The 57,671-nt window shown below is 47.2% G+C and carries 55 protein-coding genes and 3 pseudogenes (1 of these 58 only partly in view); 14 read left to right on the top strand and 44 right to left on the bottom strand.

Features of this window, described 5'->3' with window-relative positions; all coding sequences use genetic code 11:
- Positions 1-126 carry the 3' portion of a CapA family protein gene (locus tag ACJJIP_RS04790; RefSeq protein ID WP_444946324.1) on the top strand. It extends 4,662 nt beyond the left edge of the window, so the window shows 126 of its 4,788 coding nt (coding positions 4,663-4,788); the start codon falls outside the window, past its left edge; its stop codon occupies positions 124-126.
- A gap of 8 nt (positions 127-134) precedes the next feature.
- On the opposite strand, the gene ACJJIP_RS04785 is transcribed toward ACJJIP_RS04790, so the two are convergent.
- From ACJJIP_RS04785 to ACJJIP_RS04760, 6 genes are all read right to left on the bottom strand, one after another.
- Positions 135-824, bottom strand: coding sequence for a TIGR02466 family protein (locus tag ACJJIP_RS04785; RefSeq protein ID WP_444946323.1), 690 nt, complete (start codon positions 822-824; stop codon positions 135-137).
- 59 nt (positions 825-883) lie between these two features.
- Positions 884-1,801 carry a transglutaminase-like domain-containing protein gene (locus ACJJIP_RS04780; RefSeq protein ID WP_444946322.1) on the bottom strand — a complete coding sequence of 306 codons (918 nt, stop codon included), beginning with the start codon at positions 1,799-1,801 and terminating at the stop codon, positions 884-886.
- Positions 1,802-1,812: 11 nt separating this feature from the next.
- Positions 1,813-3,006, bottom strand: coding sequence for a beta-barrel domain-containing protein (locus tag ACJJIP_RS04775; RefSeq protein WP_444946321.1), 1,194 nt, complete (start codon positions 3,004-3,006; stop codon positions 1,813-1,815).
- A 79-nt stretch (positions 3,007-3,085) separates the two neighbouring features.
- A complete protein-coding gene (locus ACJJIP_RS04770) occupies positions 3,086-5,287 on the bottom strand; it encodes a type I secretion system permease/ATPase (RefSeq protein WP_444946320.1) in 2,202 nt (733 codons plus the stop codon).
- Positions 5,284-6,711 (bottom strand): TolC family outer membrane protein, encoded by a 1,428-nt coding sequence (locus tag ACJJIP_RS04765; RefSeq protein ID WP_444946319.1) that lies wholly within the window; start codon positions 6,709-6,711, stop codon positions 5,284-5,286. Before ACJJIP_RS04765 ends, ACJJIP_RS04770 begins: the two co-directional genes overlap by 4 nt.
- A 152-nt stretch (positions 6,712-6,863) precedes the next feature.
- Positions 6,864-9,479: a BapA/Bap/LapF family prefix-like domain-containing protein gene (locus tag ACJJIP_RS04760; protein WP_444946318.1), complete on the bottom strand. Its 2,616-nt coding sequence runs from the start codon at positions 9,477-9,479 to the stop codon at positions 6,864-6,866.
- Between the two features lie 272 nt (positions 9,480-9,751).
- Between ACJJIP_RS04760 and ACJJIP_RS04755 the strand changes: the two genes are divergently transcribed.
- Complete coding sequence (locus tag ACJJIP_RS04755; protein ID WP_444946317.1) at positions 9,752-11,323, top strand: carboxylesterase/lipase family protein; 1,572 nt, start codon at positions 9,752-9,754, stop codon at positions 11,321-11,323.
- Positions 11,324-11,334: 11 nt separating this feature from the next.
- Positions 11,335-11,883, top strand: a complete 549-nt coding sequence (locus ACJJIP_RS04750) for a histidine phosphatase family protein (protein WP_444946316.1) — start codon at positions 11,335-11,337, stop codon at positions 11,881-11,883.
- Positions 11,884-12,220: 337 nt separating this feature from the next.
- On the opposite strand, the gene ACJJIP_RS04745 is transcribed toward ACJJIP_RS04750, so the two are convergent.
- From ACJJIP_RS04745 to ACJJIP_RS04720, 6 genes and pseudogenes are all read right to left on the bottom strand, one after another.
- Positions 12,221-13,153, bottom strand: a complete 933-nt coding sequence (locus ACJJIP_RS04745) for a hypothetical protein (RefSeq protein ID WP_444946315.1) — start codon at positions 13,151-13,153, stop codon at positions 12,221-12,223.
- Positions 13,154-14,233: 1,080 nt separating this feature from the next.
- Positions 14,234-14,650, bottom strand: a complete 417-nt coding sequence (locus tag ACJJIP_RS04740; RefSeq protein WP_444946314.1) for a hypothetical protein — start codon at positions 14,648-14,650, stop codon at positions 14,234-14,236.
- Positions 14,651-14,787: 137 nt separating this feature from the next.
- On the bottom strand, positions 14,788-15,015 hold the full coding sequence (locus ACJJIP_RS04735) for a glutathione S-transferase N-terminal domain-containing protein (protein WP_444946313.1): 228 nt from the start codon (positions 15,013-15,015) through the stop codon (positions 14,788-14,790).
- 167 nt (positions 15,016-15,182) lie between these two features.
- A pseudogene (locus ACJJIP_RS04730) lies at positions 15,183-16,368 on the bottom strand (IS3 family transposase).
- Positions 16,369-16,440: 72 nt separating this feature from the next.
- Positions 16,441-16,764, bottom strand: coding sequence for a hypothetical protein (locus ACJJIP_RS04725; protein ID WP_444946312.1), 324 nt, complete (start codon positions 16,762-16,764; stop codon positions 16,441-16,443).
- A 77-nt stretch (positions 16,765-16,841) separates the two neighbouring features.
- Entirely contained in the window at positions 16,842-17,234 is a 393-nt protein-coding gene (locus ACJJIP_RS04720) for a hypothetical protein (RefSeq protein ID WP_353376676.1), read from the bottom strand.
- A 316-nt stretch (positions 17,235-17,550) separates the two neighbouring features.
- Here ACJJIP_RS04720 and ACJJIP_RS04715 point away from each other — a divergent pair.
- Positions 17,551-18,492 (top strand): annotated as a pseudogene (locus ACJJIP_RS04715) (IS110 family RNA-guided transposase).
- A 21-nt stretch (positions 18,493-18,513) separates the two neighbouring features.
- On the opposite strand, the gene ACJJIP_RS04710 reads toward ACJJIP_RS04715, so the two are convergent.
- The 15 genes and pseudogenes from ACJJIP_RS04710 to ACJJIP_RS04640 all read right to left on the bottom strand — a co-directional run bounded on the left by ACJJIP_RS04710 (position 18,514) and on the right by ACJJIP_RS04640 (position 26,737).
- The gene (locus ACJJIP_RS04710) at positions 18,514-19,047 is read right to left on the bottom strand and encodes a CC0125/CC1285 family lipoprotein (RefSeq protein ID WP_444946311.1); all 534 of its coding nucleotides are present in this window, start codon (positions 19,045-19,047) and stop codon (positions 18,514-18,516) included.
- Between the two features lie 105 nt (positions 19,048-19,152).
- Positions 19,153-19,473, bottom strand: a complete 321-nt coding sequence (locus ACJJIP_RS04705; RefSeq protein ID WP_444946310.1) for a hypothetical protein — start codon at positions 19,471-19,473, stop codon at positions 19,153-19,155.
- 623 nt (positions 19,474-20,096) lie between these two features.
- Positions 20,097-20,243, bottom strand: a complete 147-nt coding sequence (locus ACJJIP_RS04700) for a hypothetical protein (protein ID WP_444946309.1) — start codon at positions 20,241-20,243, stop codon at positions 20,097-20,099.
- Positions 20,244-20,817: 574 nt separating this feature from the next.
- Positions 20,818-21,222, bottom strand: a complete 405-nt coding sequence (locus ACJJIP_RS04695) for an SMI1/KNR4 family protein (protein WP_444946308.1) — start codon at positions 21,220-21,222, stop codon at positions 20,818-20,820.
- A 105-nt stretch (positions 21,223-21,327) separates the two neighbouring features.
- Positions 21,328-21,687 carry a DUF5992 family protein gene (locus ACJJIP_RS04690; protein ID WP_444946307.1) on the bottom strand — a complete coding sequence of 120 codons (360 nt, stop codon included), beginning with the start codon at positions 21,685-21,687 and terminating at the stop codon, positions 21,328-21,330.
- A gap of 106 nt (positions 21,688-21,793) precedes the next feature.
- Positions 21,794-22,285, bottom strand: a complete 492-nt coding sequence (locus tag ACJJIP_RS04685; RefSeq protein WP_444946306.1) for an ankyrin repeat domain-containing protein — start codon at positions 22,283-22,285, stop codon at positions 21,794-21,796.
- 110 nt (positions 22,286-22,395) lie between these two features.
- Positions 22,396-22,557: a hypothetical protein gene (locus tag ACJJIP_RS04680; protein ID WP_444946305.1), complete on the bottom strand. Its 162-nt coding sequence runs from the start codon at positions 22,555-22,557 to the stop codon at positions 22,396-22,398.
- 813 nt (positions 22,558-23,370) lie between these two features.
- Positions 23,371-23,670: a hypothetical protein gene (locus ACJJIP_RS04675; RefSeq protein WP_444946304.1), complete on the bottom strand. Its 300-nt coding sequence runs from the start codon at positions 23,668-23,670 to the stop codon at positions 23,371-23,373.
- 147 nt (positions 23,671-23,817) lie between these two features.
- Complete coding sequence (locus tag ACJJIP_RS04670; protein WP_444946303.1) at positions 23,818-24,228, bottom strand: hypothetical protein; 411 nt, start codon at positions 24,226-24,228, stop codon at positions 23,818-23,820.
- Between the two features lie 83 nt (positions 24,229-24,311).
- Positions 24,312-24,407: pseudogene (locus ACJJIP_RS04665) on the bottom strand (hypothetical protein); the annotation flags it as partial.
- Positions 24,404-24,715 (bottom strand): DMP19 family protein, encoded by a 312-nt coding sequence (locus ACJJIP_RS04660; protein ID WP_444946908.1) that lies wholly within the window; start codon positions 24,713-24,715, stop codon positions 24,404-24,406. The pseudogene ACJJIP_RS04665 and the gene ACJJIP_RS04660, both read right to left, overlap by 4 nt.
- Before the next feature lie 84 nt (positions 24,716-24,799).
- Positions 24,800-25,084 (bottom strand): DUF6881 domain-containing protein, encoded by a 285-nt coding sequence (locus tag ACJJIP_RS04655; protein WP_444946302.1) that lies wholly within the window; start codon positions 25,082-25,084, stop codon positions 24,800-24,802.
- Positions 25,085-25,409: 325 nt separating this feature from the next.
- Positions 25,410-25,631, bottom strand: coding sequence for a hypothetical protein (locus ACJJIP_RS04650; RefSeq protein WP_444946301.1), 222 nt, complete (start codon positions 25,629-25,631; stop codon positions 25,410-25,412).
- A 120-nt stretch (positions 25,632-25,751) separates the two neighbouring features.
- The gene (locus tag ACJJIP_RS04645) at positions 25,752-26,159 is read right to left on the bottom strand and encodes a hypothetical protein (protein WP_157533421.1); all 408 of its coding nucleotides are present in this window, start codon (positions 26,157-26,159) and stop codon (positions 25,752-25,754) included.
- Positions 26,160-26,233: 74 nt separating this feature from the next.
- On the bottom strand, positions 26,234-26,737 hold the full coding sequence (locus ACJJIP_RS04640; RefSeq protein ID WP_444946300.1) for a hypothetical protein: 504 nt from the start codon (positions 26,735-26,737) through the stop codon (positions 26,234-26,236).
- A gap of 323 nt (positions 26,738-27,060) precedes the next feature.
- On the opposite strand from ACJJIP_RS04640, the gene ACJJIP_RS04635 reads away from it, so the two are divergent.
- Positions 27,061-28,104: an integron integrase gene (locus tag ACJJIP_RS04635; RefSeq protein ID WP_444946299.1), complete on the top strand. Its 1,044-nt coding sequence runs from the start codon at positions 27,061-27,063 to the stop codon at positions 28,102-28,104.
- 99 nt (positions 28,105-28,203) lie between these two features.
- Here ACJJIP_RS04635 and aroC read toward each other — a convergent pair whose 3' ends face one another.
- Both aroC and prmB read right to left on the bottom strand, forming a co-directional pair.
- Complete coding sequence (aroC, locus tag ACJJIP_RS04630; RefSeq protein ID WP_020412736.1) at positions 28,204-29,280, bottom strand: chorismate synthase; 1,077 nt, start codon at positions 29,278-29,280, stop codon at positions 28,204-28,206.
- A gap of 175 nt (positions 29,281-29,455) precedes the next feature.
- Complete coding sequence (prmB, locus tag ACJJIP_RS04625; RefSeq protein WP_353376082.1) at positions 29,456-30,379, bottom strand: 50S ribosomal protein L3 N(5)-glutamine methyltransferase; 924 nt, start codon at positions 30,377-30,379, stop codon at positions 29,456-29,458.
- A 381-nt stretch (positions 30,380-30,760) separates the two neighbouring features.
- Here prmB and folE point away from each other — a divergent pair, with 381 nt between their 5' ends.
- Positions 30,761-31,303 carry a GTP cyclohydrolase I FolE gene (folE, locus tag ACJJIP_RS04620; RefSeq protein ID WP_020412734.1) on the top strand — a complete coding sequence of 181 codons (543 nt, stop codon included), beginning with the start codon at positions 30,761-30,763 and terminating at the stop codon, positions 31,301-31,303.
- Between the two features lie 65 nt (positions 31,304-31,368).
- Positions 31,369-31,713 (top strand): 5-carboxymethyl-2-hydroxymuconate Delta-isomerase, encoded by a 345-nt coding sequence (locus ACJJIP_RS04615; protein ID WP_020412733.1) that lies wholly within the window; start codon positions 31,369-31,371, stop codon positions 31,711-31,713.
- 4 nt (positions 31,714-31,717) lie between these two features.
- Here ACJJIP_RS04615 and ACJJIP_RS04610 read toward each other — a convergent pair whose 3' ends face one another.
- The 7 genes from ACJJIP_RS04610 to ACJJIP_RS04580 all read right to left on the bottom strand — a co-directional run bounded on the left by ACJJIP_RS04610 (position 31,718) and on the right by ACJJIP_RS04580 (position 39,102).
- Positions 31,718-32,587, bottom strand: coding sequence for an alpha/beta fold hydrolase (locus tag ACJJIP_RS04610; RefSeq protein ID WP_353376081.1), 870 nt, complete (start codon positions 32,585-32,587; stop codon positions 31,718-31,720).
- A 133-nt stretch (positions 32,588-32,720) separates the two neighbouring features.
- The gene (gene sixA, locus ACJJIP_RS04605; protein WP_020412731.1) at positions 32,721-33,173 is read right to left on the bottom strand and encodes a phosphohistidine phosphatase SixA; all 453 of its coding nucleotides are present in this window, start codon (positions 33,171-33,173) and stop codon (positions 32,721-32,723) included.
- Between the two features lie 32 nt (positions 33,174-33,205).
- On the bottom strand, positions 33,206-33,736 hold the full coding sequence (locus ACJJIP_RS04600; protein ID WP_282952721.1) for a DUF4389 domain-containing protein: 531 nt from the start codon (positions 33,734-33,736) through the stop codon (positions 33,206-33,208).
- 12 nt (positions 33,737-33,748) lie between these two features.
- On the bottom strand, positions 33,749-34,780 hold the full coding sequence (locus ACJJIP_RS04595; protein ID WP_026305013.1) for an NAD(P)H-dependent glycerol-3-phosphate dehydrogenase: 1,032 nt from the start codon (positions 34,778-34,780) through the stop codon (positions 33,749-33,751).
- A gap of 257 nt (positions 34,781-35,037) precedes the next feature.
- Positions 35,038-36,957 carry a molecular chaperone HtpG gene (htpG, locus tag ACJJIP_RS04590; protein WP_020412728.1) on the bottom strand — a complete coding sequence of 640 codons (1,920 nt, stop codon included), beginning with the start codon at positions 36,955-36,957 and terminating at the stop codon, positions 35,038-35,040.
- A gap of 99 nt (positions 36,958-37,056) precedes the next feature.
- Entirely contained in the window at positions 37,057-38,259 is a 1,203-nt protein-coding gene (locus ACJJIP_RS04585) for a serine hydrolase domain-containing protein (RefSeq protein ID WP_444946298.1), read from the bottom strand.
- A 240-nt stretch (positions 38,260-38,499) separates the two neighbouring features.
- On the bottom strand, positions 38,500-39,102 hold the full coding sequence (locus ACJJIP_RS04580; RefSeq protein ID WP_282952720.1) for a peroxiredoxin: 603 nt from the start codon (positions 39,100-39,102) through the stop codon (positions 38,500-38,502).
- 302 nt (positions 39,103-39,404) lie between these two features.
- On the opposite strand from ACJJIP_RS04580, the gene ACJJIP_RS04575 reads away from it, so the two are divergent.
- Positions 39,405-39,647 carry a bacterioferritin-associated ferredoxin gene (locus tag ACJJIP_RS04575; protein ID WP_342664458.1) on the top strand — a complete coding sequence of 81 codons (243 nt, stop codon included), beginning with the start codon at positions 39,405-39,407 and terminating at the stop codon, positions 39,645-39,647.
- Between the two features lie 68 nt (positions 39,648-39,715).
- On the opposite strand, the gene ACJJIP_RS04570 is transcribed toward ACJJIP_RS04575, so the two are convergent.
- The 4 genes from ACJJIP_RS04570 to ACJJIP_RS04555 form a co-directional block, all read right to left on the bottom strand.
- On the bottom strand, positions 39,716-41,254 hold the full coding sequence (locus tag ACJJIP_RS04570) for a sensor histidine kinase (RefSeq protein WP_020412724.1): 1,539 nt from the start codon (positions 41,252-41,254) through the stop codon (positions 39,716-39,718).
- A complete protein-coding gene (locus ACJJIP_RS04565) occupies positions 41,235-41,942 on the bottom strand; it encodes a response regulator transcription factor (protein WP_282952718.1) in 708 nt (235 codons plus the stop codon). The genes ACJJIP_RS04570 and ACJJIP_RS04565 overlap by 20 nt, the downstream gene beginning before the upstream one ends.
- A 99-nt stretch (positions 41,943-42,041) precedes the next feature.
- On the bottom strand, positions 42,042-42,776 hold the full coding sequence (locus ACJJIP_RS04560) for a spondin domain-containing protein (RefSeq protein ID WP_020412722.1): 735 nt from the start codon (positions 42,774-42,776) through the stop codon (positions 42,042-42,044).
- A gap of 23 nt (positions 42,777-42,799) precedes the next feature.
- Entirely contained in the window at positions 42,800-43,495 is a 696-nt protein-coding gene (locus tag ACJJIP_RS04555) for a spondin domain-containing protein (RefSeq protein ID WP_020412721.1), read from the bottom strand.
- A gap of 1,143 nt (positions 43,496-44,638) precedes the next feature.
- On the opposite strand from ACJJIP_RS04555, the gene bfr reads away from it, so the two are divergent.
- On the top strand, positions 44,639-45,130 hold the full coding sequence (gene bfr / locus ACJJIP_RS04550; RefSeq protein WP_020412720.1) for a bacterioferritin: 492 nt from the start codon (positions 44,639-44,641) through the stop codon (positions 45,128-45,130).
- Positions 45,131-45,238: 108 nt separating this feature from the next.
- On the opposite strand, the gene grxD is transcribed toward bfr, so the two are convergent.
- The gene (gene grxD, locus ACJJIP_RS04545) at positions 45,239-45,571 is read right to left on the bottom strand and encodes a Grx4 family monothiol glutaredoxin (RefSeq protein ID WP_026305012.1); all 333 of its coding nucleotides are present in this window, start codon (positions 45,569-45,571) and stop codon (positions 45,239-45,241) included.
- Between the two features lie 316 nt (positions 45,572-45,887).
- On the opposite strand from grxD, the gene ACJJIP_RS04540 reads away from it, so the two are divergent.
- From ACJJIP_RS04540 to ACJJIP_RS04525, 4 genes are all read left to right on the top strand, one after another.
- On the top strand, positions 45,888-47,072 hold the full coding sequence (locus ACJJIP_RS04540) for an aspartate aminotransferase family protein (RefSeq protein WP_020412718.1): 1,185 nt from the start codon (positions 45,888-45,890) through the stop codon (positions 47,070-47,072).
- Between the two features lie 24 nt (positions 47,073-47,096).
- Positions 47,097-48,011, top strand: coding sequence for an ornithine carbamoyltransferase (gene argF / locus ACJJIP_RS04535; protein ID WP_020412717.1), 915 nt, complete (start codon positions 47,097-47,099; stop codon positions 48,009-48,011).
- Positions 48,012-48,864: 853 nt separating this feature from the next.
- Positions 48,865-51,801, top strand: a complete 2,937-nt coding sequence (locus ACJJIP_RS04530) for a ribonucleoside-diphosphate reductase subunit alpha (RefSeq protein WP_020412716.1) — start codon at positions 48,865-48,867, stop codon at positions 51,799-51,801.
- Positions 51,802-52,266: 465 nt separating this feature from the next.
- Entirely contained in the window at positions 52,267-53,532 is a 1,266-nt protein-coding gene (locus tag ACJJIP_RS04525; RefSeq protein ID WP_020412714.1) for a ribonucleotide-diphosphate reductase subunit beta, read from the top strand.
- A gap of 156 nt (positions 53,533-53,688) precedes the next feature.
- Here the strand turns inward: ACJJIP_RS04525 and ACJJIP_RS04520 are convergent, their stop codons facing one another.
- Genes ACJJIP_RS04520 through ACJJIP_RS04510 form a run of 3 tightly spaced genes read right to left on the bottom strand, consistent with a single transcriptional unit; the run spans position 53,689 to position 56,199 of the window.
- The gene (locus tag ACJJIP_RS04520; protein ID WP_282952715.1) at positions 53,689-54,435 is read right to left on the bottom strand and encodes a LytR/AlgR family response regulator transcription factor; all 747 of its coding nucleotides are present in this window, start codon (positions 54,433-54,435) and stop codon (positions 53,689-53,691) included.
- Positions 54,436-54,447: 12 nt separating this feature from the next.
- Positions 54,448-55,461, bottom strand: a complete 1,014-nt coding sequence (locus ACJJIP_RS04515; protein ID WP_444946297.1) for a sensor histidine kinase — start codon at positions 55,459-55,461, stop codon at positions 54,448-54,450.
- A 21-nt stretch (positions 55,462-55,482) separates the two neighbouring features.
- Positions 55,483-56,199 carry a hypothetical protein gene (locus ACJJIP_RS04510; protein WP_020412711.1) on the bottom strand — a complete coding sequence of 239 codons (717 nt, stop codon included), beginning with the start codon at positions 56,197-56,199 and terminating at the stop codon, positions 55,483-55,485.
- Between the two features lie 437 nt (positions 56,200-56,636).
- Here ACJJIP_RS04510 and ACJJIP_RS04505 point away from each other — a divergent pair, with 437 nt between their 5' ends.
- Entirely contained in the window at positions 56,637-57,023 is a 387-nt protein-coding gene (locus ACJJIP_RS04505; RefSeq protein ID WP_020412710.1) for a DUF2750 domain-containing protein, read from the top strand.
- Positions 57,024-57,671: the final 648 nt, after the last annotated feature.

Genomic DNA, 57,671 nt, shown 5'->3' with positions numbered 1-57,671 from the left:
TTCTGTCAAAACTTTGACCTTATCCTGGTTAAGGGCTCAAGAAGAGACTCGGACTTCGGTAAAATTCCTGCCCTCTTACAAAAAACATCATTAAAAATATCAGATGAAGCCTCTATGGCGAAATAGGCACGAATTTATCCCTGATCCATCACCTGATCTTCAGAGAACATTACATCTCCTAGGGAAAGCATACTTGCACTACGCCGCTTTAATGTACTGGTTTCCAATTTTACATTAAAGGCAATGCAAATTCTTAGTGAGTTATCTTCTACAGGGTTTACATAATGTAATAACCAATTAGGGAACAATACCATTCTCCCAGCTCTCGGCATTACCCTGACTCTACCGCCAAAATTGCTATTAGGTAACTCAGTAGTTATACATAGCATTCTCGGATCAAGAAATTCTATAATGCCGCTACTTTTACTTTTCTTCTGAGATAACACAGAGCGCACATAATAAACACCCGACCATGTGCAAGATTCATGATTATGTATTTTTCGATAGCTATCTGCACGTGAAACATTTGCCCAGGCATGGGCGTACATATCCTGGGCAGCAGGGCTGTATTTCCCCCGAGTGACCTTCATTGTCATCTCCCGGGTAACTGAAACTATACGCTGCTTTACAATAGTTACTTCTTTGTATGGCCATTCGAGTAAGTCTTTTTTAGAGTCCCAACTTCCAATATTAGAACGTTTGGCAGCAGGAATAGATGATTCCTTACCGAGGATAATATCCGTTAACTGCTCATTAACCCTCTCCGAGTCAGGCCAATCTTTGACCAAAATTGGAGTTCCGAAAGCCGACTTGATCTTATACATGGCACTGCACCTCCAGTTTGTCTATGCCTGATAGTAATCTTTTCTCCCCCATTCAATTCTCAAGACCCTCGAATGATTTCAACTTTCCAATTGATTGTTACTTTCGGTCTCTCCTCATGTGGCTGAAACCTTTCAGGCCATACATTAGACCAGACCCAAGTAAAGTCCCTGGTTAAAGTAATCTTACTAACTCTTCCACTTCCAAATCCATATCCAAATTTGCTATCTATTGCTAAATTTGGATCTACCGGTAACCACCTACCATTGAAATAGACCTCTGCAGCATGGTGATTAGGTTGAGAAAACTCATTTCTACTGGCAAATAGAAATTCAGAGGTAACTCTAGCCGGATAACCCATTGACCTCGCCAAAGCCGTAAAAAGAGCAGCGTATTCTGTACAATCACCGGTCTTGTGAATAACTGCATAGTATGCACCTTTGGTTGACTGTACCCGATATTCAATTATATCTTGGGGCGCTTGAAATGCAGCCAATAAGCGTTCTTCATCACTTTTCGAACTGGACTGGATTTTCTGGGAAAGTAACTTAACTGGTGGGGACTCTGACTCTATATATTTCTGCGGCCTGATATAGCGTCCTTTCGGGTAGGGGACTGTACCTTTTGGCAAATTTTTATAATTGTACTCTTTTAGCTCCATTTCAAAAATAACTGATCTCGTTACTGATGATTGCGCAGGCACATCAAATTTAAATTCAACATATCTTGTATCGCCCCTTTTATGCCTTTTATATTTCAGCACTTCTGGGTGCTTGTAGCGAACAGAGAGCAGCCTCTGCTGAACACCATCCTCCACCGGAACAGAAATACGATGAATATATCCCGAAATATCGCGATCCAATTTATTATTTACAGTTACAGATGCTGTAAGCGCTACAACCTTGGATTCATCGGCATAAGCACAAAGTGTGTACTGTATACAGAAAACAAAAATAAACTGTATTGTTAATTTCTTCATCAACATACCTGCTACCGCTCTCGCATTGCCTCCTTGGCACGACTTATTGGTTTCATCAGATAATCAAAAATCGTTTTTGACCCAGTCTTAATATCTACAGAAGCGATCATTCCTGGCACTATTGAGAACTTCTTACCCACAGCATTCTCCAGCGAATCAGAAGTTGTTAAAATAAAAACCTTATAATAAAACTCATTTGGTGCCACCTCATCCTGTATAGTATCGGGTGATATCATCGTAACCTCGCCAGACAAGCCACCATAAATCGCATAGTCATAAGCGGTAATTTTTACTTTGGCAAGCTGTCCAGGATGAATAAATGCTATATCCCTTGGAGATATTTTTGCTTCAATAAGTAACTGGTCATCCAGAGGTACTATTTCCATCAGTTTTCCATTAGGTGGAATAACTCCTCCAATGGTTGTAATTTCAATAGCTTTTACGATACCTCGAACTGGAGATCGATGAGTAAGCCTGACTAACGTATCTGAGCGCCCCTCCAGTACAGAAGCCAAAACTTCCACTTCAGCACTTACTTTCGCAAGTTCCTCCCGAGCTCTCACCATATATTGGGAGTTAAGCTCACGAATTTTCGTTTCCAACTCCGCTTTTTGCCTTCGCAATTTAAGAACATCGACACTACTAGCAGCACCTGAATCTACTAGGCTGCTGGTCATGGCCAGTTCCCTCCTAACCAGATCCAAAGACTCTTTTGATCCTCGCACTGACTCCAGCAATCCCTGCTTGCGAATATCAAATAATTTTCTTTCCTTAGCTTGCAGTTCTTCATGCCCCACCAACTCCTCAGGAAAGCGTAGAGGCGTCTGGTTCACTTCAGCACTTAATCGAGCCACCTTCGCCAAGGCAGCTCGATACCTTGCTGAACTTTCATCCATATTAGAGCGGACTTTTGTCGGGTCTAGCTGGGCCAGAACTTGCCCTTTCTCTACAATATCCCCTTCAGAAACTTTTAGCTGTGCCAGTATGCCACCATCTAGGGATTGAATAATTTGTGCTCGTGAAGTCGGCACAACCTTCCCGCTGCCAGAAGATACCTCATCTACACGCGCCAAGTATGACCATATAAATAAGGCAATGATCAACAAAAAGAACACCCAAACCACGGTCCCCGATCGAATCAAGGAGGATTCATCTACATCATCACCGTACTGTTGCTCATGAATCTGATGATCAATATCCAGCAACGCAACTCGCCGCTTATCAATAGCCAAAATTATTCCTACTGCAGTTAACTATTACCTATATCATTCATTTCTTACATAGTTAGGAGATTTTCTCTCCTTCAGTTGATGTCTTTCTTTGCGACCGGGTTAATACTTCCAATGCCTTCTCTTTTGGCTCGTCAAGGACAACATAACCATTATTAAGAACAATAATTCGCTGAGCAAAGGTCAGGATATTGGTTCTATGTGTCGCGACAACAACAGTCCTTTCAGCGGCCCAGTCTTGTAAATTCCGAATGAATTTTCTCTCTGTTGACTCATCAAGTGCAGCTGTAGGCTCATCTAGCAAGAGAACATTGGGATGTCGCAACAGCATCCTTGATAAAAGTAGTGATTGCTTCTGCCCCCCGGATAAACCAAAACCACCTTCTTGTATTAAATAACCTATACCTTTGGGAAGTTTATTAACAAAGTTGCTCGCGCCGCTCATATTAAGCGCCCAGAGAATTTCCTCATCATTTGCATTGGGAGCTCCCAACGTAAGGTTCTCATGGATGGTCCCATGAAATAAAGTGGCTTCCTGCCTAAGAAGACCAATATCCCTACGGACATCCGCAGGATCAATATGCTTAATACTGACATTATCCAGTTGCAACTGTCCTCGTTGAGTTACAATTGCACCCGCCATTGCATGGAGAAATGTAGATTTCCCTGAACCATTTTTCCCAAGAATTGCAACTCGTTCTCCTGCATATATTTTTAACTCGGGTATGATAAGAGCAGGGTCCTGCCCCTCCTCGCCATATTGAAAAACTGCATTTTTGAAGTGAAAATTCCCAGTTATCGATGTTTTCTTCACTCTTTTTTCTAATTGAGGATTATCCACCGGCAATTGCATTAGATTGTCAATGCCTTGCATTGCAAATTTTGCCTGCTGCCAACGGCTCAAAACTTTTGTGATATTTGCCATGGGAGCCATCATTCTTGAACCCAGGATTGATGCTGCAACCAATGCTCCTGTAGTCATAGTACCGCTCATAACCATCGGTGCACCAAACAGTACAATGACCGCAAATACTGATGATTGAACATTATGAGTCCAGGCAAGTAGCATCCCCACAAGAGACCTCAGCTTTAGGCTCGCATCTGCGGTTATCGTGTTAAAGTGGTTCCACTGCCCCTGAAAATACTGCTCCGCCTGTAGTGATTTGATATCCTCTACCCCCTGAATCGTCTCTATCAATATGGCGTTACGTAGTGAGGATTCCTTTATCGACTCCTGTGAAAGCTTGGCTAATTTTGGCTGAAGTAATAGACCCGGAATAAGCAAAAGAAAAACAGCCAGTAGAGGTACCAAAGCTAAGGCCCCTGCAATCCACCACATTACAATTAAAAACAACAGAAAAAATGGTAAGTCAGCAATTGCCAAAATTGTAGTGGATGTGAATATTTCTCTCACTTTTTCTAATTCACGAATTTGTGAAATAAAAGTACCAGTAGATTTTGGACGGGCCTGCGCTTGAATTCTTACGGCATGCCCAAAAACCAAATCAGACATTCGGATGTCCGCACGCTTTCCAAGAAGATCTGTAATCTTCACTCTCATTGAACGCATTACAAAGTCAAATATAATAGCAACCAAAACGCCACTAAATAGAACATAAAGAGTGGGAATAGATTCCGCTGGAATTACTCTGTCGTACACCTGTTTGGAAAAAATAATGCCCGATAAAGCCAGAGTGTTGGCGACCGTGGTAGCCAACATGATATGTCCATAGGGTTTTATATCCCTAAGTATTATTTTACGAAGCCAATGTTGATTATCTGTTTTAATATAATCATCTATCCTGGTATCTCTTGTTGTTTGCCTCGGCCTAAGGATTATCAGACTAACAATATCTTTGCTGATCTTCTCTAGAGGTAAAGTACTTTTAAGCCCCTGGTCACCACACAGCATAAATCCAACGTTCAAGTCACTGGAAATGGTTTCAATTACCGCTATCTGACCACCACGCAATTGAGCTACGAGTGGTAGGCGCCATGGGTTAATATCAGTATCTTTTAGGGTACAAAACTTTATCGTCAAACCAGCTTGACGTGCCACTCTTCTTAGTGTGTGGTCCACTGGAGAGTTCTGATCCCATTGTCCGGAAATTCGGATACTTTCGGGTGAACACTCCACTCGATAGTGGCGAGCCACATAGGTTACTGCTTCACACCATGGCTCAAAATCCATAGTGTCAGTCTTTATTCCTTCACTTTCATCGAGAGATCTTAAAACATTACTACTGTTTTCACTCAAGGAAGGACCTCCACACCCTGTATTTGCCGCCCATCAAGACTGAATGCACTACGTAATCCACCGCGACTATACAGACAATCAATCTTAAGGAGGTGAAGATCAAAAATAGTATTGTTCTTTTCTATACGTGCCAGGTGTAATTCCTGCTCTGCATTGAGCAGGTCAAGTAAAGTACGGGTACCGAGTACTTCATATTGCTGTTTATACAAATCCCGAGTTTCAGCAATCGCACTTTCTCTGGAATTCAAAGCTTTGAGGCTTTGCATCAGCCCGGCAGCCTCTTCCTGGGATTCCTGATACTTTTGTATAGTCAATAACCGTATTGAATCTTTCGCTGCATCTGCCGATAAGAGTGCAAAACCAGCGCCTTCTTTGCCGGCCGAAATTTTACCTCCTTGATAAATCGGCATAGACACATTGAAGAAAACTGCACTTTCATTCGTGTCAAAAGCATTCGCATCAACGTAGTCCTGATCAAGGTACTGGTTAATGTTGGCGTCTAATGAGAAGGTTGGCCATGCATTTGCTTTAGATTCATCCAGGCGCGCCATTGCTTCAGCCCTGTAAGATTCAGCAATAAGCACCTCAGGTACCGCAGATAGGTCAAAAGAATCCAAGTCACAAGCCTGAGTCACATCATCTGGTACTGACATGGAGACACTAAACTTTTCATCTAACCCCGTTAAATTCTGCAGTGTACTTCTCCACCTACGTAAAAGAGCTTGAATTTGTTGCCTGGACGCTTGCGCTGCGTCAATTCGCGACTGGGCCTGGAGAACATCAGATCTGGAGCTAGCACCTTTTTCTTTTCGAATCTTTACAAGATTTGCGATAGCAGACACCCCATCAACCTGCTCATCAGAGCTCTGCAATAGAGCCTGATATCGTTGCACCTCTATAGTTGCTTTAGCAGTTTGTCTAGCTACTTCTTCTATCGATTTTAAAATTTGAGCTTGGGATCGTCGCACGCCCGCTCTAGCCTGTCTTACATTGCTGGAAACTTTCCCAAAGTCAAACAGCATTTGGGTGACGTTTAACTGAATTGCATGTCCGTCACCTTCTCGCTTGTACTCGGTATCTTCACCAGCAACTATCCCAGCACTCAATTGTGGGAAGTAAGCGGATCTCGCTGCTTTAACTCCCTGTCTTTGCTGGTAGAGATAGCCGATCGATTCTGCAATTGATGGATGCCAACCAACCGCTCGGTGAACAGTATCAAATATACTGAGCTCACTTTGTGCTACCTCATCCTTATAAACTCGATAAGTAACATTTTCTGCTCTCTTATCTTGCCCTTCCCCGTGCCCGACAATTGTTTTTTCCGCTGATACAGAGTTGACAAATACTTCCTCTCCGACTACTTCGGATAGAAATAGAGTAGGGATAGAGAGTGCAAAAAATGACAGTTTTTTTAATACATCCATGTTTTCACACTTGTCATTGACAGTTTTGAGATCCCACAACCTGGAATTAAGAAGCCATATAAGCAAGACTTTTCCCAAGCCTCATAAAAGTTTAGCTCAAAAAAAACCGGGCCTTTTAGCCCGGTTTTTTTGCTTAACTTGAACTTCTCACCTCACATATCACTAAATCCATTTTGCTGCCATATATCTCCCATCGGATCTTCAATGACTGCGTAATTTTCAGGACTGGTTAGAGAACCAATATCTGTCACAGTCGTCTGATGCTCTGATTGTCCAGATACATCATAAGAAAGATTGAGCTCTATCAGCTGAATATCCCGATCACCAGAATCTAGTAACTCATCCAGTAAGGACTCTTCTACTGAGTCAAACCGCTGATAGTCATTGGCAAACTCTGCCAACCCGTCTGCAGTCATTACCTGTTGATAGTGGTTATCAACACCACTATCAACAAAGTCCAGCTCAAGCTCAGCCAGTTGCATCATATCCAACCGGGCAGAACCTTCCTGCTCGCTTCCATCACTGACGGACTCCTCAACCTTTGAAGCAGAAGCATATCCAACGGTATCGAGATACTCCTCAAACACACTGGGGATCGCAATAGCTTCCAAGGAAATGATTTCATCAATGTCAAAATCTATTTCCAAATCCGGGAATCCCGGCGGTAGCTCACCACCCTCATAGTCGTAATCGGCATCCGCATCACAATCGGCATCCGCATCCGCATCCGCATCGGCATCCGCATCCGCATCCGCATCGGCATCGGCATCGGCATCGGCATCGGCATCGGCATCGGCATCGGCATCGGCATCGGCATCGGCATCGGCATCGGCATCGGCATCGGCATCGGCATCGGCATCGGCGTCAGCATCACAATCCGCATCGGCGTCGGCATCCGCATCGGCGTCGGCATCCGCATCCGCATCGGCGTCGGCATCCGCATCGGCGTCGGCGTCGGCATCCGCATCGGCGTCGGCATCCGCATCGGCGTCGGCATCCGCATCGGCATCCGCATCGGCATCCGCATCGGCATCCGCATCGGCATCCGCATCGGCATCCGCGTCGGCATCGGCATCGGCATCCGCATCGGCATCCGCATCGGCATCGGCATCCGCATCGGCATCGGCATCGGCATCTGCGTCGGCATCGGCATCGGCATCTGCGTCGGCATCGGCATCGGCATCGGCATCGGCATCGGCATCGGCATCCGCGTCAGCATCGGCATCGGCATCCGCGTCGGCATCCGCATCTGCGTCGGCATCGGCATCGGCATCGGCATCGGCGTCAGCATCCGCATCCGCATCCGCGTCGGCATCAGCATCGGCATCGGCATCGGCATCGGCATCGGCATCGGCATCCGCGTCGGCATCCGCATCCGCGTCGGCATCGGCATCGGCATCGGCATCCGCGTCGGCATCTGCGTCGGCATCCGCGTCGGCATCCGCATCCGCATCTGCATCTGCGTCGGCATCGGCATCCGCATCTGCATCCGCGTCAGCATCCGCGTCGGCATCCGCATCCGCATCCGCGTCGGCATCCGCGTCGGCATCCGCATCCGCATCTGCGTCGGCATCGGCATCGGCATCGGCGTCAGCATCCGCATCCGCATCCGCATCCGCGTCGGCATCCGCATCCGCGTCGGCATCGGCATCGGCATCGGCATCGGCATCGGCATCGGCATCGGCATCGGCATCGGCATCCGCGTCAGCATCCGCATCCGCATCTGCATCGGCGTCGGCGTCGGCGTCGGCGTCGGCATCCGCATCCGCATCCGCATCCGCATCCGCATCCGCATCCGCATCCGCGTCGGCATCCGCATCAGCATCAGCATCAGCATCAGCATCCGCGTCGGCATCCGCATCCGCATCCGCATCCGCATCTGCGTCGGCATCGGCATCGGCATCGGCGTCAGCATCCGCATCCGCATCCGCGTCGGCATCGGCATCGGCATCGGCATCGGCATCGGCGTCAGCATCCGCATCCGCATCCGCATCTGCATCGGCGTCGGCGTCGGCGTCGGCATCCGCATCCGCATCCGCATCCGCATCCGCATCCGCATCCGCATCCGCATCAGCATCAGCATCAGCGTCGGCATCCGCGTCGGCATCCGCATCCGCATCCGCATCCGCATCTGCGTCGGCATCGGCATCGGCATCGGCGTCAGCATCCGCATCCGCGTCGGCATCGGCATCGGCATCGGCATCGGCATCGGCATCGGCATCCGCATCCGCATCGGCGTCGGCATCTGCGTCGGCATCCGCGTCTGCATCTGCATCGGCATCCGCATCGGCGTCGGCGTCGGCATCCGAATCTGCGTCCGCATCTGAATCCGGAGGCACAAAGCCGCCCCCACGGTTACTATCGTCATTTGATGCTACAGCGATGACAACAACACCGAGAGCAATCAAAGCAGGGACAAACCACGGAACGGCAGGCGGAGGAGGGGGAGGAGGCTCACCAGCTGGGCCGCCGGCAACGGTAAAAGCTGGTATCAACCCTCCCGAAGCCGCAAGGAATAAGGGCTCTGAACCCCCAGTTACAGTCAACTCACTATGATCTCCATCACTGTCTTCATGATAGAAACCAAATAAAGTGAAGATTTGACCCGTCTTTAAAACTATTACTAGGTCATTTCCTTCCTGAGATAACGAGGCTATCTCGTCTGGATCTACCGGCAATTCAACCAAGCCTGTCGCGGTTAACTTCAAGCTATCCAGTGGCTTCTCAGCAATCAAGCCCGTAGACTTGTCAAAGATTTTTACGATCATGCTCTCACCAACTTCAAACGGTGCAACTTCCTAAATACACTGTTCATGGCCTGAGCTAAAAGACGGAAAATTCCCCACCTTGAGCCCATCCGTGACTAGATTCGTCAATGCATCTCCTTGCCAGGATCCCTCCGGAAAATAACTGTGCCAAATTTTTTCCACACACTCTTTTTGTATGGACGTAAATTAAAATGATTTCAAGGAAAGTCTGAAGAATAACGCCGACTAAATAAGTGCAACGTTAGAGAGAAATACAGTAGGAAAAACTACTCATGACAACGGACCCAAGTATTAGAAAGCTCACAAATAAGAGGTCAACACCTGTCATTGATACACCTGCTGGACCGATTATTGGCAAAGTAGACGAAGCTACAAGAACCTATAAATTTCTAGGTATACCCTATGCTCGTCCCCCAATTAACGACCTCCGCTGGAAAGCACCCGAACCTATGCCAAATTGGAGTGCGCCATTTGATGCAGCGCAATTTGGAACGCCAGCTGCACAAAATCCCTCAAACCTGATGCAGGTCCGGGGAAAAAATGGAGAGATTCCTGATAGAGAAGAATGTCTTTATCTAAATATTTTCTCGCCACCTATAACCCAAGGAAGAAAGCTACCTGTAATGCTCTGGATACATGGTGGAGCTTTCTATATGGGGTCAAGCTGCCAAGATATATATAATGGGTGCCATCTTGCCTCAAACGGCAGAGCAATAATTGTGACATTCAATTATCGTCTTGGCGCTCTAGGCTTTCTACGTTTAAAAGACATTTCTGACATCCCATCTACAGGCAACGAAGGTCTATTGGATCAAATAGCAGCGCTCAAATGGGTGAGAGATAACATTGAAGCCTTTGGCGGAGATCCGAACAATATCACTCTTTTTGGTGAATCTGCCGGCGCAATGAGCATCACCTCTCTATTAGAGGTAACTGAATATCATAATTTATACTCTCGAGCGATTGTACAAAGTGGCCACCCAAGGGCTACTCATTCGATTTCCAGAGCCAATAACATGGCAGCTGCATTCATCGAGCATCTTAATAACATAAGCGGTGGAATACCAATACACAAATGCTCTACAAAGTTACTTCTTCAGGCACAAAGCGAAATTCTTAAAGATCCACGCATGACACAAAACTGGGGGCAACTTCCATTTAAGCCAGTGCTAGACGAAAGCTTATTAAGAAAAAGACGGCCGTCTTTAGTAAATATTAAAACTAATACAGCCCATCCAATTCTTCTTGGCAGTAATTTAGAAGAGTGGAATCTATTTAGTGTTACAAATCCTGAAACTTTCACACTGAATTATCACTCAATCTGCAAAAAGTTGGAATGGCTGCTACCTGAGAGCACACTAAAACCTATTATTGATTACTATTACCAGCAGGCTTTATCTATTAAAAATAATCCCTGGCCAGAATGGAGTAAAACCTGGAATTTGATGTTGACTGATATGGTTTTTACCCTACCAGGGCTTAGGTATCTAACTCAACATAAAGGACAAAGTTTCCATTATCATTTCGCCCAACCATTAGCGGCACAGCCCTTTTTAGGTGCGTGTCATGCTGCAGAACTAGCCTATCTATTTGGTACTCATGGTGAAGCGTCTTTACAGGAATTATATCGCGATGAGCCAGCCCCGCACACCTTAAGTAAAAGTATGCAAGAAGCCTGGCTGAACTTCGCTGAATGTGGCAACCCGGGAAACAACTGGCCAATATTTACAGGAAAGCAAAGCCAGCGCATCGGTAACCATCCACATTTCACGAATTTCAATACAGCAGAACTGCTATCATTATGGCAAAATATACCAGATGAAGTATTAAACCAGTATCTATAATCCCAAATAACATGCCCAGAATTTTACTTGCACGACATGGTGAGGCAGCTAAAGGAGATAATATCCTTGATCCACCCCTCACCAAGTTAGGATTTATACAAGCTGAAGAGTTAGCTCAAAAACTTGCTATTCAAGGAAGATTAAAAATCACGAGTAGTCCTAAGCTGCGAGCCAAGCAGACAGCAGAACCCCTAGCAAGAATATGGGGCGCTTCAATAGAAGTGGTCAACTTAGTCACTGAGATACCAACACCCGAAGGTATTCTATCAAGTCAACGCCTACCATGGATACGCTCTCTTCTGAATAAAGAATGGACTATAAGTGATAAACAGCAAAAAGAGTGGCGCAATGGAATTCAGAGATATTTACTTAGCATTACTGAAGATACTATAGTTTTTTGTCATTTTATGGTAATAAATTCAATCGTTGCTTATATTCATAAAAGCCAAAAAATTCAACAGTTTCGACCAGAGTATACGTCAATAACTGAACTAACAATTCAAAATAATCAGTTATATTTAGTAAGCTTGGGAAAAGAGAAAGACAGCCAAATTCTTTAGCATACGCTATTTAGGTCAGGATGCTAAACTCTCTGATAATAAGTTAAATTCTATTGAATCAAGTAGAACAGCATAGTTTTATAGTCTGTGCCTATGAACAATCACCATCAGCAACCAAGAACACAATAAATATTCAATTCAAATTATAAAAAATGATCTATCCATCTTATTAATTTTCTGCGACAAAAACCAAATAAAGTATAATAAGCAGTTGGCAGCTCACAGCAACTATAGAGGATAGTGTTTGATATTTGCACCACCAGATCCCCTTCAGTGAAGGGAGCAAACTTATAAATGGAAATATAAATCTGTACCTTATTGGGAGTGTTGATACCCCCTAAAGACCTTCACTCATAGTTTCATTACATAGCTCAACATATTTTTCAGCTTTACGCTGAACAAAATCATCATTACTTTCTCTAATAAGAGCACTGAGATCAAGAGATTTATATTTAAACCCGACTGATCGTCCCAAACTTTCTATTAATTCATTACAGAGCACTGCAACACAAGAAAGCCTAACCCAGAGGATTGGAGTTCCTCTAAGACATAGCCCAGACATAACATTAATAAGGGGGGAAATTTTCTCAACAAAATTATATTCTTTTAGGGCATCTGTAAACTCTGAAAAAGACATACACCTCGCTACTGACTCGCCTTCATTAATGGTAAGCGCATTTCCTATACTTGATAAAGTATCAAAGAAAATATGCTCCTTTTGTACTTTCCAATTAGCATTTGGGTGATGACTAGTTATTTTTGAACCGGACAACATCAGAAATAGCGATTTTTTGAACTCAAGCAACTTAACAGAAGACTCATCTACAGCAAAATCAGCATAAGCAACTTTACTCTCTATCAGCTCTGACAAACAGAGCAGTCTTGCTAGCCTGTAAATGGTGCTTTTTCCATAATGGCCATTCAAATCAATTTTATAGGGTTTTTTCGGAATATTCGTAACTCTGGCTTTAAAATCACGGGCAGCCAGAAGAAGCTGGAACTTAAGGGGACCAATAGCTTGATACAACCTGGCCCTCGCCTCAAAATTGTATCTTATATCAGCTTCATTCTCCTTCAAGTATACTTCTACATCCTTTCTAATTAGGCCATCTTGCACACTCTTAAAATCACTTAAAGATCTATCTAGCTCATTTTTATATTTCTGAAGATCCTTTTCCAATCTATGAGCAACTAGTGACTTAGTCAACCATATAGCAGTGAGTGAAGAAACGCCTAAAGAAGAAATAAATGTGGGTATATCTAAATCCATGAACTAATACCTCCTTGCTTAGTCTTCACACTGATAATCAGCCAACTTTATCCGAAATCAGTCAAACAATCTAACCATAAATTTTCCACCTACTCCATACTAAATATAAGCAGCAATCGGATACTTGCAGAATCTTCCAAAGTGAAAGTCGTTACCCATCCTTATTGAATAAAATTCTGATATGGATTTCTATATATTCACACCTCTTCACTTCCCAACAGCGTTGGAAGATTTTACTTCAGCTAATCCATGATAAAAATCTTTTAAACCAGAAAATTTCCTAACTCATAAATTGCAAATTGAATATGTACGGTTCTGTTTGCTTCCAGTATGTCGGCCATACAACATCATCCCAAACTAAAGCCGATGTATAAGCGATTAGACGACGCTGGTAAATCTAAGAAGATCGCTCTGATTGCCTACATGAGAAAGCAGATTACGATCCTGAATACGATGGTGAAAATTAACACTTACTGGGATGCAAGTATGGCTTAAAAACTTGACGAGCAACCATAGTCGCTTGTTAAGTATTTGCCAACACCCCAGCCAACCAAAAAATGGTGCTGTACGTTAAAGCTTTAAAGCTGATTAAAAATATAACTTGTAAAATAGATAGTTTAGAATGTATACCAAAATCAATAAGTTCATAGAGTTTTTTGGGAAAGTACTTTTTTATACTTAGTATAACCATAATTACTGCCATACCTACATAAAGTAACACGACACCCCAAAAAACCGTTCTGGTTCAACATCAATACTGATTGTTTCTGAGAGACCAGCTCGTTTATAGACAGATACCTTGCCACTCACAACAGCAAACACGCAATAGGCTAACGTGAAAATAGTAAACAGCAGATGAATGAATCCAACTTTCCGTGGCATTGCTACCCCATACTCTAGGTACTTAACGCTTTAAACAGCGGAATAAAAACTGGAGGTTTTTGTGCCCACCCGGATTAACTTGTTAATTTCCCAGTATCTAATTTGTAGGGACATCTCATATTTCTTTCGAGATAGAAGACTGGTAGTTACCCTCCATACAAACCCTTAGAGGGAGGGCAGATATTAAAAAGGTTGCAATCAGCTTCCTAGCTTTCTAACTTGAATTTGGCTTGGAACCAAAGGCAATGAAGGGTCGAGTTCACCCTGCACACGTAGTGCCCATTCTCGTATGCGACTACGACGGAAAAGTCCGTCTCCTCCTGTAAGCCCAGCCTCATAACCAAAAGCAAGGAGCGCATAGACAGAGAGGTCTGCAACACTCACTTCACTACGATTACACATAAAAGGACCTCTCTCAAGCGCTTTACTCAAACGTGCACCGACATGACGTGCAGCAGCCATTATGCTGTTTCCTGGAGCATTTTCAGCTTCCCTGCGGACAAAAGGAGCCCACCGAAGGACTAGAGGCCATACAAAACGCCATGCGCCGATTGCGTTATCTGGTACCGTGCGATTCATGGCACAACCGAGGCGCCAAGCGTTGATCAGCTGCACAGGAAGTGCTAGCGATAAAGCCGGTCGCACAAACCTAAAATTTGCAGGAATCATGCAATGCTGGACCCAATCATCAAGTTCGTTAATGCACGGATCACCGTCTACAGGGTACAGGGGACGCTGAGGGAAGCGTTCATCTAGCCAATGAGTATTTCTTGTGAATCATTTTTGCTTTCACCATCAATTGTCAAAACAGGCACGGTATGCCCCATCGGAAGTGTTTCCCTCATATTAAACGGAGATACATAGACAATTTCGTAAGCGATCTTTTTAAAAGCGAGAAAAGCTTGGACTTTAAGACCGTATGGACTGGTAGCGAAAGTGTAGAGCACGACTTTTGGGGTATTGAATTCCATGCTTTCCATAATTAGCTCCTTCTATACCAGTGGTTTAACAGCTCGTTTAAAAAAGAGTGAGCCAAGGTGTCAGTAGAATTAACGCCGGCCACAGTGGCCTGCGGACTTAGCACGTAATTGTACCAGCAATTTGAGTGAAAGGTGATCTTGCCCCGATAAAACGGACACACTACTTTTCATACTGCTATTCGCTCATATTCTATTAATGATTGATAGCCTAAAGCTGAATGCAGCTGCTTACGGTTGTAAAAATCATTAATATATCGAGCCAGAGCATACTTTAAATGGCTCATTGTCTGGAAGCTAGTTTCTCTAATCAGTTCAGCTTTTAAGCTATGGAAGAACGACTCCATATGAGTATTATCCGTATATTTACCCGCTCTACTCAAGCTATGCTGGATTCCATATCTTCCCAACTCTTTTTGATACTCGGACCCTCTGTTCTCTACACCTCTGTCCGTGTGTAATATTAATCCCGGTTGTGATCCTCTTTTCCTTCCAGCATTCATCAGGGTTTTTCGGGTTAATTCTGTTGCTCTCTTCGTGTCTAAACTCCAACCGATTACTCGGCGAGAATACAAATCCATCACCACTGACAAGTACTGCCATTGACCCTTAACCTTAAGGTAAGTTATGTCAGCAACCCAAACTTGATTCTTGCTTTTAGGCACAGCTCCTTCCGGTCTAAGATTCTCCCCAGAGGCTAGGAAACGCATTATTCCTGGTGCCCTACGTGTCACTCTCGTAACTCTGGCTACGACTCCTAATTCCTGCATCAGCCGGGCTACGCGCTTATGGCTAACTTCATAGCCCTTGGTCAGCAGGGCTTTCCAAATTCTTGGAATACCATAGCGCCCTGCAGAGTCATCCGAAATCTTTTGAATCTCTGAACTTTTAGATCATCATCTTGGTGTTTTCGGTGCGATCGCGGCCTCTTCAGCCAATCATAATAGCCACTGCGCGATACTCCTAGCCACTGACAAGTTCTTTTGATACCTAATGCTGATCCGAACCTCTGGATAAATCGATATCTTGCTGATGTTCCTCTGCAAGAAACCGTTGCCACTTTTTTAGCAAATCAAGCTCCTGCTTTAATTTACGATTCTCCGCCTCTAAACGCTTTACCCTAGAAAGTTCCTTTTCTGTTCTAGAGACTACATCAGTAAGCTTTCTTCGTTTATCTGCCACAATCTTCCCTTCCTGAAACTCTTTTCGCCATCGTGACAGCATGAAAGGGTGAATGTCGAGAGTTTCAGCCACTTCCTTAACTTGAATGCCCTCTATCAAGCTAAGCATTACCGCTTTCACTTTGAATTCGTTTGAATACTGCCAAGTCTTTCTAGGTTTGTTGTATTTCGGCATAAGACACCTCGTCTGTTTGACCTTGGTGTCCGTTAAAACGGGGCAAGATCAATGTCCATCTTGATCGCCTTGTTAGGTGCTTTTGCATAAAACCAAAATGCTGACACTGCCGCCTTCACTATAATATGACAGGGTTTCTTTGATAGGCTTACAGGTATTGCTATTCTCTAAATATAAATCGATATACTTTTCAATATCTCGAAAATATACCTCTTGACCTTCTGTATCATTCTTCGAACTAAAAGTATGGTAAGTATATATAAAATAATACGTTCCCTCTCCATACTTTGAAACCTTTCTTTCTTTTGAAAAGTCATCTAGCTCAACGTGGTGTGGCGTTCGTGAGCAAGAGATCAGTAGAAAGGATAAAGCTATCAATAAAACTCCAATTTTCATTGGCCGGTGCACCTAACGCTCAAAGCAGCGGCGCGCGTCAGCGCGTCCAGCCCGCAGGGCGATGCTGCCTTTGCTTGTTATGAGCTTGGTGCAATTGGGAAACCCTCTGGCTGTGCTTCAAATTCAGATTGTGGCCTTTTATCTTTTTCTCTAGTAGCAAAGACTTGGCCACTTTTATTGATTTGCAAATATACAGTGCCGTTGAAGTATTCACCATCTTCGCCGCCATACGTAATCAAATTTCGGCCGTATTTCCATTCTCCGATTTCGGAACTGACAACCAAACTGCTTGAGGTAAATACAATAACTTTTACTTCGCCAGGGGAAATATGAGTGATACTTCCCCCGCTATTTAAAGATATTGATACACCAGTATTGTTATAGATATCTATCTCTGCGATTCGAGGGCAACCACTCAACACTATTGCGAGTAGTGTCATTAGCGCTGAAAGTTTTATTCGTCTTGCCATGCTAGTGCTCATAACGCCCCGCACAGGGGCAGACAAAAAAGCGCAGCGTTTTGGCTGTCCCAGCGACCAACGGGAGCGATTGCTGCGGCTTGTATGGTTGTTCTTGCCCGGTTCTGATGTTGAAAATCCTTTTCCCTAACGGGTAAATTGAGACCCACCTTCGGCGGCCACCGAAGGCCTTGTTTGCCACAGTTCGTTGCTGCGCTGGTTCATAAAGACCGCTAACAAGTAGGAACGTGACAGACACTCATTAGGCATAACTCGAATAGTCATGTGGGCCTCAAGCCCGAATAGCAAGGCGGAGATAGCTTATCTTATGGAACCTCAAGAGATCAATGTCGGTATCGATACTAGCAGCAAACAGCTCGATATTTTTGTGAGACCAACTGGCCAATTCTTTAGTGTTACCAATGATAAAGATGGTATTAAGGACGCCATTAAACGACTGCAACCCCTTAAACCCAAAAGAGTACTTATCGAGTCCACCGGAAGGCTTGAACTGGAGTTTGTCTGTTCTGCCCACAAAGCGGGGGTGCCGATAGTTGTTTGCAATCCTTCGCAGGTAAGAAACTTTGCAAAGTCAGCGGGGCGACTCGCCAAAACTGACAAGCTGGATGCTGTCGACATTGCTCACTTTGGAGAGGCAATGAAGCCAAGATTATCGTAGTTAAAACCTGAAAAATTAACGAATATCAGTGACTTACTCGTTGTAAGAAGCCAGTGCTTGGAGATGAGTACAATGCAAAAGAACCGTCTCAAGCGAATGCCTAAATCTGTACACAAACCTATTCAAGCCATATTGAAAACCATCAAAAAAGAGTTAGAAGGAATCGATAAGCAGCTGGATAAACTCGTCAGCAGTATTGCCGAATGGCGATAAAAACGTGACCTATTGTTAAGCGCTAAAGGGGTAGGAAATGTATTGGCCTACACCCTGATGAGCGAATTACCTGAATTGGGGAAACTGAACCGAAAAGAGATTGCTGCACTTGTTGGTATCGCCCCTATGAACCGAGATAGTGGGAACTTTCAAGGTAAACGCTATATTCGTGGTGGACGGCATCGTGTGCGCACGGTCCTGTTTGTTTCCATAATGTCGGCGATCCAGTGCCACCCTAAATTAAAGCCAATGTATAAACGCTTAGTCGACGCTGGCAAACCTAAAAAAGTGGCCCTCATTGCCTGTATGAGAAAGCAACTTACCATTCTGAATACGATGGTAAAAAACAACACATATTGGGATGAGAATATGGCTTAAAAGCTTGACGAAGAACCATAGTCACTTGTTAGGTGCATCTTGAATACCGTGCTTTTGCTTGAGGCTATTTGCAATAAACTGTGCATTATATGCGAAACCCTCAGGTTTTTCGTTGAAACACACTATTGTATTTGAGGTTCGGGGCTTGGAAATATTGTAAGTTTGGCCACCCGATACAGTAGTTGTTGCAGTGCCGTATGTATTAGCTTTGTAGGTGGTGTTATTGCCGTAATTGTATGCAGAGCCATATGTGTTGGCATTTACATTGGTTGTTGCTGTGGTAGGAGTTGTATAAGTGCTGTTTTTTGAGTACTGCTGTGCATCAACGATAACGAAATATTTATACCCATGCTCCAATGCTAATTCGGCGCTACGAAGCAACGCATAATCATTGGCCTTATCTCTTCCGGTGTAACCATTACCTTTGAAAGTAACGGTAAACACATTTGTGTCTAGTTGTGTTTCTGAGAAGCCACCAGTCATACCCTGCGGCTGGTAGGCGGTTGCACAACCACCAAGGGCCAAAATAATTGATAAAGTTACGATGATTCTCATGTTCTCTCCTTGCACCTAACGTTGCCAGCAAGGGCAGCCGAAGCAGAGCGTAGGCTGTCCAGCCCAGCCTCCGTCTGGGCGATCTTGCCAGGCCTGGTTATACGATTACTCATACTTGTTTTTGAACCCTGAAACTTCTGGCGACATTAGTAGCCAAGCTTCAGGCAATGTTGCTTCATATTCTTTAAGATATTGCTCTGTTTCATAGGCTGTGCCTGTGACACGAATTTCTCCATCTATACGATCGAAAATTACAGGCGCGTTGCCGCCTAGATAAGTTGAAATATCATTCGGATTGTAATTCTTAGCTTGATAATAAAACACCCAGCCATAAGGTTTATCTTCAACGGCACTAACTTCGGCTACCCCCTCAGTAGTTACTTCAACCCATTTAGGTACTATTTCAAGTGCTTGGCTAAATCTCATGATCTCTTTTTCGTATAACGCCCGGTTTGGGGCTGACCTGGAGCTGCAAAGCAGCGGAAAGGCAGTCCAAGCCCCGCAGGGGCGACAGCAGCCTCTTGTTATGTGATGGCAACTACTCCACTCTTTTCTTTCGTTCCCCAAAAGAAGTTGCACCATATATAACGCAGAAGAATACCGATGCAAGAGCATAGTACCTGGCAGACTCATTCCATAGGCTTCGATACAGCTCGACCTCATTTACTTTCTCACAAAGTTCGAGCGATTCAATTATGCAACTCTCTAGTCCTGACATAACTCGTTCTGCATAACTTATTTGATAGCCAAGCATAGAAATACACCACACGGCTACTCCGATGCTAAATACGGAAAGTACCTTTCTGTTACGACTTAATTGCCTGAACATTTTGAGCTTACTCTTTTAGTCACAAATGCCCGCAGTTGCGTCTGGTTGGAGCGCAGCGGAAAACCAGTCCGACAACCTGCGCTTGTTAAATGCTGAACTCACAGCCTACTCAAATACTCAATTTGAACTTCACCACCGATATAAGGACCATCATCACTACAATCGTTCGCTGGTTCATCGAAATTTACCCACACGCTTGTGATAATTCTGTCCTTGCCTTTTATAGTTCTCTGAGTACTTTCCACTGATTCTTCTTTTCCAATAGCTTCCTTACAAATTCTGGCTGAATTGAAACAGTTCCAATCGCCCCATCTGGCCACCAAAAATGTGGTTCAATCTTTACTCTATCACCATCTTCAAATTTCATTATGCTTTCGATTGCTACTGGCATTTAATGCCTCAATAACGGGCAGACAAACCGAAGGTTTGGCTGTCCAACCGAAGGCGACCGTTGATTGATTTGTTAAGTGTAGCTATATCAAAAAACCATCATCTACAAAAAATTTAAAAAATATAGGACAAATTATACCGTAAGATAATAGCCGTTATTAACTATGACAAAATAACAAAGCTGTAAAATTAAGATTATTATTCCAGCTTTTATAAACCTATCTTTAGATTTACTACCTAGGTTTTTTTACAAATACCGAACAATAAAAAAAATATACCTATAGGTATTGTAATAAATACACCCAACATTTGAGGTACTACTATATACATACCCGTAAAAGCCTCAAAATAAGGGCTGTAGAAAGTATATACCCCTATTATGTATAGTAATAGAGACACTATGAATAGGTATAATATGTGAAATGGATTAAATTGTTTCATATGACACCTAACGCCGTTATAACTGGCCGGAACGTAGTTGGTTTATTTGCGCTACCGTAGCGACTAAGAGCAAACGAAGTAACTTAATGACGGTCAGGTTGATAACCTTGTTATACGTTTTTAACCACATCTTCTTGCTCTTCCTTACACAACTGAATGTACTCTTCTATATCTGCTGCAAGCTCTAGATCACTAATATCTCGAGAGTCAAATTCTTCCTCGTGATCAGCAAAATAGATTGTCTCGTCATGCACTTTTAAGTTTAAGAACATGAAATTTCCAAACCCATCATGTCCAATCGCTAAAAAATGGGGCGGCCAAAGATTTCCATAAAAGTGACATTTTCGAAGCTCTAGATTAGTTGTTGTAATCCACTCTAGCTCCTTCACTAAATTATCTTCTACACAATCAATTTCATCCAATGGCTTAAACGGATAGTTCAATAAAGCCGACTTGTAGAACTCTGGTAAAATTAGGCCTAGTTTGTCCTCAATTTCCTTGAAGTAAGTTTCCATCACCATCTCTCTTGAACGTATAACGCCCGCAACACCGGACCGTTTGGAGCGCAGCGAAAAACGGGTCCGCGTGCTTGCGTTTGTTATACCGCCCTCATCACATCTCTATATTGGAGAAAATGCAATGTAGGCCGCGTGCGAGCATGTTTCAACATCTTCGTAGGTATAAATATTAACTTTTTTTCCAGTCGTGAATGCAACCATAGCCATTGAAAAAGCTCGATTATGAATATTTTCATCATTGCCGTTGTTGCCAGCAACCGAGAGCGGAAAACTAATGGTTGTATCTTCACAGGCGTAGTTACCGTCTCCATTAGCTACCGTGACATTGAAACTTTTACCGTTTGCTGCCGTATTGGTGATAGCAACCACATTGACTGATGTTGCTAACCACCTTCCTTCAGCAAAGGAAGGTGTTGAAAATGCGGCTGAAACAGCAATCAATGGAATCAAAAACTTCTTCATTCTTACCTCTATTTTTTACTTTGATAGATATAACGTCTTTAGCAACGGAAAATTGCGGAGCCGAAGGCGGCATAATTTTTCCGATTGCCTAAACTTGTTAGGCGCCTCACCACTTTAACCCTTTTAGGTTAATAAGTTTTGCTGACTGACTCTCTTTATCTAGCAATACTTCATACCCCACATAAGAGAAGTAGTCCTGCAGAGTCTCTGCTGGCTCAACGTAGCCTAGTAAAAGTTCTGCCACGTTATGCTCATTGTTAATTGCAGCCTCACTTAAAGCAGTATCTCCATCTGGAGTCTTCTGCCTAGGATTGGCACTTTCCTTGAGTAGAAATTCACACAGCTCATAATAACCGAGGCTTGCAGCTTCAGACAAAGGATTGTTGCCAAATTCATTAGCCGTATTGATTTCAGATCCACGCGCTAACAACCATGCGACTTCATCTAGATGATCTTCAACTGCTAAATAATGAAGCACAGTCTCTCCAATCCCATTCTTAGCGTGTACTATCTCCGGGTCTTCCGAGATGAGTTTTTCGGCTAGAGACTTGTCCTGCATTACCGCGTTAATGAGTAAATCAAAATTTTCCTTGCTCATCAATATCCTAGTCGCTTAACGCCCGGCTTTGGAGCTGGCTTGGAGCTGCGAAGCAGCGGAAAGGCAGTCCCAACCCCGAAGGGGCGACAACAGCCGCTTGTTATGTGACTTTAGTATGACCACTTGCCTTCCTCGACCAATATGGCTTGGCCGGATTCCTCGTTTATTTCCAATATGCCATCGGAATAGATGATGAAATGCCCTTTATCCCCAGTGAACTGATAGCCCTGAAATTGGCAGGGTGTAACTCCATCTTTGCATAAGGAGTGCATTGTTTCTCCGGTGAAATTTGAAACCGAGTCTGACACCAAATTTTTTACCTTAAACTTTACAGAGCTACAACTTACACGGCCTTCTGGGCATGATCCTATTTCGATTTCGTAGGTTGGTGTAATCAGTGTTTCCGCGAAAGCGGATGAGGATGAAATCAATAGAAATATTACTAAAAGTCGCTTCATACTTATTTCACATAACGCCCGCAACAGGGGCGACCAATGCTGTGCACATTTTGTGTGAAACTGGGAGCGCAGCGACCTGCACAAAATTTGCACTGCGTTGGGCGTCCCGCGGAGGCCCCAAGGGCCGGAGCAACCTGCTTGCGCTTGTTAGTGGCAATCACTGTAAGATGTATCCGTAAATCGCTAACCCTAACACTGCGAGCACCACGACTAAAAACTTTAGCTGGCCATTGTGTACTTCTGCGTTTGTAATTGGTTGAAGCTTTACCGTAAATAGTGTGAATAGAGAGAGTATAACGCTCGCGGAAAAACAGATAAGAAGCGGTAGTACACTTACCATAAACACTGAAATAAACGCAGATAGGCCAGTTATTGCCCACAAAGCCTTTTTTGCTTTTTGCCACTGTGTTGGCTCAACGCTGTGGTAACAGCAGCTTGAACATCGTGCAGGACCAAGTGAATGCGCCCCAATCTTTGAAAAAGCATTGACTCCAAAATTTTTGCAATGTGGGCACTGAAATCTCATTCTTGCTTACCACTAACGCCTAGCACACGGGCGGCCGAAGCAAAGCGTAGGCCGTCCAGCCCACATATTTCGTGGGCAATCGTGCTGCTTTTTGTTATGCATTAGCCTCTCCGCCAGTCTTTAATAGTTGCAATAAGTAGGGCTATGAAAATTACTAGAAGGAAAAAGGCAATACCATAGCCCACAGCACCATCTACTTTTGCTCCTTTGGCCTCCCAATGCCCATAGGTTATAAGCTGGTATAGCATTGCAAAAGATATGAAGCCACTAGTAAATACAGCTAGTAACATATGCCGCAAATTGAAAAGCTTTTTCCCAAAAGCAAGCTCCCCCCATGAAGGAGTCTCGATTTTTCTATCGAGGCCTTTACGACGCCATCGGCGGTCTTTGAGATTAGACATAGTTTTTATTCATAACGCCTCCGGCAGGGGCAGCTTACCTTGTGCACATTTTGCGCAGGTCGCTGTGCTCCCATTTTTGCGCAAAATGTGCACAAGGTAAGCTATCCCGCAGAGGGCCGCAGGCCCAGAGCAAATTGCCCGGCTTTGTTAAGGGCGCTCACTGGCTAATAGCTCCAGTAGCTTCGCATTGTATGCCTGAGCAAAGTATTTATTGTATTCATGGCTGCCTATGTCTAGCGCAAAATTTTTATAGTGGAGCCCGGTGCCACAAATAAGGAAAGTATTGGGCGCAAAATCCTGTAGGCTACCCTTGAGAGCCAACTCCGAAATCCCTGGGACTTTGTACCCTTCGCCGGGAATGTAAACTTCAACAAATTGCTTGTGATCCTGACGATAGTCACTAAGGGCCTCTTCAAAACCACGGTTAGCAGACGCTATAGGATCATTCGCTATTGCGATCAATTCGTTACTTTTCGATATTTCGACCCAAACCCACGAAACTAGTCCAGCTAATAGAGTCACACCTAAGAAAAATACGTTTTTTATGATATTGTTCATTCTGCCCCTTAACGTCACTAGCAAGGGCTGAGGAGCCTAAGCGACGAGGTCCAGCGCGAACTTGCCTAGCTTTGTTAAATGTTTTACAGGAGATTGTTATTTTTTGCATACGCGTACATCAACTCTTCCAAGTCGTTAGGATATTTATAAAAATCAGAATCTAGTGAATCTAATTTTAGAACTCCACTTTCCTCAAGCGCCTCAAGTTCCTGTTGACGAACTTCTCGGTCTTTAGGTGGACCATCTCACCAAAATTAGCATTCGCCGCTTCGACAATGCTAGCCGTTTTTGACGCACCAATTTTATGCAAAGACGCAACAGTTTCGATGGAGATATCTCCAGCGGAATTCCAAAAGAACTGATTAAACCCTCCGTTATTCACTTCCGCTTCCAACATCCATACGCAAACCATCACTAGCTCATGCTCATTTAGACTCTCTGATCCAGCCCCCAAATACTTATCAATTATTGGATCAACTAGCCCCATCAACTCGTCAAATCGTTCTGTCATAGCTCTTTGTACATTTAACGCCCCAAGCTGAGGCGCGAAGCGTCCGACAGCCTTGGCTTGTTATGCGATGCCACGCACATACTTTTGCCACAATGTTTCGAACTCGTCTCTGGTTATTGATTGGCCAGAGAGTTCATCTTGTGAGTTTATTACATCTAAGCTTGGCACTTCACAAATACCTAGCTCTGTATCTTTTGTTGATCCTTTGTCAGATGCGTAACCTATACTTCCATCTCTGAAAAACTCTAGCTTACGTGTTTCGAAATTATCATCTGCGATTTCTGATACTAATCGATATGGATAATCTTCAGAATCTTGAATCCAATCAACATCGATGTATCTCACGAAACTCTCCTAAAGCGCATAACGCTTTGCTCAACGGCGCGCGCGGTTTGCGCGTCCGGTGGATGGCCGTAGGCCCGTAACGAATTGCAGCAATTTGTTAGGTGTTTCTAGCACGATCGACTCTCTCGATTAACTCAGTGATAACGGGGTTTTTAGATAATGGGATAAACCTCATTGGAAGGTTAAACGCAAGCTCCTTGCCGATAGCGCCATCTGAACGAACTTGTAACACAACCCTTTCCGGTGAATTCATCTGGGCGTAACTAATATTAATGATATCTTTGAGCAAGACTCTTTGCTCTTTCCCTCCTTTACGGAAGAGCAATCATTCACCCTCGTCATAGACCTCATCAGCTAGATCCCAGAGTAACTTTTTGAAGAAGAAAAAGCCAAAGACAGCCATGAAAACTGGTACAGCTAAGAACATTATGGACTCCTTGGCTGCTCCGGCTGCCAAAGACGTAACTAGAAAGAAAGCAAGAAACCCAAACCATATGTTTAGAAAAAACTTCTTAAAATAGAATGTTGATCCTGATATTTTCTTCATACTAACTCTGACACCTAACGCCCATAGCATGGGCCGTAGCAAAATGGCGCTTTTTTTGCGAAGCAAGAAAAGTGACAGTTTGCGGAGGTCCAGCCCGAAGGGCGAACATGCCTGTGCTGGTTATGTGTTTGCACCTTGAGTCAGCCTTAATGAATTTACTCTTCTAATCATTACTCCAATTAATGTAGCAATTGATATTTCTACAATTGTTATTGGGGCATCGATTATCCATGTTTTAGGGTAATAGATTGTTTCTAATAAAATTGCCAAAGTAGCAGTGCTAAATAACCAACAAATGACACAAGTAATAGTACAATGAAGAAACGTAAAATCTTCCTGTTTCTTAGCTAAAATACTCAATATTACGATAGATAAAAGACTAGATGCACCATAGCTTAATAAAAAGAACTCCTTGGATTTTCCATATTCTAAAGCAGAGATTCCCCAAAAATAGCTTATACAAGTTGAAAGTGTAGTAAGCGAAATAAATAGTAATATCGAAAATTTTAATATTCTAATCCAGTTCAACTTGACTCCTTCTTATTGGCACATAACGTTGCAAGCAGCGGTGCGCTGTAAGCGCATCCGCCTGCCTTGCCTTGTTAGGCATTTTGGTACGCTGCCCAATGCGATTTAAAAATTGAACCATCATGGTCGTTTATGTTCGTCTTGTGCTCAATTTCGAAGTTCTGTGATTTCTTTGTGATGGCCGATATCAATTCAAACAAACCTTCTATTGCATCCTGATTCCATTCCGGCCCCATGCGATAATCTAGCGCGAGGCTGTTAGAGAACACGAACAAGCCAAGTTCCGGTAGCTCTTTGCCGCTCGGACTTTTTACATTTCCGAAACAAAGATGAAAAGGTTCAGCTTCACTGGACACAACCAGTTCCGAAGGGTTATCTTCTAATGAGATCGGAACCTCACATTGCTTCGATACAGACCAATAATAAGTATTTTCCGAAGATATGCATCCCGCGTGATTTCTTAGAATCTCATATCCTAGAATTACTTCCTCAGCCGTAAGATTGGCTATTTCAATATCGGGTAGAGAACCATCATTCTCTCCAAAAATTTCTATCAATTCACTCCAATCTTCAATCATCGCTGATGCCTAACAGTGTATTCAAAAGCAGCTGCATTATATCATCTGACAATATATCCCAAGATAAGAAATTACCAAAGCCAGGAAAGATATTTATAAATCAGGGAGTTGGGCGTCAATGACATAGTAATACTCAAGTGGATATATTGCAGCTGCATCATATTTTGTTATTTTGTTGCTTTTGATCACAGATGTAAATCATTCAAAATCAATAAGTTAACGCTCATATTACTGTGGATATGTGCAGCTGCTTTTGATCTTAGGTATTGACAATCCAGAAAAACACCAAATACTGTATAAAAAAACAGCTTGAAGAAATTGTCATGGATGATATTCGCCCTAAGCTACCCCCTAAACCAGAACGTTTTATGAATATTTTACGTCAGCATATTCGCAAGCAGGGACTATCGTACCGAACAGAGCAAACTTACACGCATTGGATAAAGCGGTTTATTCACTTTAATCGATTGAAGCATCCTGCCGGTATGGGGCCGGCTGAAGTTGAGACTTTCCTTACCCATCTCGCTGTTCATGATCTCTGCGCATCCAATACTCAAAGAGTGGCATTGAATGCTATTGCTTATCTCTACAAGCAGTTCTTAGGTAAGGACATCCCAGACTTGGATTTTACGATTGCCAAGAGGCAACGGCGGCTGCCTGTTGTTTACAGTCGTGAAGAAGTGGCTACGGTTCTTAGTCATTTACAGGGGGTCTTCAGATTACAGATTGAGCTGATGTATGGCTCAGGGCTTCGTAGTGCCGAATTACTATCTCTCCGAATAAAAGATGTGGACTTTAGTAGCAATAATATTTTTGTCCGCGGTGGAAAAGGAAATAAGGATCGAACTACCCTTCTTTCACAGGGAATAATCCAAGATCTACAACGTCAAGTTAAATATGTATCTCTTCTTCATCAGCAGGATTTACTGACCGGCTACGGTTTAGTTTATCTGCCGGATGCACTTGATCGCAAATACCCCAGAGCCGCCAAACAACTTGCTTGGCAATACCTGTTTCCTGCTAACACTATCAGTAAATGTCCCCGTTCAGGCATATACCGAAGACACCATATACACTCATCCACATTGACGCGCCAGGTAAATAGTGCTGTGAGAAAGGCGGGAATCAACAAACCGGCACGCTGCCACGCATTCCGGCATAGCTTTGCCACACATTTACTCGAAGCTGGTTACGATTTACGCACTATCCAGGAATTATTGGGGCACTCTGACATTAACACTACTGAAATTTACACCCATGTAGTGAATCGTGGTAACAAAGGCGTATTAAGCCCCTCAGACCGCCTTCGTAGTATTAATAAAATTAAGGAGACCGGAGCTAACTATTTTAATGGGGCCTTGGGTTAAATTAGAGGCTCCTTAATTTCTTTACTGTATGTTAACGGCTAAGGCACTGGATACCGGCTCTTACGGTATCCCTATAGCTAAAGATCAGGAGCGCTCGAACTACCCAGGTGTTACATCACCATTTTGTGCGCGATGGCGCAGGGCATGGTCGATAAGTGTAAGAGCCATCATGGCTTCCGCAATAGGTGTCGCACGTATTCCCACACAGGGATCGTGGCGGCCCTTGGTAACTACTTCAATAGGGTTGCCAGACCGGTCGACACTGCGCCCTGGAATACGCAGGCTAGAAGTTGGTTTTAGAGCGATATGGGCAATTATATCCTGACCACTGGAAATGCCCCCTAGCACGCCACCAGCATTATTCGATAGGAAGCCATCCTCTGGGGTAATTTCATCCCGGTGCTCGGTGCCTTTCTGCTCCACGCAGTCAAAGCCCGCTCCAATTTCCACGCCTTTTACCGCATTAATACTCATCAGGCCGTGGGCAAGGTCTGCATCCAGGCGGTCAAAAATAGGCTCACCCAAGCCAGCTGGTACACCGCTGGCGTGCACTGAGATGCGCGCACCAATGGAATTTCCCTCTTTGATCAGGTCTTGCATATAGGCTTCCATTTCAGGAACTCGCTCTGCATCCGGGCAGAAAAAGGGATTAAGTTCCACTTGCTCCCAATCCAGTTTTTGTACCTTAATCGGGCCCAGTTGAGAGAGGTAGCCTCGCACTTCAATGCCGTATTTTTGCTTCAGCCATTTTTTGGCGATGGCCCCGGCGGCAACCCGCATAGCAGTTTCCCTGGCGGAAGAACGGCCACCCCCACGGTAATCACGAATGCCGTATTTCTGCCAGTAGGTGAAATCGGCATGGGCCGGTCTTACCTGCTCGGCGATATTACTGTAGTCCTTGGAGCGCTGATCGGTATTTTCAATTAATAGGCCAATGGGCGTGCCGGTGGTTTTCCCCTCGAAAACACCGGAGAGTATTTTTACCTGGTCAGGCTCGCGGCGCTGGGTGGTATAACGGGAAGTACCGGGCTTGCGGCGATCCAGCTCTAACTGAATCTCCTCTTCGCTAATCTCCAGGCCCGGAGGGCAGCCATCAACAATACAGCCCAGGGCGGGCCCATGGCTTTCGCCAAAGGTGGTGACACAAAACAACTTGCCAAAGGTATTGCCCGACATAGACGACTTTTCCAGCTAGTAGGTGGTTAAACAGGAGTTGGCCTCAAGTGAAGCCGCACATTATAAAGGAACCCCGGGGCCCAGCACGCGGCCAAGAACAAAAAGCACAATTGCTCCGCGCATCTGCCTCCAATAACAAACCCGGCAATGTAGATTGCCGGGTTGGCAAAAGAAATTACTCTTTTTCGAAGTAAGGTTGGTAAGCGAGCAGTTCTTCGCGGCTGATGACAAAGACACCGTGGCCTCCATCCTCAAACTCAGGCCACATAAAGGGTACCTCGGGGAAAGCTTGTTCCAATGCCTCCCAGCTATTGCCGACTTCACAAACCAGCAAACCCTCTGGCTGCAGATGATTGGCAGCCTCTCGCAACAGGCGACGGGTAAAATCCAAACCGTCCTCTCCTGAACCCAGGGCGATTTCTGGCTCTGCGCGGAATTCTTCTGGCATTTCTGCCAGGTCACGAGCATCTACATAGGGCGGGTTACAGACAATCAGCTCATAGCTGAACCCCTTCAGGCCGGCGAAAAGGTCCGACTGTACAGCGCGCACGCGCTCATTCAAGTTGTGGCGATTAATGTTAATTTGCGCAACTTCTATGGCACCCTCAGAGATATCGCTCAGGTCGACCCGCGCTTCAGGGAAAGCTTCTGCGCAGGCAATTCCGATACAGCCACTTCCACAACAAAGATCCAAAATCGCCAAGGGCTCTACCTTGAGCCAGGGCTGGAAGTTGTGCCGTATCATCTCCCCAATAGGCGATCGAGGTACCAGCACCCGATCATCCACATAGAAAGTCATATCGCAGAAGTGCGCTTCATGGGTCAAATAGGCAGCTGGTACCCGCTCGGTAAAGCGTCGCTCCAGGATAGTGAGCACATCGCGACGCTCCTCCATCGTCAGGCGTGCCTGCAATATCTCCGGCTTACTATAAGGTGGCAGGTGCAGCGCGTGGGTGACAAGCAATACCGCCTCATCCCAGGCGTTATCGGTGCCATGACCATACCAAAGACCAGCCTCATGGAATCTGCTGGTGCCCCAGCGAATGTAGTCCAAAACCGTGGTCAGCTCGTGCAGGCTGGATTCACGCCTTTCTATCATCGAATCTATCCTTAACTATGTATCTCATCAGGGCCTATTGTCACTCATTGGATGGCCTCTGTTGTTGCTATAGAAGCGCCAATCAAGGCCCGAGGAGTGTAATTTGGTTATTCCAAATAAGCGACGAGTAACGCTGAGTAGCTATTTTATAGATGCACCCAAAGGGCCTAGACCATTTCTCCGCCCAACTGCTTTATCTGTCGTTTATGTAGAGTAACTAGGCCTCACTCCATCTGCCTTCCCGAACAAAAAATGGCCCCTGGCACTGGCTATCAAACTGGTGTCAACAGGCCTCTGGGTCCGCGCGGATCTTTACTCTCGGGTTACAAACGCTTAGGGTAGCGCACCCGCCCTTCGGGCTGAGATGTTGGAAAGAGCAGCATGAACGAACACTACGCGCGAATTATTGAAGCAATCGGCGAAGATCCGCAACGCCCAGGACTCAAGGACACCCCTGAGCGCGCCGCCAAGGCCATGGAATACCTGACCCGCGGCTACAGACAGACCGTCGAAGACGTGGTCAACGATGCACTCTTCCCCTCCGACTGCAGTGAGATGGTGCTCGTTAAGGATATCGAACTCTATTCCCTGTGTGAGCACCACCTGTTGCCATTTATCGGCCGCGCCCACGTAGCCTATATTCCCAATGGCAAGGTTGTTGGCCTGTCCAAGGTAGCACGTATTGTCGACATGTTTGCGCGCCGCCTGCAGATCCAGGAGCAGCTTACTGTCGAGATCGCCGAGACCCTGCTAAACGTCACTGGTGCTGCCGGTGTCGGTGTTATCATCGAAGCCAAACACATGTGCATGATGATGCGCGGAGTGGAAAAACAGAACTCTGTGATGAAGACTTCGGCAATGCTCGGTACTTTCCGCAGTAACCAGGCTACGCGCAACGAGTTCCTCTCCCTGCTCCGCCAGTAACAGGGTCGACTCACCAGCACAGAGCGGCTCAAAAAGAGCCGCCAATGTTCACGGAGTGAATTGCTATGCCCCACCTGATCATAGAGTATGCGAAGAATCTGGAAGACAGGATTTCCGTTGCCGCCCTGGTCAGCTCCGCACAGGAGGCAATGAACCGCTCCGGGCTATTTGCGTCGCACAACATCAAGACTCGTGCCAAGGCTTACGAGCAATTTATCGCCGGCGATAATGGCAGCAGCTTTATCCATGCCGAAATCCGGCTATTGGAAGGCCGCAGCTCCAGGGAGCGAGAAGCACTGAGCTCGGCAGTGTTCAATTGCCTGTGCCAATTCGCCGATGGCGTGCCTGCGGTCTCGGTAGAAGTGCGGGAAATGGACCCCAGCTGCTATTCAAAGCGCGTGCCCTTCTAGCTCATTAGTCGGCCTCGCCGCGCAAGAAAGGCCCAAACCACTCCGCAATGCCCTCGGCTCCGTCCTCCATATGCAAATGGTGACTGCCAGGCAGCTCCCGCACTTCAATATTTTCATAATCAGCCAGAATTGGGCGCAGCTTCTTAATCATATTTGTAATCCCCCCCTCCGCCAGAACCAGGCGTACCGGCATACTGAGCCGTGAAAGAAAGGCCCGAATCTGCACTTCATTGAGCTTCGCGGTGGAAGCCGCCATCAGCTGGGGATCATTACTCCAGGTAAAACCACCGTCCAAGGGGCGAGTTCCACGCTCAGCCAAAACCCGTGCAGCCCATTCAGAAAGTGGGAAGAGGCCATTCATACGAGCTTCCACGGCTCCCTCAAAGGTCGGGTATACCTTTGCCTTGCGGTGCCTGTAACGAGCGCGCTGGGCGATGGCCCTGGCAAGGATATCCGGCGACTCCTCATCCTTTGTGGCCGGGGGCACCAAGCCATCAATCAATGCGAGGCGCTTTACCCTGTTGGGAAAAGCCCCGGCAGTAATCACGCTCGCAATGGCTCCTCGTGAGTGAGCGAGCAGGGAAAAGTTTCGCCAACCTAGAGCCTCCGAGGCACCGATAATATCCTCAGCCTCCTCCCAGATGTTGTAATTGGCATGAGGAGAACGATGGTAGCTGCGGCCATGCCCAGCCATGTCCATGGCAACCAGGTTAATTCCTTCAAGCAGGGGGGCAAGTCGATTAAAACTGGCACAGTTATCCAGCCAGCCATGCAAGGCCAAAACTGGTTCACCAGAGGGGTCACCCCACTGCCGTGCAGCAATAGTTTTACTCTCAAACTCGAGGGTGATTTCGCTGGCGACGCTTTGCTTCATAAGTGGTAATTCCACTGGGTAACTGGTTTTGATAAGGCAAGATGGTGCTACTGCTCTGTCATAACTGCAATGACACTTGGCACCAGCGAGCTAGTGATTTAGGTGCAAGCATGGGAGGAAGATTAAATGGCGCCTACTCTGCGTGTTGCAGCCAATCAAGCTCAGCACAGCCATTGGCCCAAACTTCAGCACTCACACAGGCAAGGCTTGAAGTACCCATGGGATGCTCATTACCGCTACCGCAAAGGCCATTGAGCAGACTGCCAACCAACGGCTGGTGGCTAACCAATAGAATGGGGAAGTTATCCTGCTCCTGCAAAAGGTCAAGCAACTGTTGGGGATTGCTATCCCCGATTAGTAGTGGCTCGGTAACAACGGGCAGGCCCAAATGAGCGGAGACAATATCAGCTGTTTGCTGGGTTCGAACAAAAGGACTGGCCCAAATAGCGTGCACAGCCGATAACTCTTTTGAGCGTTTTTTGCATACCTGCGCCACTTGCTTGCGCCCACGTTCCGTCAGGGAGCGAGCGGCATCATTGCCAAGCATCGGCTCGGCCTTGCCATGGCGCAGGATAAACAATTGCATTGACATAGCCTCAATTAGAGCTGAGCAGGTAGCTAGTTTTTCTCGCCGCGCTCGTCAGATTCGCCTTTCTTTTCAGCAAAAGAGGCCGGCGGCTCATCAGCACCCTCTTCTACCAGCTCAGGCTTTTTATCATCGGCAGGTTCATCACTACCGAGAATAATGGCATCCTCAGCCTCTTCCTCTTTTTTTGATTCCGCTTTCTTGACCGGTTCAGCTTTTTCCTCTGTAGCGACCACCTCCGCAGAGACTTCTTCAGCTCCTTCATAACCGGAGAGATCTTCTACATCGGATTCCGGCCACTCCGCAAAGGGGAAGGGCTTCTCGTCTGAGTTGTAAATCAAAAACTGTACAGCCTGGTAGATATACGAGGCGAGCTGATCGCCAAAACGACGCAAGTTATCGTTAGACTTACCGCCGATAATCGAAAACAGGAACTGCAGCACCACCACAGCCAACAGTACCCAGCCGGCAATCTGCAAACAGATGCCAAACAGCACCATATAGATCAGTCGCACCCATTGATTACCGGAGGTCAGGTTGCGCTTCAATTCATCATTTTTCATAAGAGGCTTCCATCAAGGCTTGGCCGAGTAGGCCACATCAAACGTTTGTGCGCCCGACATTAAATTACGAATTACCTCTGGGATCGGTCGCTCTTCAAATAATATGGCGTGAATCGCGGAAACCAAGGGCATGTAGACGCCCATTTCATCAGCTTTCTTTTTTATCAGGCGAACAGTGTTTACGCCCTCGGCCACCTGACCGATTTCTGCGACAGCACGATCCAGGGGTTTGCCCTTACCTACCAAATAACCCACGCGATAATTGCGGCTGAGATCGGAAGAGCAAGTCAAAATTAAGTCGCCAACACCGGCTAGACCGATAAATGTCATGGGATCTGCGCCCATCGCCTCGGCAAAGCGCATCATTTCGGCAAGGGAGCGGGTTATTAAAAGGCTAATGGTGTTTTGCCCGCGGTCCAGTGCTGCGGCCATGCCGGTTACTATCGCGTAAATATTTTTCAGGGCACCGGCCAGCTCTACTCCGAACACATCATTACTGGAATAAACCCGAAAGGTTTCCGAATGCAGGGCTGATTGGATATCTTTGCACAGGGCCTCATCTTCACTGGCAACTACTGTAGCTGTGTAGTGGCCCGCGACAATTTCCTTTGCGAAATTAGGCCCGCTCAGCACACCTACACGCATGCCAGTCGTTTCCTCGCGCAGGATATCGCTCATTAATTGGAAGTGATCGTGCTCAATACCCTTGGTAGTGGAGATCAGCATGGTGCCCGGCTTCAGTAGCGGCGCTACGCGGCGTACCACCTCGCGGAAAGATTTACTGGGAATTGCTACAAACACAATGTCACAGCCTTGCACAGCTTCGTGCAAGTCGCTGCTAATACAAAGCTCCGGGTGTAAAGCTACACCAGGTAGGTACTTACTGTTCTCCCGAGTTTCCCGGCAAGCTTCCGCGCTCTCCGAATCCCGCATCCACTGGCGGGTGTCGTGACCATTCCCCGCTACGATATTGGCAATTGCGGTCCCGAAACTGCCGCCGCCCAATACGGCTATGGAGAGGGGGTTGGAAGTTTCCTTTTGCATAGTGATACCGATAAAGCTTCTCTCGTGGCCTGGGATTATAGAGGTATGACCCTCCAAGCCCAAAGGGTTCAATTTACGGGAATTTGTTCGTAAATTTGCAAAACAACACGGAAAAAACAGAAAACGGCCCTCTGCTTAACCACCCATCCAATAAACTGGTGGGTTGGTTACGCAGGGGCCGTACATCAAAAGCGCGCTGGCGCGTTGCAGATTTTAGCGCGCGGGACTTACAGGGCGAGCCCGTAAGCCATGGTTACTTAGCCGTGCATTTCCAGCAGAAGCGTATTCAGGCGGCGCACATAATCTGCCGGATCCGCCAACTGGTTACCTGCCGCCAGGTTAGCCTGGTCCATCAGGATATTGGTGAGATCCGCAAAGCGATCTTCATCCGCTTCCTGATCCAGACGCTGCACCAGCGGGTGGGACGGATTGATTTCAAAGATCGGCTTGGCATCTGGCAGGGCCTGGCCGGCTTGTTCCAGGATACGACGCATCTGCGGGCCCATATCCTGATCGCTCACTACCAGGCACGCCGGAGAATCCACCAGACGTGTAGTAGCGCGTACGGACTCAACGCGGCCTTCCAGAACGTCCTGTACCCGCTCAACCAGAGCACCGGACTCTTTCTCGACTTTTTCGCGTTCGGCCTTGTCTTCATCGCTCTCAGCTTCACCCAGATCCAGCGCACCTTTGGCGACATCTTGGAACTGCTTGCCGTCGAATTCGTTCATATGGCCCACGAACCACTCATCCACCTGGTCAGTGAGCAGCAGTACCTCGATACCCTTCTTGCGGAATACTTCCAGGTAGGGGCTGGATTTGGCTGTAGCGAAATTGTCGGCACACACATAGTAGATCGCCTTCTGGCCATCCTTCATGCGACCTACATATTCTTCCAGGGATTGATCCTGCTTCTCGGTATCGGTGTGGGTGCTGGCGAAGCGCAACAGCTTGGCGATTTTCTCTTTGTTGGAGAAATCTTCAGCTGGGCCTTCTTTCAGTACATTGCCGAACAGCTCCCAGAATTTCTGATACTCATCGCCATCCTTCTTCGCCAGCTTGTCCAGCATATCCAGTACACGCTTGGTTAGCGCGCTCTTGATCGCATCGGTATTGCGATCTTTCTGCAGGATTTCACGGGATACATTCAACGGCAGGTCGTTGGAATCCAGAACACCTTTCACAAAGCGCAGGTACAGCGGCAGGAACTGCTCGGCATCGTCCATGATAAAGGTGCGCTGTACATACAGCTTGAGGCCACGAGCGGCATCGCGCTGGTACAGATCGAACGGTGCGCGCGCAGGAATGTAAAGCAAGCTGGTGTAATCCAGTTTGCCCTCTACGCGGTTGTGGCTCCAGGTTAAAGGGTCATCAAAGTCGTGAGAGATATGCTTGTAGAACTCCTTGTACTCCTCGGACTTCACTTCGGAGCGCGGGCGGGTCCACAGGGCCTGGGCAGCGTTTACCGCTTCAAACTCTGGCGCTTTCTCTTCTTTCGGCTCTTCACCTTCCTCCGCAGCCGGCATTTCCTCTTTCAGCATTTCCACCGGAATGGCGATGTGATCGGAGTACTTTTTAATGATGGAGCGCAGGCGCCAGTTATCGGCAAACTCCTTCGCTTCCTCTTTCAGGTGCAGAACCACTCGGGTGCCACGCTGGGGCCATTCAACGGTTTCCACGGAGTATTCCGCTTCACCGTGGCACTCCCAATGCACGCCCTGGTCAGCATTCAAACCGGCGCGACGGGTGAATACGTCGACTTTGTCAGCGACGATAAATGCTGAGTAGAAGCCCACACCGAACTGGCCGATCAGGTGCGCATCTTTTTTCTGGTCTCCGGTCAGCTGCTGCATAAATGCAGAGGTGCCAGAGCGGGCGATGGTGCCGAGGTTTTCGATTACTTCATCGCGGCTCATACCAATACCGTTATCGGTAATGGTGAGCGTGCCCTCTTCCTTGTCAAACTCAATGCGAATGCGCAGGTCTGCATCTTCGCCCAGTAAATCGGGCTTGGACAGCGATTCAAAACGCAACTTGTCAGCGGCGTCAGAAGCATTGGATACCAGCTCGCGCAGGAAAATCTCCTTGTTGGAGTAGAGCGAGTGGATCATCAGGTGCAGTAGCTGCTTGGCTTCCGTCTGGAATCCATGGCTCTCTTTTTGGGCCTCAACGGTCATCTAGTAAGTCTCCCCATACACGTCAATCGGAACAGGGAGCAGATATGAGGCCCTTCTGGCAGGTTTCAAGGGGAGGGATAAGAGGTCCTCCAGCGGAGATTAATGATCTCCGCTGGTTTTTACTGTGGCAGAGTTGCCTTTGCCGGTAATATCGATCACGAAATTGGCGGTGAGATCGGAGATTACACGAGACTCCGCATTCATCAGGATAGCGATACCAATCTTCAACTTCTCTGAATAGGCCACCGCAGCGCGGAAACCAGCTACCCAACCCCCGTGATAAATAATACGGTCATCACCGATGGTATACAGACGCCAGCCCAGGCCGTAGCCGGCATGAGACAGGTAGTCCCGCCAGATACGGTGGCGCATATGGCGCTGAGTAGCGACCCGTTCGGTGGTCATATCCTCAATCATCTCCGGGGACAGCACTTTTGGGTAATATCCCATTTGGGCCTTCAGCCATTGGGCCATATCGGAGATGCTGGCGTTAACGCCAGCTGCCGGAGCGGCAAAGTAATACTCTTTCTCTACCTTAACCGGGCGCCAGCCACTGCCGGTTTGTACATGGGGCGCAGCGCGGTTATCAGAGGCCATAAAGCTCTCCCAGCCCACCGAGGCATTCTGCATTTTCAGCGGTACAAAGATGCGCTGTTTAAGCTGGCTGGCAAAAGACACACCCGTTGCTTCGAAAATCACATCTTCAATCAGGCTGAATAGCACATTCTGGTAGCCGTAACATTTTCCCGGGGTACAGCGCGGATCAATATTGGCAAATTTCGGCAATATCTTACTGAGCGGCTTGTTGTCCTCAAGATAATTGTCGTACGCATTGGGAGTCAGGCCGGAAGAGTGGCTGAGCAAATGCTCTACCTGTAATTGCCGCGATAGGGTTGACGTTTTGAAGCTCAGATCCGGCACATAGTTGACTACCTTGTCACTCCAATTGAAGCGTTTTTCGTGCTCCAAAATGGTGGCCATGCTCGCCGCAAAGGTTTTTGAGACAGAAGCCAGGCGGAACACAGTGTCGTTATCCACTTTGCCGGCCTTACCCCTGATCCGCACGCCATAGGTATCCATGGCGACCACGCGGTTTCCATCGACAATAACGTAAGCGCCCCCAGGAATTGACTTACCCGCCATCATCTGGCGAAAGTAGCGGTCAAATGCCTTGGCCCTGGCGTCAATATCCACTGCCCGCGCAGGCAGGGACAGCCCGCACAGAAGTAGTGCCGAGAGAAAAATACGCGCCTTCCCGGCACGTAGGTGGTAGACGATATTTGAAAGAATTGCAGGTCTCATACGCAAATCGAGCCGCCAAAGCAATCCGGTACTTGCAGATAAGACTAGCAGCCAGCGGGCAAAAACTCTATTTAGGCGCCACGCAGGACTGACTGCAGAATTCTAGTCGCTAATCTCAGACTCCGCGCGGACACCTATGCCAGTTCCATAAAGCAATACAATGGCACTTATATAAACGAAAAAACCGCCTCTCGGCGGTTTTTTCGTTGTGGGGATACCCCCACAGCGAGGGCCCTAAGCTTAAAGCTTTTCGGCGTTCTCGCTCAGGTAAGCCGCTACACCTTCCGGAGAAGCGTTCATACCCTTGTCGCCTTCCTGCCAACCAGCGGGGCAAACTTCGCCGTGCTCCTGGTGGAACGCCAGAGCGTCAACCATGCGCAGCATCTCGTCAACATTACGGCCCAGCGGCAGGTCATTGACTACCTGGTGACGAACCATACCTTCCTCGTCAATCAGGAAAGAACCACGGAAAGCAACGCCAGCATCTGCTTCTACGTCGTACGCCTGGCAGATTTCGTGCTTAACATCAGCAACCAGGGTGTACTTAACCGGGCCAATACCACCGTCATTTACCGGGGTGTTACGCCATGCGTTATGAGAGAACTGGGAGTCGATGGAAACACCAATTACTTCAACGCCGCGCTTCTCGAACTCAGCAAAACGGTGGTCGAAAGCGATCAACTCGGAAGGACATACGAAGGTGAAGTCCAGCGGGTAGAAGAAAACTACTGCTTTCTTACCTTCGATTGCTTCTTTCAGGTTAAAAGTATCGACGATCTCGCCGTTACCCAATACCGCTGCAGCGGTGAAATCCGGAGCCGGCTTACCTACCAAAACTGCCATGAAAACCTCCTCAATCCAATGATGGGTTGTTGATAAAGAGTGAAGTGTTCAATTTATACGCAACAGCTATAAATCGAATAGGGATTAATAGTGGAGCGCTATGATACACACCCACCTATTACAGGCCCATAAATTTTTTAAATCAGCCTGATAGCAGAATGGCTATGCGTGAACTGAACCACAAAAGAGAAGGAATACCCATCAGCAGGAGTAAAAAAAGATCAAAGTGACTAAATTACACTCTTTCTGAAATCTTATTGACACTCATTCTCAATTGCAATAGGATTTGCATAAGTCTACTATTGAACAGAAATCGACCAGAGCCCACAACGATGTATGTATGTATCTGTAAAGGTATAACCGACCGCCAAATCAAAGAGGCAGTCTATGATGGCTCCACTTCAGTTAAGGCGTTGAGGCGCCAACTGGGTGTCTCCTCTCAGTGTGGTCGCTGTGCAGAACAGACCAAAGAGATCATCGACGAGACCATGAGCGGAGGAATGATTAACTCTGCCAACAACGGATTGTTTTACTCCGCCAACTGATTTCTTCTTTCGACCTGCGATCGCCCCCTTGGCGATCGCCATTCCACTTCTTCTCTCTCAATCTGCGCTCAATACTCTTTGGCTCGGTCCGACTCTTCCATATGACCGCATGGCGCGCCCCAACGGCGGTGCAGCTGAAATTCAAAAGCGGTGCCAAAGTTTTCCCTGCTACGCACGTAAATATCGGCTCGATGCAAAGCCAACAGTCTTTTGGTGATTGCAAGCCCAAGTCCTCCCAGCCCACGGCTGCTTTTCTTGCTATTAGCAGCCCGATAGTGTGCGTCGAAGATATTAGGCAGGTCATCAACGGGAATCCCCATGCCACTATCCTTCACACTCACTGAGACCTGGTCACCGTGTGGCCGCAGCTGCACGATAATCTCATCACCCGAGCCACAGTGACGCAGGGCATTTTCTACCAGGTTGGAGAAAACCCGTTCCAGCTTTTCAATATCACCATAGACGACGATACTTGAGTCCTGTGGTATTACCGCTGCGTGCACACCCTGCTCGAGCGCTTTTATAGTAAATTTTTGCAGTACGTCCTGAATTAATTCAGCCAGTACAACCCGCTCTATCTTCATCGGCACATCAGCACTTTCCAGGCATGCCAATTCAAACAGTTGCTCCACTAGCCGATTCACTTTCTTACTACTGCGATAAGCCGTTTCCACATAATGCCGGCTGTCATCCGGGTTTAGCTCTTCGCGCCGGATCAGCCAGGTTTCCAGGTACCCTTGTAACGATGAGAGCGGTGTACGCAGGTCATGAGAAATATGGGTCAGTAATTCACGACGCATTTCATCGATGGTCTTTATACTCTGATACTGCTGCTTTAACGATGTAGACAATTCATTGAAAGCACTTCCAAGGCGTTGAACCAAGTCATTCTCTTCAGTATTCCAGGGGGTTGATGGCAAATCCCCTTGCAGGCCGGCAGCGCGAAAATGCTGCATATCTCTAGTGAGCTTTCGCAGAGGACGGGTAAGCAGTGCAAACACCCATAGGGAGGCAATCAAGCTGAGTATCAGGCATCCTAAAAAAACCGCTGCCACCCAGCGCAGCAGATGATTTTGCCAAACTCCCTGAACCACATCGTCAAATAGCTCACTGCCAATAATGACATACATGTAACCTAGCAGTTGGCCATCCCGCTCTACTGGAGCTGCGGAAAATACTTTTAGGCGCTCACTATCACGAGGGTCTGGGCCGTAAATTGTTCGCTGAATACCCGTCGATCTATCTAGAAATACCCGAATAGGGTCAAGGTCAATAAATTGACGCTTGATCTTTGCCGGCTCGGCGGAATAAGCAAGGACTTCGCCTTCAGGGCTCAACAGGTAGAATTCAAAGTTTGGCCCCAATACCATGAGGTCGTGAAATAGGTGATAAAGACCTTCTTTATCTGGCTGACCATCGACAAAAAGTGCATTTTGCTCTGCCAGATGTCGAGCTAAATCCCGGTGTAGGTTTTGCGCTACTTCACTCTGGTAGGCTGCAACTACACAGCCCATAAGCAACAAGAAAAACACCCCCACAACTATGAAACTACAAAGCAGCAACAGGATCAGGCGGCGATAAAAAGCATCACGCAATAATGGCATCATTGAATTTGTAGCCCACTCCCCAGACTGTCAGTACATATTCCGGTTGTGAAGGATTTTGCTCTAACTTGTTGCGCAGGCGATTGATATGGGAATTCACGGTATGCTCATAACCACTGTGTTGATAGCCCCAAACTGCATCCAGAATTTGCGTTCGCCGAAACACTCGACCAGGGTGACTTGCGAGATAATAGAGAAGGTCAAATTCCCGCGCAGTTAATTCCAGTGGCTGTAAGTCCAGCTTTACGAGCCGCCTGCTACAGTCGATATGCAAGCGACCACAGGTGATCATTTGGTTGTTTCTGCTACTTACTTGGGCATTGAATTCAGAGCGACGCAATAAGGCTTTTACCCGTGCCTGCATCTCACGCATACCGAACGGTTTAGATAGGTAGTCATCGGCACCCATCTCTAACCCTAATACCCGATCCAGTTCAGAGTTACGTGCGGTGAGCATCAGAATTGGAAGGGCGCTACCGACATCACGCAGGCGACGGCAAATCTCCACCCCATCCAGGCCCGGCAACGTCAGGTCCAACAGCAACAAATTGAATTTCTGGTTTAAGGCTCTCATCAGCCCCTGCTCACCGTTATCACAGGCGGTTACCGAATAACCTAAGCTCTCCAGATGCATGCACAACAATTGGAGTATGTCGTGATCATCCTCGATTATCAGAATACGCTTGTTCATGCGTGCCCCACCATTTCTGGCCTTCTTCCCCTGGCAACTCCCCCAGAGGAGGAGTTGTACTCGGGTCTCAGGCTATTTGTCGCACCAGCAGCGTAATTGTTACTCTATTCGGGTAATACTCAGAAGCATGGCTGTTTGATCAAAGCGATGAGACTGATCCAAAGTCGATTCAGCATAACCATCTGCCCGACTGACAACCCCAGGGTGACGTGAAACAAAATTCACATCCTCCCGCTCTACGTTAAAACCCTCACCACCATCGGCGGGGCCTGGGATAGTACCCACCAGCTCGCTATTGAATTCAGTACCCGCATCATATATCGGAGCCAGGCGCTGTAAAGAATCACCCACCGCCAGGGATGACACATCAATTCGAGTAATACCGCTAAACGCATCATTGGTATTGACCAGCATGGTGGCAATCGTCAGCAGCACCTCTTCTTGTTCAGCAAATTCCAGGCTGAGGCTTTCACTGGCACCGGGACCAAGCGGTGCTTCCGCACTCATTGAAGCGAAACCGCCGGAATCCTCCAGTTCCATCCTGAATTCGCTATTGTCACCACCTTCAGCGAGCAACTCGAGACCAGCACTGGAGGGCTCACCAACGACCCAGCCATGCAAGGCACTATCGTGGGCCACTATTGCCACCGGCGACAGCGGCTGATTGTGGGTTAAATTGGTTACTGTTATCTCAAACCCCATAGTAACGGGGTCAGGGGCCGGTGCAGGATTATCTGTCGCGTTGGAGCGGCTGTTATTATCATTGCTACAGCCGACCAGCAAGGCCGTGATGGCCAGAGGCAACAGTAAGGAGCCCAACTTGGTTTTATTCATAATGATTTCTCCCGTTGGCTTACTTACTGAACCGTTACAACAACCTTGGCTACTGGGTTAAGCCAGCGGTGAATGCGCGCATCCAGATCGCTGTTACCAGCATCCGGGTCGGTATCACCAACGTTGCCACGGTGAATATGAATCAGTTGGTTAACTTCTTCTGAGGTGACACCAGTACCTCCGACACCACCATTACCATCAGGGCTGGCTGGAATACCTGCAACAAAGGGTGCACCGCTGCCCTCAACAACTAACTCATTGTTAGCCTCGGTGCCGGCATCATAGGCATTGAGATATAGGGTATAGCTACCGGGTTCAGTAGGAATTTCCCAGGCATCGAGCCCAACAAAACCATCATTAGTTGGCAGCAACATGGCGGTGATAGACAAAAACCCATTACTGCCGGTGTCAAACGCCTCAATATCTACGCTGCTGCCAGGAGCCAGTAATCCCATTGTTTCCATATTGACTGCCCCCATTGCGCTGGCAGCGGCAGCAAGGCCGCTGATATCTCCGCCTTCGGCCATCATCTGCAGTTCTGGGCTCGCACCGGAGCCAACTTCAAACAGATGAAACTCATCAACATGGGCTGAAACCAGCAGCGGTGTGAAATAGATGCCGTGGGTAAGATTCGTAACGACTACTGAAGTGGTTTGTGCCTGAACTCCCGTCGCCATAGCGGCCAATGCCAAGGTGCCGAGAATGGATTTTATTTTCATAGCTATCCCCAAAATCTGAGCTTTTATAAGTAAAGGGCCAAACAGCCTCCTTTAAGCTAAGGGGGAAATATCCAATATTGATCACCGAATCATCACATTTTTATCACAGGTGCTCGGCACGCTTTGCATTTAGGCTCGACGCATAGATTATCTCCTGTGGGAGAGGAAAACTGCTTAGTATTGCCATTAATTCTATAGGTACTTAAAACCGGTTGATTTCGCCCTCTATGATCAAAACGATAACAACCTGAAATTAACGACTGGGGACAGCATTAGCGGTATGGGCTCTACGGTATAAGAGAAAAATTCTGGCACCTTCGTAGCAGGATACAAGCACAATCTCAGGCAGTTAGTGCTACTGGGTACCTATAGAGTAGCAATTACACTGATATAGCCCTGCAGTAAAAAGTTAATCAATCTATATATACGTATTTTACTTATTGCCCTACTCACCCCCACCGGTCAGTGATCTCATCCTAGTGAATAATGTCACTTCACGATAAGTTGGTAGGAACTTCTCTCAACTTTACACTCCTGCCTGTGAAAGCAGCCCTGACATTCGAATATTTGAATTCCATATTCTACTGCGCTCTATTACACCAAGCCCGCGCACTGGCCATGCCGCCTTAAGCCCTTCTTCTAGCATACGGATTAATTCGGGATCAATTAACATTAAGGCAAAAGTTAATACCAGGTCCGAGCGCCTCTACCTAGTTTGCCCCCTTATAAATTACGCTGCATATTTTACTATTTATCGAATTACACTTTCCTGAAAATCGCATTTCTTTTCTAATTGGCCTATCGCCTTAATCAACTTTTATTTATATCCGCAACTAAGTATCTCCCACATATGCAACCTAAACAGGAATCATTTTCGTTGCGATTTTCTGCTAAATTAATGTTTAAACCCTTGTTTTTCCTGCATTCTGCAACAAATATTTTTCCTTGACTTGCCGCAAATCGCAACGCAAACTCGGCCCGGATTGCAGTTGCCACCCTAAAATAATATGTGGGAAAACGGTCAGCCGCAGACTTTAGTGACTAAACCTATTTAGTAACTTTTTATTTCTACTTATCAGCGACTAACAATTAGGAATTCTCTGCTGGCCATATTGAGCTCGCAGGGCCACAGGAGCAAAAGCTATGAAGGGCGATCCCAAGGTTATCGAACATTTAAACAAAGTGCTCGGCAATGAGCTTGTGGCAATCAACCAGTACTTTCTGCATGCTCGCATGTACGACAACTGGGGGTTAAAAGAGCTTGGCAAGCAGGAATACCACGAATCCATCGATGAAATGAAACACGCCGATTGGCTGATCGAGCGTATTCTTTTCCTGGAGGGTATTCCGAATCTACAGCACCTGGGTAAATTACTAATCGGTGAAAACACCGAGGAAATGCTCAAGTGTGATTTAAAAATCGAATCCAAAGCCATTCCCGATTTACGTGAAGCTATCGCTTACTGCGAATCAGTACGCGATTATGGCAGCCGCGAGCTACTGGAAAAAATCCTTGAGTCTGAGGAAGAGCACGTAGATTGGTTGGAAACCCAACTGGAGTTGATCGACAAAGTTGGCATTCAAAACTACCTGCAAACTCAAATGGAAACTGCAGCCGGCCACTCAGGCAAGTAATTAAAGTCTTCTCACAGGCATAAAAAAACCGCAGTTTCCGCTGCGGTTTTTTTTCTCACAATGCACTGTCGCTTTCGCCAGACAGAAACATTGGAACAAAAGCGAAAGTTAACCTTCGCCTTCGCCCTCCGCTGACGCCTCATCAATCAAGGTTTTCAGCTCGCCGTTCTCGTACATCTCCATAATGATGTCACAGCCACCAATCAACTCTCCTTTTACCCACAGCTGAGGGAAAGTCGGCCAGTTGGCATATTTCGGCAATTCGGCACGAATATCCGGGTTAGATAGGATATCCACATAAGCAAAGCGCTTACCGCAGGCCATCATCGCCTGGGAAGCACGCATGGAAAAGCCGCACTGGGGGGCGTTAGGGCTACCTTTCATGTAAAGCAGGATGGCGTTGTCAGCAATCTGCTGTTTGATGTTCTCCAGTGTATCCATAAGCTTGAGAAACCTCAGGTGGTAGAAGCAAAAAATGATCGTGTGTTCCGCATCGGCACCCAGCCATTGCGCACGGGCCGGTATTGTACCCCAGCGCAGGGAGGAATAAGTACCCACAGCCCAGCTCGAAGCAAAAAAACGCCATGTCTTGCCTGAAATATCGCCCGCTTGGCTATCTCAAATGGATAGCACACGCGACACAAAGCTTGTGGTAGTATTGTCAAATCCGTAATAGATGCGGAATGAACACACCAATACAAAATTTTCTGCGGCAAAGATTTTGAAGCCGATGACCTGGAATTAAGGAGAACCCGCAGTGAGCACCCCCACACTGATGGACAACTATGGCGAGAGAACCCTGACACTGGTCAGGGGGGAAGGCAACTATGTGTGGGATAACGAGGGTCGACGATACCTGGACGCTATTTCCGGCATCGCCGTATGCGGCTTGGGACACTGCCATCCTAAGGTAACCGAGGCCATTCAGGACCAGGCCAATACCCTGTTGCACGTCTCCAACCTATATAACATTCCGGCACAGCAGCAGCTGGCCGATCGACTGGTATATATGTCGGGCATGGACAACGTATTCTTTTCCAACTCCGGGGCGGAGGCCAACGAGGCCGCAATCAAGTTAGCGCGTAAACTTGGCAACGAACGCGGACTATCAACACCGCGCATTATTGTGATGGAGGGGGCTTTCCACGGCCGTACCCTCGCGACCCTCACAGCAACAGGCAATGAAAAAGTCCAACAGGGTTTTGCCCCCCTGCCAGAGGGTTTTTTAAGGGTCCCGTTTAATAATATTGACGCAGTTACACACCTGGCCGAACAGTATGACGATATCGTCGCCGTGCTGGTGGAGCCGATTCAGGGCGAGGGCGGAATCCGTGTACCCGCTGCAGATTACCTGCCAAAACTACGCATGCTATGTGACCAACATGACTGGCTGCTAATGCTGGATGAAATACAGACTGGCAACGGCCGTAGCGGCAGGATGTTTGCCTACCAGCACGCGGGTATAGTCCCGGACGTACTGACCACAGCCAAAGGACTGGGAAACGGGGTACCTATCGGCGCTTGCCTGGCCCGAGGGAAAGCTGCAAGCCTGTTTACCGCCGGCAGTCACGGCTCCACCTTTGGCGGTAACCCTTTAGCTTGTCGCGCCAGCCTCGCAGTATTGGAAGCACTGGAAAGTGAGTGGTTACTTGAACGTGCCGAAAAGCTTGGCACACAGCTAATGCAGTCTCTGCAACTGCAACTGCAAGACTGCCCTGCAGTGTTGGAAATTCGCGGTCTCGGCCTGATGATCGGTATAGAGCTGGAACATCCTTGCTCAGAACTGGTTGAGCAGGCCCGAGCATATGGAATCCTGATTAACGTGACAGCAGGCAATGTACTCCGACTATTACCACCTCTCACCCTCACCGACGCCGAGTGCCAGCAGTTGGCAGGTGATATCAGCACCTTGATTCAACAATTTGCGCTGCAAGCAGTCTGAAGCACCAATTAAGGAGAGCAGCTTATGGCAACCAGACATTTCCTCACCCTAATGGATCTGTCCTCAGAGGAACTAAAACAAATTATTGAGCGCGCAATCGAGCTAAAAACACTGCGCAGCCAGGGCATAACCACTGACCTTTTCCGGGGTAAGGTACTGGGAATGATTTTTGAAAAATCTTCCACCCGAACACGGGTCTCCTTCGAGGCCGGTATGGCGCAAATGGGCGGCAGCGCCCTATTCCTGTCACCGCGGGATACCCAACTTGGACGCGGAGAACCCATTGAGGACAGTGCGCGGGTGATTTCACGCATGGTAGATATGGTGATGATCCGCACATTTGGCCATAAGACTCTGGAGCTCTTTGCCGCCCATTCACGGGTACCAGTCATTAATGCCCTGTCTGACAGTTATCACCCCTGCCAGCTTCTCGCCGATATCCAGACTTTTGTCGAGCATCGAGGCAGCCCCTCGGGCAAGGTGGTAGCCTGGGTAGGCGATGGCAATAACATGTGCCACTCCTACATCAATGCCGCTCGCCTGTGCGACTTTGAGCTGCGGATCGCCTGCCCCCAAGGCTATGAACCGGATGCCGAAATAGTCGCCGCCGCTGGCGACCGGGTAAAAGTTGTGCACAACCCTGTAGAGGCGGTGCGTACAGCCGATTGGGTTAGCACTGATGTCTGGGCCTCGATGGGACAGGAAACGGAACAGCAGGTACGCACCAAGGCTTTTGACAACTTCCAGGTAAACCATGAACTGATGAGCTACGCCAAAAGCAACGCAGTTTTTATGCACTGCCTGCCTGCCCATCGCGGCGAGGAAGTAAGTGCCGAGCTGCTGGAAGATGAAAGCATCTCCGTTGTCTGGGACGAAGCAGAGAATCGCTTACATGCACAGAAAGCATTGATGGAGTTTCTTCAGGAGTACAGCGCCTGAGTATTTTTTGCGCCGGCCGGTTGCGCATCATTTCGCAATACCGGCCACCTTGAACAACCATCCACTGCCACCAATCGACCGGAAATGCCCAGCCACTTTATCTCGGTCCCTGTCACGTAACGCATAATTCATCTAGCTGCTCACACTTGTGACACTAAATTCATTATTTAGATAAATATTCACCAATGCATACCTAATAAACAAGCCCGCGCCAACATTAAATTCACGCCACAAAGTTGATCATCTTAGTACCAATTTGCTCAAATTACGGTCATATAAAAATGGTTATTGCCGTTGTTAATTTAGAACGCCTTCGCTATTAAAAAAAATTGTAAGAGCTTGTATTTAACCCACTCCCGAAGTGCCTAATCCCATGCAGCCCAGCTATGGCGGGCTCTGCCGCGGAAGTGGCTACTGACTCAACCAGCCTACCCACAATTTATCCACAAACAACTACAAAGTTATTCGCCTTGAACTGGCCCGCCTACCGCATTATCTTGTAGCGCACTCGAGGCCGTACCCCTATATATTGGGGTAGAGGGCTAAGGGCATCCCCAATTCAAGGGGCAAATTCCGGCGCCTTGCCACACTTTTTGGCGGTGGGCGTCAGACGCTGCTTTTTTCAAAGCAGAATCAGAGGTAAGCGGGCGGAAAGGAATTATCCGCCGCAGGCAGCAGCCGGCAGACCTTAACTGTGCGCCGGTCATCAAGCCGCCTGTTTCCAGTATCCCCCACAGAGTGGGAGAAATTACTGAATGCGATGGACCCGCTCCGCACATGCCACGTAGTCCAGTGGCCGCTGTTCTAGTGAACACACGCGGACAGACAACAAAACAACCTTTCGGAGATTTACATGCACACAGAGACAGGGCGCTCTCAAACCGTGCCTGCGGAAAAGTCGGGCACCTCAAGCGACCAGGCTACTGGCGGCACCACTCTGGCCGCTACTGCACCGGGACAAATCCGCGTAATTAAGCGCAATGGTACCGTTGTCCCCTACGACGACAGTAAAATTTCCGTCGCCGTTACCAAGGCCTTTCTCGCTGTTGAAGGCGGCACCGCCGCTGCGTCCAGCCGTGTCCACGAACAAGTTGAAGAACTGGTTGGCCAGATCAGCTCTACCTTCAAACGCCGCATGCCTTCTGGCGGCACGATTCATATCGAGGAAATTCAGGACCAGGTAGAACTGGCCCTGATGCGCGCCGGCGAGCACAAGGTTGCGCGCGACTATGTACTTTACCGCGAAGAGCACGCCCGTCTGCGCGCTGAGAAAGTGAAAACCGCTCAGCAAACTGAGCAAGCTATCGATGCCCACCCCAGTATTCGTGTAAAACTCGACGATGGCAGCCTTGTCCCCCTGGATATGGAGCGCCTGCGCACTGTTGTCAGTGAAGCCTGTGAGGGCCTCAAGGATGTAAACGCCGACGCCATCCTCAGTGAAGCGCTGAAAAACCTGTACGACGGTGTTTCCGAAAACGATATCAATACCGCATTGGTGATTACTGCGCGTACCCTGGTTGAGCAGGAGCCCAATTACACCTTTGCCACTGCCAGCCTGCTGCTGGACAAGCTGCGCTCAGAAGCCCTGCGCTTCCTTGGCGTTGCAGAGCGCGCCACCCAGCACGAGATGGAAAAGCTCTACGCCTCCACCCTGCCCACCTACGTGGAAAAGGGTATCGAACTGGACCTGCTGGACCCGGCGCTGGCCACCTTCGACTTGGAAAAACTCGGCGAAGCTTTAAAAGGCGAACGCGACCACCAGTTTACCTACCTGGGCCTGCAGACCCTGTACGACCGCTACTTCCTGCACAGCGATGACATTCGTTTTGAGTTGCCGCAGATCTTCTTTATGCGTGTCGCCATGGGCCTCAGCATTAATGAAGAAAATAAGAACGAGCGCGCGGTAGAGTTCTACAACCTGTTGAGCTCCTTCGACTACATGAGCTCCACCCCGACCCTGTTTAACGCCGGCACCCTGCGCCCGCAGCTGTCCTCCTGCTACCTGACAACGGTACCGGACGACCTGCACGGTATTTACGGTGCTATCCGCGATAACGCCATGCTGTCCAAGTGGGCCGGCGGTCTCGGCAATGACTGGACGCCAGTGCGCTCCCTGGGTTCCTATATCAAAGGCACCAACGGCAAGTCCCAGGGTGTTGTGCCCTTCCTGAAAGTGGCCAATGACACCGCAGTAGCAGTCAACCAGGGCGGCAAGCGCAAGGGCGCTGTGTGTGCTTACCTGGAAACCTGGCACCTGGATATCGAGGAATTCCTCGAGCTGCGCAAGAACACTGGTGACGACCGCCGCCGCACCCACGATATGAACACCGCCAACTGGGTCCCCGACCTGTTTATGAAGCGCGTGTTCGAAGACAAAGAATGGACCCTCTTCTCCCCGGCGGATTGCCCGGACCTGCACGACCTGTTCGGCACCGCATTCGAAGAGCGCTACAACCACTACGAACAACTGGCTGCCGAAGGCAAGCTGCGCCTGTTCAAGAAAATCCGCGCACTCGACCTGTGGCGCAAGATGCTGGGCATGCTGTTCGAAACCGGCCATCCCTGGATTACCTTTAAAGACAGCTGCAACCTGCGCAGCCCGCAACAGCACGCCGGTGTGGTACACAGCTCCAACCTGTGCACCGAGATCACTCTCAACACCAAGGCCGACGACGAAATCGCCGTGTGTAACCTGGGCTCCGTCAACCTGGCTCAACACATTGGTGAGAACGGTGAACTCGACCGCACCAAGCTGGCCAATACCGTAAAAACCGCGGTACGTATGCTCGATAACGTTATCGACATCAACTACTACGCGGTTGAAAGTGCACGACAGTCCAACATGCGTCACCGCCCGGTAGGCATGGGCCTGATGGGCTTCCAGGATGCGCTGTACAAAGCCGGCATCGCCTACGCCAGCGACGAAGCCGTCGCCTTCGCCGACAACACCATGGAAGCGATCAGTTTCGAAGCCATCTCCGCTTCCAGCGATCTGGCTGCCGAGCGCGGCAAGTACCAGACCTACGAAGGCTCCTTGTGGAGCAAGGGTGTTCTACCACTGGATTCTATCCAGATCCTGGCTGAGCAGCGCGGCCAGCAGTTTATCGAACAGGACACCAGTTCCACTCTGGACTGGGACGGCCTGCGCGAAAAAGTAAAATCTCAGGGTATGCGAAATTCCAACGTGATGGCGATCGCCCCTACCGCGACCATTGCCAATATCACCGGGGTTTCCCAGTCGATCGAACCGACTTATCAAAACCTGTATGTGAAATCGAATCTGTCCGGCGAATTCACCGTAGTGAACCCCTACCTGGTACACGATCTGAAAGATCGCGGCCTTTGGGATCAGGTCATGGTTAACGACCTGAAATACTACGAGGGTTCCGTACAGAAAATCGATCGCGTACCGGAAGACCTGAAAGCGAAATACCGCACCGCGTTTGAAGTGGAACCGCGTTGGATTGTGGACGCCGCCAGCCGTCGCCAAAAGTGGATCGACCAGGCCCAGTCCCTGAACCTTTATATTGCCGGTGCCGATGGCAAGAAGCTGGACCTGACCTATCGCATGGCGTGGTTCCGCGGCCTGAAAACCACTTACTACCTGCGCGCCCTGGCTGCCACGACCACAGAGAAATCCACCGTAAACAGCGGCACCTTAAATGCGGTAAGCGCACACGGAAGTAACGGCATGGCCGCTGCAGAGCCTGCTGAACAGGCGGCACCGGTTCCAGCTGCGGTACCTCAGGCCTGCTCCCTGGACGACCCGGATTGCGAAGCCTGTCAGTAAAATTATTGCCCCTTTTTTAAGGGGCTGCACTAACTCTCGGGGGAGAGCGTCGTAACCGCACGTGCGGGCATGACCATGCGCAGCGACCCCGGCCCGCCCGGTACCAAAAAGCCGGAAGAAGTTACGGGCCGGGGATCGTCTGCGACCTGCAAGCAACAGGAATTTTCCCAAAGTGCAAAATACAAAATTGCTGTAATACACCGACTTTAAGCATCGGAACTCCTTTGCCCAAGCAGCCTTCCCAGGCTCTAGAACCCGGAAAAATACGGGTAAAAAGCAAAGCAGTAATTGATCTGGCACAGTAATTTTGTGCCCGGGCAGGTAGAAAATACCTACTCCAAAGAATTATTGCCGGAAAAAAACCGGTACATCACCCCTGGCCCCTCCCTGCGAGTATCGCGCCAGGAAGATTGAAGAAAATTAATATCGAACTTTCGATACCGAGACCAATCAAAAGGGCCAACTATGCTGAGCTGGGACGACTTCGAAACAAAGCCCCAACAACCTGAGAAAGCAACCGAACCGCGACCGGCGCCGGAGACCCAGGCGAAAGCTGTGCAAGAACCCAGTGCTTCTTACACAGCGGAAGCAACAGCTCCCACAGCCACTCCGGCGTCGCCTGCGGCCCAAAGTGGCTCCACAGCTGTTGAAGCTGCACGGGCAACAGTTGCCAATATGGACCCAGCTCCCGGCCTGGAAGAACTGGAAATGGGCGCAGCCCGTATCCAGGTGGATGAAAAGCGTATTATCAATTGCCGCGCTGACCTCAACCAGTTAGTGCCCTTTAAATACGACTGGGCCTGGCAAAAGTACCTGGATGGCTGTGCCAATCACTGGATGCCCCAGGAAATCAACATGAACAAAGACGTGTCCATGTGGAAAGACCCTAACGGTCTCACCGAGGATGAGCGTCGCATCGTGGAGTATTCCCTCGGTTATTTTTCCACCGCAGACTCCCTGGTTGCCAACAATCTGGTGCTGGCGATCTACCGCCATATCACCAACCCGGAGTGCCGCCAGTACCTGCTGCGCCAGTCTTTTGAAGAAGCTATCCACACTCACGCCTACCAGTACTGTGTTGAGTCCCTGGGCATGGATGAAGGTGAAGTCTTCAATATGTACCGCGAAGTGCCTGCAGTTGCCAAGAAAGCAGCCTGGAGCCTTTCCCATACCCAGGCAATCGGTGATCCCAACTTCAAAACCGGCACTGTTGAATCCGACCAGGAGCTGCTGCGCAACCTGATCGCCTTCTACGCCGTCACCGAAGGCATCTTCTTCTACTGCGGTTTCAGCCAAATACTGTCTATGGGTCGCCGTAACAAAATGACGGGGGTTGCCGAACAGTTCCAGTACATTCTGCGTGATGAGTCTATGCATCTTAACTTCGGCATCGACGTGATCAACCAGATCAAGCTGGAAAACCCACACCTGTGGACTGCAGAATTCCAACAGGAAGTAACCCAAATGATTCTCGAAGGTATGGAACTCGAGGTCGCCTACGCCCGCGATACCATGCCCCGCGGTGTGCTCGGTATGAATGCGAACATGATGGAGGAATACCTCCAGTTTATCGCCAACCGCCGCCTCAGCCAGCTGGGCTTGAAAGAGCAGTTCCCAGGTGCCCAGAATCCATTCCCGTGGATGTCTGAAATCATGGACCTGCGCAAAGAGAAAAACTTCTTCGAAACCCGGGTTATTGAATATCAAACCGGTGGCGCACTACAGTGGTAAGCGCCTCCTGGTAAGCGAATTACTAAAAAAGGAGAAAGTAGTCGCTCACAGGAAGAGAAGTATTGAAAACGGGCTTGATGCCCGTTTTTTTTATCCTAATAATAGCCTGCTGAAGGTTCTCCCTAGTATTCACCCCACAAATACTTCTGCCTAAGTTTAACTATCAAGCCAGCGCCGAAAAGCAGAACTTCTTGTCTTGCTAGTTATGAGAGGTTCGTTCAAACCTGAGAGATGAACGGCGAGAGTGTCTTTACCGTAAGCCTCAAAGCGCTGCACATACTGGATATTGACAATATCGCTACGATTGATTCGAATAAATTTTTGAGGGTTCAGCTGGGACTCAAGATCAGTCACCGACTGTTGCACTAACGGGTGAATCATCCCTTTTTTATCGTGCGCAACAATAATTCCTTGCTCAGCCCTTAGGCAAATAATATCTTCTACCCATAAAACCTCTACACCTCTGCCCTTTCTCAATAGAAATCTATATCTAAATCCAGCGCCGCCAGCCGGCTCTTCCTTGGCATAATTTTTATCTGAAAAACTACTCTTTAACTGCTCGAAAGACAGCATAGCACCGGTAAAACGCTTGTAAGAATATGGCTTAAGTAAATATTCAATTCCCATATTTTGAAAAGCATTCATCCAATAGGAATCATGGGCGGTGGTATATATAACCGGGCAGGGTAAATCAATCTCACTCAACACGTGAAACACCGGCCCATCGAGCAGCTCTATATCTGAGAATATAAGATCTAACTCGATTTCCTCCAGGAAAAATCTCCGAACCTTTTCAACCTTATCCAACGGACCCAAGATTTTGGCTTGAGAGTTATACTTCAGTATATAGTTCTTTAGTTTCTCGGCCGTTAACGGCTCATCCTCAATCAATAGAATATTCATCGAATGATTACATTAGTTACAGGCTAGTGGAAGGCGCAACATGAATTCACCATCCTTTTGCATGACTTCTATTGACCTACCTAGGATCATCTCCGATCTTTTCCTCAGGTTTATTAGTCCTAACTTTCCCGAAGGAACCGTTGTAACTTTTGGCCTTATTTTATTTCTCACCTCAAGCCAGTGATCAGTCACTATTACTTTAACCCATAAAGGATTCTCCCTATCCCCCTGGTTATGTTTGATTACATTTTCCAGCGCCAACTGAAGAGAGCAAGGTAAAGTTACATGTTGATATAAAGTATTTCTTCTACATTCAACATCTAATTTGTACGCATGAGAAAACCTTTGCTCCACCAATGACATATAATCCATTGCAAAATTAATTTCACGATCAAGACTTATCGTTTTGAAATCTTGACACTCTAAGACATAGCGATAGATATTTGTAAATTTATCTAGAAACTCATCAGCTACCTCAGGATTGGAACCTATAAGTGCCGACAGAACATTAAGATTATTAAATAAGAAATGAGGATCCAGCTTCTGCTGCATGGCTTCAAGCTGCTTCTCCAAAAGTAACTTTTGCACTCTCTCCAAATCTAGACGTTGCTCATTAACCCCTTTAATTAGCTTAAAGGAAATAACTGCACCACAATTTAAAACATGTAAAAAAATCAAACTCAACGCAAGTAAGGACACATGTCTTTTATCTATCTCCTGGATACCAAAGAACAGCTCCAAAGACAAAGTAAGAAATATTGCCAGGAAAAGGTAGATAAAGCCGCTAATTACAAAAACTGCAAGGAAGAATTGGATGGATATATTATCCTCTTTTTTACTTGGTATTAACGTGCCATATACTTTCAACGATAACCATTGAGAGAGAAAGCACTGCAATACAATCCAAATTGGTGCATCATAATGTATAACGATGGCATTTCCCGGAGTAGCTTTTATTGTAGCAGAGTACAAGACAACCAAAATTGAGAAACACGTCGTCAAAAAAATAATGGCTGCCTTGCTCATCTTTATACTTTACTTATTTATTTACTGCGGAAGACGCATAATAACCTGACCATTGACATCGAGAAACTCTAATTTTGCCTCACCATCTTTGGTAACCATTAGCTGAATACGTTTGTTTCCATCAATATCATTTAGCTGAAGCTTCGAATCACCATTTAGGGTACCGTAAAAAGCCCTTCTAGTCCCGCCAAGCTTTTCTTCTTTATACCGCTTTGTTAACCATGCTATTCGCTCTTTATCGCCAAGCCTTTTAGCCTCACTAAACTCCTTAGACAGATCAAAATCCATATCCTGATCAGGACGGTCCATTACTGTAAGGCCCGTGACCATATAATCAGAACTTTCAATGTGTTGCACCATTAGAGTTTGATCTTGATTATATCTATCAAAAGATAGATGTAACCCATGGTTAGTTATACCACCGTCCTGACTTCCTCGAAATATAAATCCCCCATTTTCAGTCCCCTCATCATTGTAAAAAATCATCCCAGGCCTAGAGGACTTTGATCGAAATACCTCTCGCCCATACCTTTCGACCCCTGGCGCCTTATCTGAGTTTGCTAGAACCATACGATTTAATCCGTTCTTTTCTACAATATTGATTCGCTCGACAAAAATCTCTTCAAACTCAACTGTATCCCTCTTAAGCCCCATTAAGCCGCCCAAAAAAAGTACGCTTAATGCTAGTAGTACATTAATTTTGCTTTGATGACTTGATACTTGTCTTTGATTTTCCATGTTAACTACCTTACCTAAATAAAACCTCAAAGTTAGGGGGTAGAAGGAAAGTGTTCTAGAAGAAAGCTGTGAACGGGGGGAGAACCTAAATAAACAGGGGGAAAAGCCAAATAAGATGTGCTCAAGAGGCCTTTGTGAAACATCGAGAGGATTGTTTTTGAGATATGTACAGTCAGATAACAATAGCAATCACCATGTATAGATAGTGACTTTGGGAATACAGCATATAGTGAGTCCCTATTCTTACTACCTCCCTCAAACTAGATTTATGTTCCACTAAAGCCCTTATAGATCACCATTGACGCCTATCAATAGGTTAAACAGTTTGGACAAGATTCAAAATTGGCGCATAATAACTCATACTAGCTGCACTCAACCCCCAAGAAGACGCTGTCTGTCGTAGCCGCCCGTCTTAAATTTATGATTGTGAATTCTCTATGAACACCCCTGATTTGAACGATATTGCTACCTTGAGCTGTGAAGATCGCTATGAGTATTTCCTGAGCATAGCCGGAGAAGAGCGGGAGATCTGGATACTGATCGATAGCCAAAATTGCTTTCTTAAAATACACACCGATGAAGACGGTGGCTTTGAATATCTACCAGTATGGCCAAGCGCTGAATTTGCCCAAGCCTATGCTGAGAATGAAGCAGGCCTCACCCCTAAAAGTATTCCCTTACCACAGTTTTTAAAGAAGTGGCTTTCCGGCTTAAAAGGTGACGGCATTGAAATAGGTGTGTTTCCTGCGTCGGATAAAAGCGTATGGATTACTAACTCAGAGGAGCTAGAGGTCGATCTGCGGGAAGAACTGAACAACTTCTAAATGAGCCATTCATATTGAAGCTATCGTTTCAATAATCTGACAAAGAAGCTTAATTCCATTGAATAAAAGTAAGATAACAGGCTAAACACCTGTTTTCTTGCTTAGGAAATAGACATTTACAGATTCGCCGCCTGATATTTATATATACGATTCACTTGAGACGCTGCAATGAAAATCAGGAATGAAATAAGTTTCGACACCACCAAAAGCCAAAAGGCGTAGAAAGATATAAAAATCGGCTTTGCTCACTCATAGCAGCGCAGTCGCCAGCGCAAAGAATTCGGCAAAGCAAATAGTATTCGGCTAGATAACTTTTACGTCATCCAAACCTCCCCACAAGTCGACATCCGAATTCAAAGTAAAATCCACAACTCCCCCAGATAGATATTAACTCCCTGATCCAGAGACCGCCAATCATGTAGGGTAACAAACGCTTTATCGAGAAATTGATACTGAGTAATAATCTCTCTACCATAAACAGATATAGTTTTTTGTTAAGGCCATCAATAAATATAAATTTTCTACTAGCAATTAGAGTAAGCTTGGAATCATTAACTTTAGATAGCAAAGCGTTCATCACTACCCTCCCCCCTTAAATTCAAGACCCCTAACTTTACTATGAACTTTTAATCCAAAAAGCAGTCTCCC

Source organism: Microbulbifer variabilis (assembly GCF_052467165.1).
Note: the sequence above shows the minus strand (reverse complement) of the source record. Positions and strands in the feature narration are given on the sequence as shown.

Bases quoted from the DNA above. Each gene is read 5' to 3' on its own strand.
- ACJJIP_RS04660 (WP_444946908.1), bottom strand. From the start codon at position 24,715: ATGGGGCTAGTTGATCCAATAATTGATAAGTATTTGGGGGCTGGATCA.
- ACJJIP_RS04720 (WP_353376676.1), bottom strand. From the start codon at position 17,234: ATGGCAAGACGAATAAAACTTTCAGCGCTAATGACACTACTCGCAATA.
- ACJJIP_RS04755 (WP_444946317.1), top strand. From the start codon at position 9,752: ATGACAACGGACCCAAGTATTAGAAAGCTCACAAATAAGAGGTCAACA.
- ACJJIP_RS04585 (WP_444946298.1), bottom strand. From the start codon at position 38,259: ATGAGACCTGCAATTCTTTCAAATATCGTCTACCACCTACGTGCCGGG.
- ACJJIP_RS04650 (WP_444946301.1), bottom strand. From the start codon at position 25,631: ATGAAGAAAATATCAGGATCAACATTCTATTTTAAGAAGTTTTTTCTA.
- ACJJIP_RS04690 (WP_444946307.1), bottom strand. From the start codon at position 21,687: ATGAAGAAGTTTTTGATTCCATTGATTGCTGTTTCAGCCGCATTTTCA.
- ACJJIP_RS04525 (WP_020412714.1), top strand. From the start codon at position 52,267: ATGCTGAGCTGGGACGACTTCGAAACAAAGCCCCAACAACCTGAGAAA.
- ACJJIP_RS04685 (WP_444946306.1), bottom strand. From the start codon at position 22,285: ATGAGCAAGGAAAATTTTGATTTACTCATTAACGCGGTAATGCAGGAC.
- ACJJIP_RS04600 (WP_282952721.1), bottom strand. From the start codon at position 33,736: ATGAAAAATGATGAATTGAAGCGCAACCTGACCTCCGGTAATCAATGG.
- ACJJIP_RS04520 (WP_282952715.1), bottom strand. From the start codon at position 54,435: ATGAATATTCTATTGATTGAGGATGAGCCGTTAACGGCCGAGAAACTA.
- ACJJIP_RS04735 (WP_444946313.1), bottom strand. From the start codon at position 15,015: ATGGAAAGCATGGAATTCAATACCCCAAAAGTCGTGCTCTACACTTTC.
- ACJJIP_RS04595 (WP_026305013.1), bottom strand. From the start codon at position 34,780: ATGCAAAAGGAAACTTCCAACCCCCTCTCCATAGCCGTATTGGGCGGC.
- ACJJIP_RS04580 (WP_282952720.1), bottom strand. From the start codon at position 39,102: ATGGCAGTTTTGGTAGGTAAGCCGGCTCCGGATTTCACCGCTGCAGCG.
- ACJJIP_RS04635 (WP_444946299.1), top strand. From the start codon at position 27,061: ATGGATGATATTCGCCCTAAGCTACCCCCTAAACCAGAACGTTTTATG.
- grxD (WP_026305012.1), bottom strand. From the start codon at position 45,571: ATGGATACACTGGAGAACATCAAACAGCAGATTGCTGACAACGCCATC.
- ACJJIP_RS04640 (WP_444946300.1), bottom strand. From the start codon at position 26,737: ATGATTGAAGATTGGAGTGAATTGATAGAAATTTTTGGAGAGAATGAT.
- ACJJIP_RS04565 (WP_282952718.1), bottom strand. From the start codon at position 41,942: ATGAACAAGCGTATTCTGATAATCGAGGATGATCACGACATACTCCAA.
- htpG (WP_020412728.1), bottom strand. From the start codon at position 36,957: ATGACCGTTGAGGCCCAAAAAGAGAGCCATGGATTCCAGACGGAAGCC.
- folE (WP_020412734.1), top strand. From the start codon at position 30,761: ATGAACGAACACTACGCGCGAATTATTGAAGCAATCGGCGAAGATCCG.
- ACJJIP_RS04675 (WP_444946304.1), bottom strand. From the start codon at position 23,670: ATGTCTAATCTCAAAGACCGCCGATGGCGTCGTAAAGGCCTCGATAGA.
- ACJJIP_RS04700 (WP_444946309.1), bottom strand. From the start codon at position 20,243: ATGAAATTTGAAGATGGTGATAGAGTAAAGATTGAACCACATTTTTGG.
- ACJJIP_RS04710 (WP_444946311.1), bottom strand. From the start codon at position 19,047: ATGAGAATCATCGTAACTTTATCAATTATTTTGGCCCTTGGTGGTTGT.
- ACJJIP_RS04765 (WP_444946319.1), bottom strand. From the start codon at position 6,711: ATGGATGTATTAAAAAAACTGTCATTTTTTGCACTCTCTATCCCTACT.
- ACJJIP_RS04530 (WP_020412716.1), top strand. From the start codon at position 48,865: ATGCACACAGAGACAGGGCGCTCTCAAACCGTGCCTGCGGAAAAGTCG.
- ACJJIP_RS04785 (WP_444946323.1), bottom strand. From the start codon at position 824: ATGTATAAGATCAAGTCGGCTTTCGGAACTCCAATTTTGGTCAAAGAT.
- ACJJIP_RS04705 (WP_444946310.1), bottom strand. From the start codon at position 19,473: ATGAGATTTAGCCAAGCACTTGAAATAGTACCTAAATGGGTTGAAGTA.
- argF (WP_020412717.1), top strand. From the start codon at position 47,097: ATGGCAACCAGACATTTCCTCACCCTAATGGATCTGTCCTCAGAGGAA.
- ACJJIP_RS04610 (WP_353376081.1), bottom strand. From the start codon at position 32,587: ATGAAGCAAAGCGTCGCCAGCGAAATCACCCTCGAGTTTGAGAGTAAA.
- ACJJIP_RS04750 (WP_444946316.1), top strand. From the start codon at position 11,335: ATGCCCAGAATTTTACTTGCACGACATGGTGAGGCAGCTAAAGGAGAT.
- ACJJIP_RS04515 (WP_444946297.1), bottom strand. From the start codon at position 55,461: ATGAGCAAGGCAGCCATTATTTTTTTGACGACGTGTTTCTCAATTTTG.
- prmB (WP_353376082.1), bottom strand. From the start codon at position 30,379: ATGATAGAAAGGCGTGAATCCAGCCTGCACGAGCTGACCACGGTTTTG.
- bfr (WP_020412720.1), top strand. From the start codon at position 44,639: ATGAAGGGCGATCCCAAGGTTATCGAACATTTAAACAAAGTGCTCGGC.
- ACJJIP_RS04745 (WP_444946315.1), bottom strand. From the start codon at position 13,153: ATGGATTTAGATATACCCACATTTATTTCTTCTTTAGGCGTTTCTTCA.
- ACJJIP_RS04615 (WP_020412733.1), top strand. From the start codon at position 31,369: ATGCCCCACCTGATCATAGAGTATGCGAAGAATCTGGAAGACAGGATT.
- ACJJIP_RS04510 (WP_020412711.1), bottom strand. From the start codon at position 56,199: ATGGAAAATCAAAGACAAGTATCAAGTCATCAAAGCAAAATTAATGTA.
- ACJJIP_RS04555 (WP_020412721.1), bottom strand. From the start codon at position 43,495: ATGAAAATAAAATCCATTCTCGGCACCTTGGCATTGGCCGCTATGGCG.
- ACJJIP_RS04505 (WP_020412710.1), top strand. From the start codon at position 56,637: ATGAACACCCCTGATTTGAACGATATTGCTACCTTGAGCTGTGAAGAT.
- ACJJIP_RS04570 (WP_020412724.1), bottom strand. From the start codon at position 41,254: ATGATGCCATTATTGCGTGATGCTTTTTATCGCCGCCTGATCCTGTTG.
- ACJJIP_RS04760 (WP_444946318.1), bottom strand. From the start codon at position 9,479: ATGATCGTAAAAATCTTTGACAAGTCTACGGGCTTGATTGCTGAGAAG.
- sixA (WP_020412731.1), bottom strand. From the start codon at position 33,173: ATGCAATTGTTTATCCTGCGCCATGGCAAGGCCGAGCCGATGCTTGGC.
- ACJJIP_RS04780 (WP_444946322.1), bottom strand. From the start codon at position 1,801: ATGAAGAAATTAACAATACAGTTTATTTTTGTTTTCTGTATACAGTAC.
- aroC (WP_020412736.1), bottom strand. From the start codon at position 29,280: ATGTCGGGCAATACCTTTGGCAAGTTGTTTTGTGTCACCACCTTTGGC.
- ACJJIP_RS04695 (WP_444946308.1), bottom strand. From the start codon at position 21,222: ATGGAAACTTACTTCAAGGAAATTGAGGACAAACTAGGCCTAATTTTA.
- ACJJIP_RS04680 (WP_444946305.1), bottom strand. From the start codon at position 22,557: ATGCACTCCTTATGCAAAGATGGAGTTACACCCTGCCAATTTCAGGGC.
- ACJJIP_RS04670 (WP_444946303.1), bottom strand. From the start codon at position 24,228: ATGAACAATATCATAAAAAACGTATTTTTCTTAGGTGTGACTCTATTA.
- ACJJIP_RS04560 (WP_020412722.1), bottom strand. From the start codon at position 42,776: ATGAATAAAACCAAGTTGGGCTCCTTACTGTTGCCTCTGGCCATCACG.
- ACJJIP_RS04725 (WP_444946312.1), bottom strand. From the start codon at position 16,764: ATGAAAATTGGAGTTTTATTGATAGCTTTATCCTTTCTACTGATCTCT.